The following is a 57671-nucleotide window of genomic DNA, read 5'->3' as shown; positions in this document are numbered from 1 at the left end:
GTTGAAACAGATAGAGACAATGCTAATGTAGGAAACAACTTCTCATCAAAGCTTTTAAGAATAGCTTCCGAATCAAACAAGTGGCATAATTTAGCTAGAATGCCAAAACATTTAGCAAAAGCACATGAGAATGGTGATGTATATTATCATGATTTAGATAGTTATAATTTAACAACTAATTGTTTGCATATTCCTACAAAGGAAATATTAGAAAATGGATTTAATACAGGTTATGGAACAATAAATAAACCAAAAAGAATAGAAACAGCAGCGGAATTATCTTGTATACTTCTACAATCAACTCAAAATGATATGTTTGGTGGTCAATCTCATCCTGATTTTGACAATGATATGAGCATATTTGTAGATCCAACAAGAAAAGAAATTAGAGAAGAATATGAGTCATTAGGTATAACTGATGATAAATTAGAAGAGTTAGTTAATAAAAAACTTAGAGAAAGAGTTCATCAAGCTATGCAGGGTGTAGTATATAATTTAAATACTATGCATTCAAGAGCGGGTTCACAGGTTCCTTTTAGTTCTATTAATTTAGGAATTCCTGAATCAGAAGATGCAGCTTTAGTTTGTGAAATATTCTTATTAGAATATGAAAAAGGGTTAGGAAGAGAAGAGCAACCTATATTCCCAAATATAATTTTCAGAGTTAAAGATGGAGTAAATAGGGAGGTTGAAGATCCTTATTTTTATCTATTTGAATTAGCTTGTAGAGTAGCAGCTAAAAGAATGAATCCTACTTTTATGAATATAGATGCAGATTTTAATAAAACTTATTATGATATGGGTTATATGCCTGCAACAATGGGATGTAGAACTTATTTAATGAGTAATATGAATGGGGAACCAGGATGTAAAGGTAGAGGAAATATTGCTCCAACAACTATTAACTTGCCAAGAGTAGGTATATTAGCTAAAGGAGATTTAGATAAATTTTTCGAAATATTAGATAGTAGATTAAATATTGCAAAAGAGTCTTTAATACATAGATATAATGTATTAAAAAATTTAAGGGTTAAAGATCTTCCTTTTGTAGCAGGTCAAGGGCTAATGAAAGGTGCTGAAAACTTAGGATTAGATGATTCTATAGAACCAATTTTAAAACAAGGTACTTGGGGAATAGGATTTATAGGATTAGCTGAAACTTTAATAGCGTTAATAGGAAAACATCATGGAGAAGATGAAGAATCTAAAGAATTAGGATTAAGAATAATATCGTATATGAGACAATATACAGATAGATTATCAGAAGAAACTAAATTAAACTGGAGTTTTTATGCTACACCAGCAGAAGGTTTATCTGGTAAGTTTATAAAACAAGATAAAAAAGCTTTTGGACTTATAAAAGGTGTAACAGATAAAGATTATTATACAAATAGTTATCATGTACCAGTTTATTATGCAACATCAATAAAGAATAAGATCGATATTGAAGCGCCATATCATAAATTATGTAATGGTGGGCATATAAGTTATTTAGAAGTAGATGATTGTCCTAATGGAGAAACTATAATGGATATATTACATTATGCTTATAGAAATACTAATATAAGCTATTTAGGTGTAAATTTTCATATTAGATATTGTAAATCTTGTGGAACATATCTTCATAACAATGAATGTTCTTGTTTAAATTGTGGAAGTCAAGATATTCAAGGTATATCAAGAGTAACAGGCTATTTAAGTTTAGATGAGAGATTTGGTCCAGGTAAAAATGAAGAAAGATCAGATAGAGTATCTCATTTAGAAGGCAATAAAAAGGCCTATTTTTGTGTGTAAAAAAATAAAATATTAAATTTATATATGAGCTATATGCAGAAAAGCATATAGCTTTTTTTCTTTAGGAAATTATAATTTTAAAAATCTGTAGATAACTTTAATTAAAGTGCCGAAGGCAGTCTGCGAAGCAGATTTTGTTCTGAATTTTTATTTTAATAATAAATTTTTTAAATTATTAAAATAAAAAGTAAATTTAATGTATAAATTTTTTTAATATGTAACTATATGGAAAAATATTAGGTGGTATGGTATTATATTAATTAAAATTCATTAGGGGGAATAAAGTTTGGCGATTATAGATAAAGTTAATGGTAAAAAAATTTATATAGTGGATACAACTTTAAGAGATGGAGAACAAACAGCTGGGGTAGTATTTGCTAATAATGAAAAATTAACTATTGCTCAAATGTTAAGTGATTTAGGGGTAAATCAACTTGAAGTGGGTATACCTGCTATGGGAGGAGATGAAAAAAAATCTATTAAAGCAATATGTAAAAAAAAATTAAAAAGTAGTATTATGGCATGGAATAGAGCAGTTATTTCAGATATTGAACATTCTATGGATTGTGAAGTTGATGCAGTAGCAATTTCTATTTCTGTATCAGATATTCATATACAGCATAAGTTAAAAACTTCTAGAGAATGGGTTATAGAGAATATGATTAAAACAGTAGAATTTGCTAAAAAGAATAAACTATATGTATCAGTTAATGGAGAAGATTCATCAAGAGCAGATATAGAGTTTTTAATAACTTTTATTGAAGCTGCTAAAAAAGCTGGTGCTGATAGGTTTAGATATTGTGATACTGTAGGAATAATGAATCCTTTTAATATTAAAAGTAATATAAATACACTTATTGAAAAAACAAAATTTCCTATAGAAATGCATACACATAATGATTTTGGCATGGCTACATCTAATGCTATAGCTGGTGTTATAGGAGGAGCAGATTATATAGGAGTAACAGTAAATGGATTAGGAGAACGAGCTGGAAATGCAGCTTTAGAAGAAGTATTAATGGGGTTAAAGTATGTGCATGGGTATGAATTGAATGTGGATACAAAAATGTTTAGAGAAGTATCTGAATATGTGTCTAAAGCTTCAGGGAGAGAGTTGCCAGCTTGGAAGGCTATCGTTGGAAGTAATATGTTTAAACATGAATCTGGAATACATGCAGATGGGGCTATAAAAAATCCAGAAAATTATGAAGCATTTAATCCTAAAGAAGTTGGACTAGAAAGACAAATAGTTATTGGAAAACATTCAGGAAAGGCTGCTTTAGTAAATAAATTTAAAGAATATAGTATTGAGTTAAATGAAAATATGTCTAATAAAATGTTACAAAAAGTAAGAGAATTATCAGTAATGTTAAAAAGAAGTCTTTTCGATAAAGAATTAGTTCAAATATATAATGATTTATTAGAGGAGCAATAAATAAAAAGGGGGCAATAATTTTGGGGGGAAATTTAGTTTATAAAATTTTAAAAGAACATCTAGTAGAAGGAGAGCTTAAACTAGGAGCTTCTATAGGAATAAAAATAGATCAAACATTAACACAAGATTCTACTGGAACTATGACATATCTTCAATTAGAAGCTATGGGGATAGAAAAAGTAAAGACTAAAAGAAGTATAGCATTTATAGATCATAATATGATACAACAAGGATTTGAAAATGCAGACGATCACAAGTATATACAAACAGTAGCGGATAAATATGGTGTATATTTTTCTAAACCAGGTAATGGTATATGTCATCAAATATTTTTAGAAAGATTCTCCTGTCCGGCAGAAACTTTAATAGGAGCTGACAGTCATACTCCAACAGCTGGTGCAGTAGGAATGATTGCTATAGGAGCTGGTGGATTAGATGTAGCGTTAGCCATGTCAGGTAGTGCTTATTATATTAAAGTTCCAAAAGTTTGTAAAATTAATTTAGTAGGAAGACTTAATAAGATGGTATCTGCTAAGGATATTATTTTAGAAGTTTTAAGAAGAAAGACAGTAAAAGGTGGTATTGAAACTATATTTGAATATGGAGGTGAAGGAATAAAATACTTATCAGTTCCTCAAAGAGCAACTATAACAAATATGGGAGCTGAACTTGGAGCTACAACATCTATATTTCCAAGTGATGAAAATACATTAAACTTTTTAAAAAGCCAAGACAGAATTAGTGATTGGAAAGAATTAAAAAGTGATGATGATGCTATCTATGATGAAGAAATCACTATAAATTTAACAGAATTAGTATCTTTAGTTGCTAAACCACATAGTCCTGATAATGTGGAATCGGTTAAAAACCTTGAAGGTATGAAAATAGATCAAGTGGCAATAGGAAGTTGCACAAATTCTTCTTATGAAGATTTAATGAAAGTAGCAAAAATATTAAAAGGAAAAAAAGTTTATAAAGATGTTAGTTTAGTAATAGCACCAGGATCAAAACAGGTTATGGAAATGATAGCTAGAAATGGAGCCTTAGCAGACATAATAAGTGCAGGTGCAAGAGTATTAGAAAATTCTTGTGGTCCATGTATAGGTATGGGACAATCACCGAAAACAGATGGCGTATCTTTAAGGACTTTTAATAGAAATTTTTATGGAAGAAGTGGTACTTTATCTGCTAAGATTTATTTAGTTAGTCCAGAAGTAGCAGCAATTAGTGCAATTAATGGATATTTAACTAATCCAACAGATTATAATGTAGATTTTTCGGATATTAAAGTTTCAAAATTTATTGTAGATGATAGTATGATAATTTCTCCTTCAACTGATAGAAAAGAAGTTCAAGTTAAAAGAGGACCTAATATTAAACCATTCCCGGTTAATACTAAATTATTTAAAAATTTAAAAGGAAGTATTATTTTGAAGGTTGAAGATAATATAACAACTGATCATATAATACCATCAAATTCAAAATTATTACCTTTTAGAAGTAATATACCATATCTTTCAGAGTATTGTTTTAATACAGTAGATAAAGAGTTTCCCAAAAGAGCAAAAGAACAACTTGGAGGGTTTATAGTTGGCGGAGATAATTATGGACAAGGTTCCAGTAGAGAACATGCAGCTTTAGTACCACTATATTTAGGTATTAAAGGTGTAATAGCTAAATCATTTGCTAGAATACACAAAGCTAATTTAATAAATAGTGGAATAATACCTATGACTTTTGAAAATGAAGAAGATTATAAAAAGATATGCTTGTTAGACAAAATATATATAGATAATATTTTAGAAAATTTACATGAAAAATTTTTTTGTGTGAGTAATTTAACTCAAAGCACTAATTTTAAGGTTAAAGTAGAACTAACCAATAAAGAAATAGAAATATTAAAAGCTGGAGGAAAATTAAATTATACTAAGTTACAGGGTGGTGAGAATAATGAATAAAATAACTTTAATTCCTGGAGATGGTATAGGTCCAGAAATTACTAAAGCTATGAAAAAAGTAGTTGAGGCTACTGGAATTAATATAGAATGGGAAGAAGTTGAAGCTGGTGAATCTCAAATAGATAAATTTGGAACACCACTTCCTAATCATGTTATAGATTGTATAAAAAAAAATAAAATTGCTATAAAAGGTCCAATAACCACACCTATAGGAAAGGGGTTTAAAAGTGTTAATGTAACTTTAAGACAAGAGTTAAACTTGTATGTAAATTTAAGACCTATTAAAAGTTTTAAAGGCATTAATTCTAAGTATGATGATATAGATTTAGTTATTGTAAGGGAAAATACTGAAGATTTATATACTGGAATAGAACATAAAATAGGTGATTATGGTGCTGAAAGTATTAAGTTAATAACTAAGCCAGCCTGTGAAAGAATATGTGAATTTGCTTTAAATTATGCACAAAATAATAGTAGAAAAAAAGTTACTGCTGTTCATAAAGCTAATATTATGAAATTATCTGATGGATTATTTTTAGATATTTTTAAAAATATATCAAAGCAATATAATTTAGAAGCTAATGATTTAATAGTAGATGCAGCAGCTATGAATTTAGTTTTAAATCCAGAAAAGTATGAAGTTATGGTTATGCCTAATTTGTATGGAGATATATTATCAGATTTATGTGCTGGATTAGTTGGTGGATTGGGTATAATACCAGGTGCTAATATAGGAAAAGAATATGCTGTTTTTGAGGCAGTACATGGTAGCGCACCACAGATAGCTGGTAAAAACAAGGCAAACCCAACTGCATTAATTCAATCAGCAATAATGATGTTAAGATATTTGAAAAAAGAGCACTATGCTTTAAAAATAGAAAAAGCTTTAGAGAAAGTATTTTTAAATGGAGAAAAGTTAACTGAAGACTTAGGTGGAAATGCATCTACTACTGAATTTGTAGAAGAAGTATGTAAATATATATAATTGAAAGAAAATGGAGTTAATAAAATTTTATTAACTCCATTTTCTTTTATTAATAAAAGAAGGATTCATATTCGTTACTGTAAAAGTTCCTTTTTTTTATATATTGATATTGATAGGAAAATAGAAGCAATAAAAATGATAATAATCATAGTAAAGGTTAATGCTATTAAAAATGAAATATTATTTAATAAATTTTGTATAGTACTAGTTTTTATAATAATTTCAGAAACTGATGAAGCTAAGATAGAACTACTAATAGCTATAAATATAAATATATATCTAATATTAGCAAAGCCCCATTTTAATACTGTAGGAACTATTATTGATATGTATAATAATCCTATAACTAAGCATGAACCAATAAAGGTTAATATATGGGAAGAAGACAATGAAATTTTAGCTAAACTCATAGATATAATAAATAAAACAAGAGCATATATCAAAGAAAAAATCATTTCAATTAATAAGGTAATATATTTAGATAAAATATAGTCACTCTTATTTATGGGTAAAGTAGCTATTAAATAGTCTGTATTACTAAATTCTTCGTAGTAAGCAGGCGTACAAAATAAAGAATATAGCATCATTGAGAAGGATATTATAGCAAAATTAGGTGAAGAAATACTAGCAATGATGAAAGCAACTGCTACAAATAAAATATGTTTTTTACTTAATAAAACAGTAGTAAAATTTCTTTTTACTAAATTAATAATATTATTCATTGTTATTCCTCCTAATATAATACATCATAATATTTTCTAAAGAAGGTTTTTCATAAATAACTTCTTGTCCAAATAATTCAAAAGCTTGATTTTTATTTGCACATAATCCTTCAAAACCAAAAGCATTAGTTTTTATTGAAACAAAACATTTTTTAGTTTCTTTATCAATAAGTTCATTTTTACCTTTTATTAATGTGTGATTAATCATAAGAAGTTCTTTTTCTTCATTTAAGATAATTTTTCCATTATGAATAAAAATTATATAATCACAAGTTTTTTCTAAATCAGAAGTTATATGTGAAGAATAGAAAATAGTTATTTCATCATTTTGCATATAATCCAATAATATATCTAAAAAATCATTTCTAATTATAGGATCAAGGTTAGCTGTAGGTTCATCCATTATAAGTAATTTAGGATGATGACTAAGAGCCATAGTAAGTTCAAATTGCTTTTTCTTACCATGAGATAATTCCATATATTTTTTATTCTCATCTATAGAAAATTTTTTTATATATTTTCTATAAAAATTTTCATCCCAATTTTTAAAGAAAGGTGCAATATTTTTTTTTATTAATTTAATAGGTGATTCTTTTAAATAACCACATAAATCTCCAACATATCCTATAGATTCTTTAATTTCAATATTATTTTGTGTTAAATTTTTATTGAATATTTCAATTGATCCTACATCAGGGGTTAGCATTCCCATTAAAAGTTTTATAGTAGTAGTTTTTCCAGCACCATTTTCACCAATAAATCCTGTTATAAATCCTTTTTTTATGTTTAAGTTTTCTATATCTAAAGTAAATTTACCTAAAGTTTTTTTAAGATTTTTCACTTTAATAGCATTCATTTTTATACCTCCTCATATAAATTTTTTAATATTTCTAAGCATTCTTCTAATGATAAATCTAAGCATTTTGCTGTTTTTATGATTTCTTCTAGCTTATTTTCTAAATCATAAATAAGTATTTCTTTAAGTCTTTCTTTATTTTGCAATGCAACAAAGGTTCCTTTACCTGGTACTGTTGCAATAAATCCTTCTTTTTCCAATTCTTCATAAGCTCTTTTACTGGTTATTATGCTAACCTTTAATTCTTTAGCTAAAGTTCTTATAGATGGAAGTATATCTCCATCCTTTAATTTATTGTTTAATATTTGAGTTTTTATTTGTTCTTTTATTTGTTCATATAGAGCTATAGAAGATGTGTTTGAAATAATTAAATCCATAAGTTTAGGGTTAAACAATATTTTTGAAAATTATTGTTTTTCCTGGTCACATCCTTTCAATTTTTAAATGTATATATTGTATATACTGTATATATATAGAATATACAGTAATGAAAGTGAAGTCAATAGCTTAATGGAAAAATTAACAAAAAAGTATAATTTGAGTATTGACTTTAATATAATTTTATAAGAAAATAAAAGCAACTAAGAAAAGTGGTTGGGCGGCTTGACTACCCAAATGCTTTTCTTTTTTTGTTCGGATTTTTTAAAATTGGCTATCCTATGTGTTTTGAAAATTTAGCCATTTTTCATAGGGTATGAGTTATTGTTTAAGCAATAAAGGCAGGTATATTTGGCTAAAGCTTATAAAATTAAGGGGGATTTATAGTGAAAAAAATTTTAAAAGATAAAATATTTTTATCAACTATGTTTGCTTTAGCATTACCTATTACTGTTCAAAGTTTTATAACATCATCATTAAATTTAATTGATAATGTTATGGTAGGTAGATTAGGTGAAGCACCTATAGCTTCTGTTGGGTTAGCAAATCAGTATATTTTTATTTTTACTTTATGTATTATGGGAATAAATGCTGGAGCAAGTATATTTATGGCTCAGTTTTGGGGCAAGAAAGATGTTAAAAATATTAAAACATTTTTAGGTGTTAATATTACTATAGGATTAATTGCTTCTATATTGTTTGGATTAGGAGCGGCATTTTTTTCAGAAGAAATAATGATGATTTTATCGCAAGATTCAGAGGTTATTACTTTAGGTTCATCATATCTTAAAATTGTTTCTATAAGTTGTTTAGTTATGAGTTTTACTCAAGCATATTCATCTGCTTTAAGAAGTACTGAACAAGTAAAATTGCCTATGTATGCTAGTTTAATAGGTGTTTTAACAAATGCTTTTTTAAATTGGGTATTTATATTTGGTAATTTAGGAGCACCTATTATGGGTGTTAGTGGAGCTGCATTAGCAACAACAATAGCTCGTTTTATAGAAATGATTTTTATTATTAGTGTAATATATATAACTAATAATAAAGTAGCAGCTAAATTAAAAGATATGTTTACCTTTAATTTTAATACTATAAAAGTGTATTTTAAAACATCTTGGTCAGTTATAGCTAATGAATTAGTTTGGTCTATTGGATTAACAGCTTATTCAATAGCTTATGCACGCATTGGAACAAATGCAGTAGCTACAATGCAAATAGCAACTACTTTAAATAATTTATTTTTAGTTTTATTAGTAGGATTAGCTAGTGCAGCTACTATAATTATTGGAAATAAAATAGGAGCTAATGAGGAAGAAGTAGCAAGAGAGTATTCACATAATATTGCTAAAATGTCAATAGTTATTGGATTTTTGCTAGGTATAGTTATATGGTTAATGGCACCGTTAGTTCTTAAACCATTTAATGTTACTACTGAAACGTATACTTCTACTATAAAAGTGCTAAAAATAATGGCAGTATTTTTTACATTAAGATCTTATAATATGGTTATGATAATTGGAGTATTTAGGGGTGGTGGTGATACTACTTTTGCTATGCTTCTTCAAGGATGTACTATATGGTTTTATTCTGTACCAATTTCTTTTATAGGAGCTATTTTACTTAAATTACCTATTGAGGGAGTATTCTTTTTAATATGTACTGAAGAAATAATAAAAGCAATATTCCAAACTAGAAGATTAAAAACGGGAAAATGGCTAAAAAATGTTATAAGTGATATAGAAATTCCTAATAATTTAGAATTAGAAATGTAAATATTGTAAATCAATAAAAAGAGTAGGCTTTAGAAGTCTACTCTTTATCTATATATAGATTAATTTAGTTATGTCTTATTAAATAAATTTTAATTTATATTTAAAGAAGAATAATTTTTATATGTGCGTTTAGAAATTATATTTAAGAATTGATTTATAGATTTTAAGATTTTATATTTTGTAGTTGGATTTACTATGTTTTTACCAATTCTATCACAATAAGAAAGTAGTGCTAAATCATATATATTTGCATTATAAATCATATGGTGAACTTCTCCATATGATGATTTATTTAAAACATAAAAATGAGTCATATGATGTTTAACTAAATTTATAACATAATTATTAAAGTTATTATTAGTACTAACTTCACGTAAAATACGTCTTACCATCTCAGCGCCAACCCTATCATGATTTTTATCAACAATTTCATCATCAATTTCTAAAGTAGTTTTAGCTTTACCTATATCATGGAAAAGAGCAGCCCACATAAAAGCGGCTTTATTATTTGCTTTTTTTCTAATTTTTGCAGCTTCATCAACTACTAAAAGAGTATGAGTTAAAACGCAACCTTCTGGATGATAATTAGGATTTTGTTGTATATTTTTTAATTCATATAATATAGAAAATATTGAGTTTTTAAAGGATTCATTATTTAAAATATTTCTTAAATATATAGATGGATTAGCATCCTCTAATAAATGTTTTTCAATTTGCAAAAATAATTCTTTATCAGTCATAATTTTAATTCCCCCTAATTTAATATCTATTATAATGTTGTCCAAGTATTATTTTTTTAATCATTAAAGATAAAATTTTATAAATTTAAAATATAATAAAACAATAATATATTTGTATAATAAATTTAATAATTTCATAATATTATTATGTTATTATGTTTATGAGGTGAATTGAATGGAAAAAAATATAAGATTGGCAGGAATTGCTTATGAAAGTTTAGTAAATGGACCAGGTATGAGAAGAGTTTTTTTTTCACAAGGATGTAAACATAATTGTCTAGGATGCTTTAACAAAGATACTCATGATTTTAATTTAGGTGAAGAATTTAATATGGATAAACTTATAGAAGATATTAAAGCTAATCCTATGTTAAAAGGAGTAACTTTTAGTGGAGGAGATCCTTTAGAGCAAGCTGAAAAATTTGCGTACATGGCTAAAGAAATAAGCAGTTTAGGATTAAATATATGGTGTTATACTGGATACACCTTTGAATATATATTAGAAAATTTGCATAGGAAAAATGGGTGGAAAGAACTTTTACAAAATATAAATGTTTTAGTTGAAGGTAAATTTGAAATTAATAAAATAAAAAATGGATTAAAATATAAGGGGTCTACTAATCAAAGAATAATAGATGTTAAAGAAAGCTTAACTACTAATAAGATTATAGTGTTAAATTATTAATTATTTAATAAAAAATGTAATAATAGATATAAAGATTGTTATAATATTAATTAAGAAAGAGATATTATAATTTAGAAATTTTTTGTGTAAATTTATAGAATAAATAGAAAAAATTAAGATAAATAAGATTTTAATAATTATTATGTATAGGGGGGTGGACTTGATGTTATGTTTTAATTTAACAAAAGAATTATATAAAAAATGTAGAGTAAAATATATAAATTATGAATTAAGATATCAAGTTTTATTGGAATTTATAGGTTGTATATTAGTAATAATAATGACTAGATTATTTCTGGTGAATAATAAAAATTTTTCTGATATTTTATATATTATTACTCTTGGTGGGTGGGGAGTATTTTCTTTGTATTGTAATATAAAAAATAAAAAAATACTATTAAAGAAAATAGAAAAAGATATTAAACTTTTTGAAGAATTAAATATGTTTGGTCAATGTAGTGTAGAATTATTAAATGAAGGATTAAATGTTAAGTATAATTCTAAAACTAAAATATATCCTTGGAACATAATTAAAAATGCTTTGATTATTAATAATGATTTATATATTACTATATCTTCAGTAGAGCATATTATAATTTCACAAAAAGCTTTTAACAAAGATAAAAGTTCTAAGGATTTTATTAAAGATTTAGAAGAATATAAAAAATTTAAAACTTATTTAAGTATTATACAAAGTATATAAAGAATATTTTTTAAAAGTCATGATTTTATTAGAATATTACTAACAATCATGACTTTATTATTATAATTTAAAAAAATAAAAAGTAGTATAATATAATTATTAGTAACAATTAGAAAGTAAGAGGTGATTAAGATGTATAATGTATGGATTAAAAGAAAAACTTCAAATGAAGTAGATACTATAGTATTACCTTTATTTGAAGAAAAGTTACAAGTTGAAGATAAGGAAATTAATAAAAAATTAGCTAGATTAAAAAATAAAGATCAATTCAAAGGAAGTTTTGGAGAGATAGCTGAATTAACAAGAAATGTTAATGATGTAATTCAAGATGTAATAATTTTAGGGTTAGGTAAAGAAGAGGATGTTAATAGAGAGAAGTTAAGAAGAGCTTTTGGAAAAGTTCAAAAAACTATAGAAAAATTAAAAAGCGAAGAAATTTTTCTTGAGTTTATAAATATTAACAATATATCAGTAGAAGAGTCACTTAAAATTATTTCAGAAGGATTAAATTTATCAGCTTATAAATTTGATAAATATAAGAAAAATAAAAGTGAACAAAAAGTAATAAATATATATATTGATGGACAAGAAATAGATGATATTAAAATAAAAGACTATGAAAAAAGTTTAGATGAAACTAATAATATTGTAAAATCTATATATGATGCTAGGGATATAGTTAATGAACCAGCTAATGTTATCTATCCTGAAACTTTAGGAATAAAAGCTATAGAGTTTGGAGAAAAGTATAATTTTGAAGTTGAAATTTTTAATGACATAGAAATAGAAGCTTTAGGGATGGATGCATTTTTATCAGTAGGTAAGGGTTCGGACAATAAACCAAGATTAATTATAATGAGATATTTTGGTGATGAGGAAAATAAAGACAAAAAAATTGGGTTGGTAGGTAAAGGAATAACTTATGATGCTGGTGGATATTCAATAAAATCAACTGAAGGTATGGTTACCATGAAAGCTGATATGGGAGGTGCGGCAACAGTTATAGGAGCCATGTGTTCTATTGCAAAAAATAAATTAAAAGCAAATGTTATAGCTGTAGTTGCGGCTTGTGAAAACTTGATATCTGGTCATGCTTATAAACCAGGAGATATAATAAACTCAATGGCAGGAAAGACAATAGAAGTATTAAATACTGATGCAGAAGGAAGATTAACTCTTATAGATGCAATTACTTATATTATTAGAAATGAAAAAGTTAATGAGGTTATAGATGTAGCTACTTTAACAGGTGCAGCTGTAGTTTCTTTAGGAACAGATGTAACTGCTGTAGTAACTAATAATAATGAATTTTATAATGAATTAAAAAAAGCAACAGATATTACAGGAGAAAAAATGTGGCAAATGCCTAATTTTGATGATTATAAAAAGCTTATAGAATCTGATATAGCAGATTTGAAAAATATAGGTGGAAAATATGCTGGGGCTATAACAGCAGGATTATTTGTAGGAGAATTTGTTGAAAATAAATCTTGGTTACATTTAGATATAGCTGGTCCGGCTTATATTGATTCTTCTTGGGATTATTGTGTAAAAGGAGCAACAGGAGCTGGAATAAGAACTCTATATGAACTTATAAAAAATAGAATATAAAGTCTTTAAATAGAATATGGTAATATATTTACCATATTCTATTTTTATATAGATATGTTGATTTTTTACTTGTAATGGTATACAATAATGGTGTTATAAATGAAACTTTGTTTCATAATATGAAACAAAGTTTATATAATAAATAAGATTTAATTATGGAGGGCTCATGCTAAAAAGTAGAGATTTTATAAAAATGATTATTGCAACAGCATTAGTAAGTAGTATTTTAACTACAACAACTATAGGAACAGTAGTAAGTGCAGCTATAGTTAATGATAATTCCATAAATGTATCAAAGAAAGAAATAAAATCTAATAAAGAACAATTAATAGAAGAATTAAGACTAAAATGGAAAAATGATTTAACTGGTGGAGATAGGTTAGATTTATCTAATGGAACTATAGTTAAAAAAATTAAATGGTATGAAAAGCAAACGGACAAACTTTCATCTACCATAAATATGAATAAAAGTAATGATTGGCTTTGGGAAGATTCTAAAGAATATAAAACAGTTCCTGCAAAAATAACTTCAATGTATAATAATATATTAACAATGTCAATGGCATATAATTTGCCAAATAATAAATATTATAAAAATGAAGATTTAAAAAATAAAATTACATATGCAATGGATTGGCTATACACTAACGCATATAATGAGAATAAAAATAAATATGGAAATTGGTGGGATTGGATGATTGGTATTCCTGCCAAAATAAATAACATAACAATTCTTATGTATGATGATTTCACAGAGACTCAAATAGAAAATTATATGAAGTCAATTCAAAAGTTTTTACCAGAAATAAATCCAGGAAGTAAGTATCATACAGGAGCAAATTTAGCAGATGTATGTATAAATAAATTGCTACAAGGTATTATTTCTAAAGATGAAAGTAAAATATTGGAAGGATCACAGGATATTATTAGTGTATTTGATTATGTAACAAAGGGTGATGGATTTTATTCAGATGGATCTTTTGTACAACATGGAGTTGTAGCTTATACTGGTTCATATGGAAACGTTCTTATAGATAAGGTATCAAATATACTTTACTTAACAGAAGGTACTCCTTGGGAAATTAAATCTAGAAAAAAAGATAACATATATAAATGGATATCTGAAAGTTTTCAACCAATAATATATAAAGGTTATGTTATGGATATGGTTAGAGGAAGATCTATTTCTAGATATAATAGTGATGGATTTAAACAAGCATCAGGAATAATACAAGGAATGGTTAAAATTTCTATGATTGCTCCAAAAGATATGTCTAATAAAATAAAAGTTTTAGTTAAACAATGGGCTGAAGAAGCAAAAACAGTTTTTGATTTTGGAACAAGTTTTAATTCTATAAATGTTATAAATGAATACTATAGAATACTAAAGGATAAAGATATAATAGTTAATCAGGAAGATGCAGATCATTATGCATTAAATATTATGGATAAAACTGTTCATAAAAGAGAGAATTATGCTTTTGGTATTTCAAGAAGTTCAAGTAGAATTACTAAATATGAGTTTATGAATAAGGAAAATTTGAAACCTTGGCATCAAGGGGATGGAATGACTTATCTTTATAACAATGATTTGACTCAATTTTCTAATAATTTTTGGCCAACTATAGATCCATATAGAATGCCAGGAACAACTGTAGATACAAAAAGAAAGACAGATAAAAAAATATTATCTGGAATAAACCCTGGATCTTTAGAACAAAATAACGTTTATTATGAACTTGGAAATAATGACTGGTCTGGTGGAACTAAAATAGGTATTTATGGTGTTGCAGGAATGCAAATAAATAATAAAAATGATCAATTAAAAGCTAATAAATCATGGTTTATGTTTGATAATGAAATTGTAGCATTAGGTTCTGCAATAACTAATCCAGATAAAGAAAATTCAACAGAAACTATTATTGAAAATAGAAAAATAAATAAAAAAGGAACAAATCCATTTATTATTGATGGAGATTTAAAAGTAGCCAATTTAGGTGATAAAGATAAAATAAATAATGTTAAATGGGCATATTTACAAGGAGATAATGCTGGGGCTGATATTGGATATTATTTTCCAGAAGGAGAAACTTTAAATATTATAAGAGAAAATAGAAAAGGAAATTGGAATGATATAAACAGTGCTAAAGGTGATAAACCAGCAGAAAATAATTATCTAACTATGTATATAAATCATGGTAGAAATATAAAAGATAGTAAATACAGTTATGTTTTATTACCTGGAATGTCTAAAAATGAAGTGAAAAATTATTCGGAAAATTCTAAAGTTGAGATTATTAGAAATGATAAAATAGCTCAAGGAGTTAAGCATAAAAAATTAAATATAGAAGCAGCTAATTTTTGGGTTGATGGTAAAAATACTTCAGGATCTATTACATCACTAGGTAAAGCATCTGTTATGACTAAAGAAAATAAAGATGGAACTTTGACTATATCAGTTTCTGATCCTACTTTTAAACAAAATAATTTAACTATAGAAATAAATAAACCAGGTATAGAATTAGTTTCTTCAGATAAAAATATATCTAAACTAAATTTTGATAATAATAAAATATCATTTAATGTAAATACTGAAAATGCTATGGGAAAATCATTTGAATTAACTGTTAAGTTAGAAGGAAAGTAAGTACATAAATTAGTTTGTAAAAATTTTAAAAATATAAAATAATAAATGAATATAATTTTTAAAATTATATAAATAAAATATCTTAAATAAAAAGTGATAAAAAAAGTGTGAAATTTTTTAATTCCACACTTTTTTTATTTAAAATTCAGCAGTTCCTGTAGTTCTTGGGAAAGGTATTACATCTCTAATATTTGACATACCAGTAATGTACATTATTAATCTTTCGAATCCTAATCCAAAACCAGAATGTTTAGTTTCTCCGTATTTTCTAAGCTCTAAATACCACCAATAATCTTCTTCATTAAGATCTAATTCAGCCATTCTTGATTTTAACACGTCAAGTCTTTCTTCTCTTTGGCTTCCACCAATTATTTCTCCAATTCCAGGAACCAAACAGTCCATAGCGGCAACTGTTTTTCCATCTTCATTCATTCTCATATAGAATGCTTTTATATCTTTTGGATAATCCGTTACGAAAACTGGTTTTTTATAAATTTCTTCAGTTAAATATCTTTCATGTTCAGTTTGAAGATCAATACCCCATTCAACTGGATATTCAAATTGCTTTCCACATTCCTGAAGTAATTTAACAGCTTCAGTGTAAGAAACTTTACCAAAATCAGAGTTTACTATGTGGTTTAATCTATCTAATAATCCTTTGTCAATAAATTGATTAAAGAATGTCATTTCTTCTGGACACTCATCCATAACATATTTAATTACGTACTTTAACATATCCTCAGCTAATTCCATATTATCTTGTAAATCAGCAAATGAAATTTCAGGTTCTATCATCCAGAATTCAGCAGCATGTCTTGCTGTATTTGAATTTTCAGCTCTAAATGTTGGACCAAAAGTATATATGTTTCTGAATGCTAATGCAAAACATTCACCATTTAATTGACCTGAAACAGTAAGATTAGAATCCTTTTGGAAAAAATCTTCTTTAAAGCTTATAGTTCCATCTTCATTTTTTGGTACATTATTTAAGTCTAAAGTAGTTACTCTAAACATTTCTCCAGCACCTTCACAGTCAGAACCTGTTATAATTGGAGTATGAGTATATACAAATCCTTTATCTTGGAAGAACTTATGAATAGCATAAGCAGCAACACTTCTTACTCTAAATACAGCTGAAAAAGCGTTACTTCTTGGTCTTAAGTGAGCTATACTTCTTAAATATTCAAAAGTATGTCTTTTCTTTTGTAAAGGATAATCTGAATGAGACATTCCTTCTATAATTATATTTTCAGCTTGAATTTCAAATGGTTGTTTAGAATCTGGTGTTTCTATAAGAGTTCCTATAACTGTAATTGATGAACTTATTGGTAGTTTAGAAATTTCTTTAAAGTTTTCAATTTTAGCACTATCAAAAACTATTTGAGTATTTTTAAAGAAAGAACCATCATTTACTTCAATAAATCCAAAAGCATTTGAAGCTCTTAAAGTTCTTACCCAACCAGAAATTTTTACAGTTTTATTAGCATACTCATTAGTATGTCTATAAAGAGTTTTAACTAAAACTACATCTTTCATTTTATAATCCTCACTTTCAAGTGTATTTTAATTTATTTTTCGTAATTTTAAAGAATTTTAGAAAACATTCTTTTATTTATTAAGAATTTATTCTAAAATTCTATAAATATCTTAATAAATATAAAAAACCCATTCATCCACATAATGGGACGAATGGGATATTCGCGATACCACCCAAATTGCTATAAAAATAGCCAACTCAAATCAACACAAAAATGTTGTTCAATTAATAACGGTTAGATTCCGTCTAAGCCTACTATCTAAAAGATTTCGGTTAGAAACTCAGAGATGTTCTTCAATAAAGGTTTCATTATAGGACTTTCACCATCACCTATTCGCTAAAAACTACATCCTAAATATACTCTTCTCTTCACAGTAATATAATATTAATTTATATAACAAAATAATTTTACAATAAAATATTAATAAATGCAATAATCTATTATTACTCAGTTCCAGTTTCATAAGACCTAATAAGGGCAGATGGGAATTTTTTCATTTGCATATCTTTTATAGTTTTTCTATAGTCGTATTCAACAGAGCGTATATATATTTTAGGAGTTGCTTTATTAAATAAATCTAGAATAACATAAGTTGCATTAGGACAGCCATTTTTTGGTTTACCAACACTGCCATCATTTATTAAAATCTTTCCGTTAAATTCTTTAAAATAAGGAATATGAGTATGGGCACAAACTAATATGTCACCATCAAATTCATTCATTACTTCATTAAGTTTCTCATAATTTTCAGTTAAATATTCATTTATTTTTCTAGGACTTCCGTGAACAAATTTGATTTTTCGGTCACAGCAATTAAGGGTTAAATCATTTGGAAGATTATCTAAAAAATATCTATTAGAAACTCTAAGTTCTTCTACTGTCCAAGGTAAAGAAAAAGAGTTTATATGGGTATCTCTTATGTAAGTGTAAGCATTGTCCACAACTGATGCATCATAATTTCCTTTAATGCAGAGGATTCCTCTTTTTTTAATAAGTGCAATTACTTCATTTGGTTGAGGTCCGTAACCAACTAAATCTCCTAAACATATAATTGAATCAACATTTTGTGAATCAATATCTTCTAAAACTTTTATTAATGAGTATAAATTACCGTGTATATCTGAAATTATTGCTATTCTCAATATAAAAACCTCCTAATTTGATAGTAGTAATTACATAACAAGTATATTACTACAATTATATATATATTATATCATTTTTAATAAATAAAATAATAAATAAATTAACATAACATGTAAAATTAACTATATAAGGTATTAAATATAGCATAATAGAGTTATAATTAAATTAAAGAAAATTGAGAGGAGTAATTGTAGTGAAAGAATCAAGATTAAAAAAAGTTTTAAATGAAATGGAAAAAAAACATATCCCTCAAATGATAGTTGCTTCACCAGCATCTATATTTTACTTAACAGGCAAATGGATAAATCCAGGGAAAAGAATGGTTGCATTATACATAAATACAAAAGGTGAAAAAAAGTTAATAGTTAATGAGTTATTTCCAGTTGAAAATAATATAGGTGCTGAATTAGTTTGGTACAAAGATACTGAAGATCCAACAGAAATATTAATTAATATTTGTAATGGTAATGAAATATTAGGTATTGATAAAGACTGGCCAGCACATTTTTTAATTAAATTAATGGAGAAAAAAGCTGCTAAATCTTTTGTAAATGGATCGCCTATAATAGATAGAATTAGAATGATTAAGGATGAAGAAGAAATAGAGTTTATGAAAGAAGCTTCTAGAGTAAATGATTATGCTATGAGTAAAATAGTAGAATATTTAAATGAAAAAAATATGGAAAAAGAAGTGGTTAATATACTTGGAGAAATATACGAAAAAGAAGGTGCACAGGGATTTTCTTTTAGTCCTATAGTTGCTTATGGTGCTAATGCAGCAGATCCCCATTGTGTTTCAGGAAATAATAAGCTTAAAAAAGGAATGGGGATAATAGTAGATACAGGTTGTAGAAAAGATTATTATTGTTCAGATATGACTAGAACTTTCTTTTATGGAGAACCAACAGAGCATCAAAAGAAAATTTTTAATATAGTTTTAGAAGCTAATAAAAAAGCCATAGAAATAATAAAACCAGGAGTAAAATTTTGTGAGATAGATAGAGCCGCTAGAAGTGTTATAGAGAGCTATGGATATGGTGAATATTTTACTCACAGAACAGGTCATTCAATAGGATTAGAAACACATGATTTTGGAGATGTAAGTTCAGTTAATGAAGAAGAAGTTAAACCAGGAATGATTTTTTCAGTAGAACCAGGTATATATTTACAAGGTGATATGGGAGTAAGAATAGAGGATTTAGTATTAGTTACTGAAGATGGACATGAAGTTTTAAATAAATATCCTAAAGAGCTTCATATAATAAAATAAACCATTAAGTTATTTAGGTAACAATAAGGAAAAAATACATATTTAAAAATAAGAAAAGAAGAGATTTTTCTAAAATCTCTTCTTTTCTTTTAATTAAATAACACTCCTGCTATGGTAGCTGTTAAAAATGTTGCCATTGTTCCACCTAATAGAGCCTTAAATCCTAATTTTGCAATTATAGGTTTTTTCTCAGGTGCTAATCCACCAATACCACCTATTTGTATAGCAATTGAACTTAAGTTAGCAAAACCACAAAGAGCATATGTTAATATAACAACAGTTTTTGGATCAAGTGAATTTGCTTTAATAGCAGCTGATAAGTCAGAATAAGCTACAAATTCATTAAGAGCTAATTTGATACCTAACATATCTCCAGCTGCAAATATATCTTTTGTAGGAACTCCCATTAAGAATGCAACTGGTGCAAATAGTCTTCCAAGTATCCAATTTAAACTAAGATCTGGGAATCCAACTAATCCACCGAAGAAGCCAAAAATAGCATTGATTAAAGCAATTAAAGCTACAAATGCAAGAAGCATTGCACCAACGTTAAGTGCTAAGCCTAATCCTTCAGAAGCACCGTTAGCAGCTGCTTCTATAACACTAGAACTATTTATTTCTAATTCAACATTTGTATTGCCTTTAGTTGCAGGTTCTTCGGTTTCAGGTACTAACATTTTTGCTAGTAATAATCCAGCAGGAGCAGCCATGATTGATGCAGAAAGTAAATGTCCTGCATTAACTCCCATAGCAACGTATCCAGCCATAACACCACCAGCAACAGTAGCCATACCACCAACCATTATGGCACATATTTCAGACTTAGTCATTTTTTTTATGTATGGTTTAATAAGCAATGGTGCTTCAGTTTGACCTAAAAATATATTTCCAACAGCACTTAATGTTTCAGCACCACTAGTTCCTAGTAATTTACATATGAATTTAGATATTACTTTTATAATAGCTTGCATTATACCTAAATGATATAAAACACTCATTAATGCTGAGAAGAAGATAATTGTTGGTAATACTTGCAATGCAAAAATCATACCGAATTTATCCATGTGCATTAAGTCACCAAATAAGAAAGATGAACCTTCCTTGGTGAAATCTAGTAATAATGTAATAACTTCACTTAGTTTTTGGAATAACCATCTTCCTGGTGGAAATTTTAATATAAGTAATGCAAAGACTATTTGCATTATAAGTCCAGTAATAACTAATTTCCAATTTATCTTTTTTCTATTTTCAGAGAAAAGATAAGCTATTCCTAATATGACAATAATTCCTAAAAGTCCAATTAGTCTATTCACCGTAATTCTCCTTTATATATTAAATTCTATTGTTTTGTATGTATTGTATGTGTGTTGTGTGTGTTGTATGTAAACTTAATATTATATTTCTTTTATTATGTTAGTCATTAAAGTTATGAATTTCTTTCTAGCTTTTTCTGAAGTTTCCATAACCTCTTCATGATTTAAAGGTTGCTCTAATATACCTGCAGCCATGTTTGTCATACAAGAAACTCCTATTACTTTCATTCCGCTGTGGTTAGCTACAATTACTTCTGGAACTGTAGACATGCCTACTGCATCACTACCTAATGTTCTAGCCATTCTTATTTCAGCAGGAGTTTCATAAGTAGGACCACTAAACATAGTGTAAACGCCCTCTCTAACTTCTATGTTTAAGTTAGCTGCAATTTCTCTAACTTTTATTCTTAAATTTTTATCATATGAATTGGACATATCAGGGAATCTAGTTCCAAATTCATTTAAGTTTTTACCTACTAGAGGATTTGCTCCAGATAAGTTAATATGGTCAGATATTATCATTAAATCTCCTGGTGTGTAATCAACATTAACAGCTCCAGCAGCATTAGTAACAATCATAGTTTCAACACCTAAAAGTTTCATAACTCTTACTGGGCAAGTAACTTCTTGCATGTTATATCCTTCGTAATAATGGAATCTTCCTTGCATAGCAATAACTACTTTACCTTGGAATTTTCCTATAACCAATCTACCTGCATGACCTTCAACTGTAGAAACAGGGAAATTTGGAATTTCATTATATGGATAAAATTCTGGCTCTTCGATTTGGTCAGCTATTGCTCCCAGTCCTGATCCCAAAATTAATCCTACAGTTGGTGTATATTTTGATTTTGACTTTATATAGTCAGCAGCAGTTTGTATTTGTCTTGATAAATCCATAATAGGTACCTCCAAATTAAATGATTAATATATTTAATATTTGATTTATATATAAAAATTATTAAAATTTTTATTTCATAATTAACTTTCTTAAATGAATAATAGTTCATTACATTATAAATAAACGTTTAACTAATAGATAAAAACTATTAATAATAAGCTTTAAACATTTACATAAAATAGTAAAGAGGCTTAATTAAATATTATAACTTGTACTAAAGTAATTCTTAAAACCTAATATTTAATGATTACTTTTTCAAATAAGAAATTTATCATGTAATAGTATATTAACATTAATAAAGAATTTAATCAATTTTTTTATTTTAAAAAAATACACAAAAAAACAGATTACGACAAAAAAGATACGGTATATTTCCGTATCTTTTAAAAATAATATGTTTTAATTTAATTTGCATTTAAAAATAGCTCTCCTACTTTAACTACATCACCAGCTCCTACAGTTAAAAGTAAGTCACCTTTATTTGTATGTTTTAATATATAATCTAAAGCTTCTTCATGAGAGCTAACATTTATACATTTAACACCATTTTTTCTAATAGCATCTCCTAATTGTTTAGAAGAAATTTCTCCAGTATCTTTTTCTCTAGCGGCATATATATCCATTAAGATTAATTCATCAGTATCTTTGAAGCAAGTAGCAAAATCTTCAAAAAGAGTTTTTGTTCTAGTATATGTGTGAGGTTGAAATACACAATACATTTTATTATGAATCATTTTTTTTGCAGTGGATAAAGTTGCTTTTATTTCTACAGGATGATGTGCATAATCATCTATAAAAGTAACTCCATTTTTTATACCTTTATATTCAAATCTTTTATGTGCACCTTTAAATGAATTTAATCCATCATATATTGATTGTAGTGATATATCAAAAATTATACCTAAACATACTGCTGATAATGCATTAGAAACATTATGCATTCCAGGAACATTAAGAGTTAAATTTAATAGTTTAATTGAATCTTTAAAAACATCAAATGTAGCACACCCTTTTTCATTAAATACTATATTTTTAGCTTGAACAGCACCATTATTTATTCCGTAAGTTAATGCATTACACTTGCAATTTGATATTACTTCAAGAACTTTTTCATCGTCAGCATTTGCTATAATATAACCATCTGAAGGTATTATATTTACAAATTGTTTAAAAGTATCTTTTATATGATCAATATCTTTATAAAAATCTAAATGATCAGCATCTATGTTTAAAATTATTCCTACATATGGGTGAAATTTTAAAAAGCTTTGTTTGTATTCGCAAGCTTCAGTAATAAAGTAATCACTATTACCTACTCTAAAATTACCATTGATTATATCTAAGTCTCCACCAACTAATATAGTTGGGTCAAGATTTCCAGCTAATGTAACATGAGAAATCATTGATGTAGTAGTAGTTTTACCATGAGTTCCTGCCACTGCAACATTTAATTTATGACCTTTCATAATTTGTCCTAAAAATTCTGCTCTATCCATAAGTTGGATGTTATCCATTTTTGCTTTAATTATTTCAGGATTATTTTGAGCAATAGCAGCTGTATACACGACTAAATCCACATTTTTTAAATTAGATTCATTATGGTTTATGTATATTTCAGCTCCTTCTTTTCTTAAACGGCATGTTATTTCTGATTCTTTAGAGTCAGATCCAGATACCTTGTAACCAGCGTTTAAAAGTACTGCAGCAAGACCACTCATACTTACTCCACCAATTCCTATAAAGTGGACTTTTTTATGAACATCTTTTAATAAATCAAAAGACAAAATATCAACTCCTTTTTTAAATATACATTAATAATTATACACACTTTTGCACAAAAACAGGCAATAAAAATACTTTTTAAAAATATTTTATGATTTTATTAAGCTATTTGATACATTAAAATACTATATACAATTAATAATTAAAATAAATAAAAAAAAATTCGTAGCTGTGCTTATAATATACCTTAAAAATAATTAAAATTTTTGTTATAATAAGTACGTTAAATAAAATATATATTTTTAAAAATGGTTAAATTGTATAACTGATGAACTAAAAGGTTAAAATTATATAATATAATTCGTTAAAATGTGAAGGTGATAAAAGTGGAAAAGTTAAATAGAAATAGTAGAGTAGTAATAATAACAAAAATACTTATAGAAAATCCTAATAAAATAATAGGTCTTAATTATTTTTCGGAAATGTTAAATGCAGCTAAATCAACTATAAGTGAAGATATAGTTATAATTAGAGAAATATTAGATAAATTATCTATGGGAAAAGTTGAAACTATTGCAGGTGCTGCTGGTGGAATAAAATTTATACCTAAGATAGGAAAAGGTGAGTCACAAAAATTTTTAGAAAACTTATGTAAATTAGCTAGTGATTATAGAAGATTAGTTCCAGGAAATTTTTTGTATGTTACAGATATAATGTTTGATCCATCTATTATAAGCAAGGCAGCTATTATATTGTCTTCTTTCTTCGATGGGAAAGATATAGATTATGTTATTACAGTTGAAACAAAGGGGGTTCCTTTAGCATATGAAGTAGCTAAATGTTTAGGAGTTCCATTGGTTACTGCAAGAAGAGATAGTAAAGTAACAGAAGGGTCTACTGTATCTATAAATTATGTTTCAGGAACTTCAGGGAAAATTCAGCAAATGTGTTTATCAAGAAAATCTTTAAAAACAGGAAGTAAATGTATTTTCATAGATGATTTTATGAGAGGTGGCGGAACTGCTAAAGGAATAGTTGATTTGTTAAAAGAATTTGATTCAGAACTAATGGGTATAGGGGTTCTTATAGATAATAAACTTTCAACTAATAAAGTTACTAGAAATTATGTATCTTTAATAGATGTAGTTGAAATTGATGAAAATTTAGGAGTAAAGATAGTACCTTCAGATTTGTTTAAATAAAATTAAATCCTAGTAGAATTAATAATTAGTATTAAGAAAGGAATTATACAATATTTGTAGAATATGTAACTGAATACTATTTATATTACAACTAGGGGGGTATCCAATGCAAATTACCGATGTAAGAATTAGAAAAATATCTAATGAAGGAAAAATGAAAGCAATAGTATCTATAACTTTTGAGAATGAATTTGTAATTCATGATATAAAAGTTATAGAAGGACAAAATGGATTGTTTATTGCTATGCCTAGTAGAAAAACACCTGATGGAGAATTTAAAGACATAGCTCATCCAATTAATACAGAAACAAGAGAAAAAGTTCAGAAAGCTATATTAGGTGAATATGAAAAAGTTAGATCAGAGGAAGCTTCTGAATAAGATTTTATTAATTAAGGAATAAAAGGAATTATCCTTTTATTCTTTTTTGAAGTAATTTTAAATTTATAATTAAATTTTTTTAGTGTATAAGCGTATAATTAAATAAATCATAGTTATTGAAATAGTTTAATTAATAAAATATAATAAAAATTGTTATAAAAAAACAATAATATTTTATAATTAAACTTAAAAACATATAATTTGTTTTATTTAGACAAATTGAGTACTCTATTTATTTAAATATTTAACATAAAGAGGTGTATTTATGAAGAAATGTGCTATAATATTAGCAGCGGGACAAGGTAAGAGAATAAAATCTAATCTTCCAAAAGTACTTCACAAAGCATGTGGAAAAGAAATGGTAAACCATGTTGTGGATACTATGAGAAATGCCGATATAGAAGATGTAAATGTAATAGTAGGAAAAGGAGCTGAATTAGTTAAAGAAAAAACTAATTCTAGAAGTGTTTCTTATTCATTGCAAGCTGAACAATTAGGCACAGGGCATGCGGTAAAATGTGCTAAAGATTTTTTAGTAGGTAAAACGGGAGTTGTAGCTATATTTACCGGTGACGCACCGCTTATAAAAGCTGATACAGTAACAAAATTAATAGAAAAACATAAAGCAGAAAATAATTTTGCTACGTTATTAACATCTATTATAGATAATCCAACTGGTTATGGAAGAATAGTAAGAAGAAATGATAGTGTTGATAGGATTGTTGAACATAAAGATTGTAATAATGAAGAATTATCTATAAACGAAATTAATGCAGGCATGTATTGTTTTGATATAGAGTCATTATTAAATGCTTTAGATAAATTATCTAATAATAATGCTCAAGGTGAATACTATTTAACTGATGTAATAGAAATATTAAAATCAGAAGGTAAGAAAGTTGGAGCTATGATAACTGATTTTGAAGAAACTTTAGGTGTAAATTCAAGAGCAGAGTTATCAGTAGTAGAAAGTATACTTAGACAAAGAATAAATAAAAAACATTTAGATAATGGAGTAACAATTATTGATCCATTAAATACTTACATAGGTATTGATGTTGAAATTGGGCAAGATACAATTATATATCCAGGTAATGTTATTGAAGGTAACACTAAAATTGGAGAAGATTGTATATTATACCCTAATTCAAGAATTTCTGATACTGTAATAGGTAATAGAGTTGAAATCCAAAGTTCCGTTATATTAAAAAGTATTATTGGAGAGGATACAACTGTAGGTCCATTTGCTTACGTTAGACCTGAAAGTAATATAGGTAGCCATGTTAGAGTTGGAGATTTTGTTGAAATAAAGAAATCAAAAATAGGAAATAACACAAAAGTATCTCATTTAACTTATATAGGAGATGCTGAAGTTGGTGAAGGATGTAATTTTGGATGTGGTACTGTTGTAGTTAATTATGATGGTAAAAATAAATATAAAACAAAGATTGGTGATAATGCATTTATAGGATGTAATACTAATTTAGTTTCGCCAGTTGAAGTTAAAGATAACACATTCATAGCTGCGGGATCAACTATAACAAAAGAAGTATCAGAAGGATGTCTTGCAGTAGCTAGAGCTAAGCAAGTAAATATAGAAGGTTGGGTAAATAAAAGGAATCTTAAATAAGCATTAGTATAAAACAAATGCAAAAAAGAGCAATTATTTTAAGGAGGTCTTCATTACAATGGAAAATCATGCAAAGAACATTAAAGTATTTACAGGGAATTCACATCCAGTACTTGCTAAGGAAATAGCTAAAATATTAGGTGTATCACTTGGTGAGGCTAAAGTTTCTACTTTTAGTGATGGTGAAATATCAGTAGATATAAAAGAAACAGTAAGAGGATGCGATGTATTTATAGTTCAATCTACTTGCAGTCCGGTAAATAATAATTTAATGGAATTACTTATTATGATAGATGCTTTCAAAAGAGCATCTGCTGGTAGAATAAATGCAGTTATACCGTATTACGGATATGCTAGACAAGATAGAAAAGCTAAATCAAGAGACCCAATTACTGCTAAGTTAGTGGCTAACATATTAACAGCAGCAGGAGCAGATAGAGTTTTAACAATGGATTTACACGCTGCACAAATTCAAGGTTATTTTGATATACCAGTAGATCACTTATTAGGAGCACCGATATTAGCTGATTACTTTATAGAAAAAGGATTAATTGATAGAGATGATGTTGTTGTTGTTTCACCAGATTTAGGATCAGTAACTAGAGCTAGAAAGTTTGCAGATAAATTACATGCTCCAATAGCAATCATTGATAAAAGAAGACCAAAAGCAAATGTATCTGAAATAATGAATATTATAGGAGATGTTAAGGGGAAAATATGTATTCTTATAGATGATATGATTGATACAGCTGGAACTATAGCAAATGCAGCAAATGCATTAAAAGAATTAGGAGCTACTAATGTTTATGCTTGTTGTACTCATGGTGTTTTATCAGGTCCAGCTTTTGAAAGAATAAATGATTCTGCTATAGAGGAATTAGTTATGTTAAATACTATTGCATTACCAGAAGATAAAACTAATTCTTCAAAGTTTAAGTCATTGTCTGTGGCACCTTTACTAGCAGAAGCTATAGAGAGAATATATGATGATGAACCACTAAGTATTTTATTCCAAGATTTAAAATAGTGGAAAACTTAGTATTTATTAGAATTAACTAGGATAATATCCTAGTTAATTTTTTTATAGTTATAAGATTCTTTAAATATTGTATAATATAATTTATAAATGTATGTAGTTTATGGAGAAGCTTAATTTAATAAAGGATGAGTTATATGGCTAATTTAATAAAAAAAGTTTTACTTATTGATAATAATAAAAATTTGTATAAAGAGCTTAAAGATAACTTACAAATGAGCAGGTTTAACATTAATTTAATTAATAATTTTGATATTAAAGTAATAGAAGAAGAATTAGATTTAATAATTATAGATTTAGATTCTTCTTTTATTAATAGAATAAACATAATAAAATTAATTAGAAATAAAAGTGATGTACCTATAATTGCAGTTACAACAAAAGATTCTATTTTTGATAAGGTTTTAATTCTAGATATGGGAGCAGATGATTATATAGTAAAACCTTTTGATTGTAGGGAATTATTTGCTAGGATTAGAGCTATACTTAGAAGATATAAACATAAAGAAAATGATATTAAAAATAGAATAAGTTTTGAAGATCTTATAATAGATGCACAATCATATAAAGTAATATATAAAAATAAAGAATTAACAATGGCACCTAAAGAATTTAAATTATTATATTATATAGCTATAAATAATAATAAGGTATTTACTAGAGAAAAATTATTAAATGAAGTTTGGGGAGATGATTATTTAGGAGATTCTAGAACTGTTGATGTTCATATAAAAAGATTAAGAGAAAAATTAGGTAAAGAGAATGAGTGGAAAATAAAAACTATATGGGGAATTGGATATAAATTTGAGTTTAATAATAAAAAAAGTATTAAAGGAGTTAAATAATATATGTTTTTAATAGTTGGACTTGGAAATCCAGGTAAAGAATATGACATGACAAGACATAATATAGGATTTGAAGTTATTGATTATATTGCAGATAAGTATAATATTCAATTAAATAGGGTAAAATTTAAAGGTGTATGTGGAGAAGGTTTTATAGAAGGAAAAAAAGTTATTTTATTAAAGCCTACTACATATATGAATTTAAGTGGAGAAAGTATTAAGGCAATTATAGATTTTTATAAACTAGAAGAAGATGAAATTATAGTTATATATGATGATATAAGCTTACCAGTAGGAAAAATAAGGATAAGAGAAAAGGGAAGTGCTGGTGGACATAATGGAATAAAAAGTATAATACAGCATTTAGGCAATGATAAATTTCCAAGAATTAAAGTTGGTGTGGGACAACCTACTCACGATTTAATATCTCATGTTTTAGGAAAGTTTTCTAAAGAGGAGATAGAAGTATTGAGAAAGGTTATCCCTGTTTGTAGTGATTCAATATCTGAGAGTTTAAAAAAATCAGTTAAAGATTCTATGAATAAGTTTAATGGATTTACAATAGATTAATTTGAATGGTGGTGTTAAGGTGAGATTAAAGGGGTTAATAAACCCATTATTTGAAAATAAAAAATTTAAGAGCATACAAAAAAGTATAAATGAAAAGTTGTATCCTATAGAAGTTACAGGATTATCAGAGTCAGGGAAGAGTTATATTTTAGATGGTATTTATGAAAGTGTAAATAAACCTATAGTAATTGTTACACATAGCGATGTAGAAGCAAGAAATTTATATGAAGATTTAGGATTTTATACATCAAAAGTTTTTTATTTACCAACAAAAGAAACTGTATTTTATAATATAGATGCTATATCAGGAGATTTAAGATGGGCTAGATTAAAAGTAATAAAAGAAATGCTAGATACAAGTAAAAAAATAATAGTTACTTCCATAGAAGCATTTTCTTCAATATACACTCCATTAGATTTATATGAAAAACATAATTTTAAAATTCAAGTTGGTAACACATTAGATTCAAATGAGTTATTTCAGAAGTTAATAGAATGTGGTTATGAAAGAACAGAAATTGTAGAAGGAAAAGGTGAATTTTGTTTAAGAGGAGGAATTGTAGATATATATCCTCCGCATAGTAATTTTCCTTTTAGAATAGATATGTTTGATAATGAAATAGAATCTATAAAAACATTCAATGTTGAATCACAAAGAAGCATTGAAAAAGTAGATGCTATAGAAATTTTCCCCGCAAAAGAAACAATATTAAATGAAGAAATAATTAAAGAAGCTATAGGAAAAATAAGTAGTGAATTAAATGAAGTTAATTTATCTAGAAATAACAATGAAGAAATTTCAAATCGTATAACAGAAATAGTAAAAAGCAATATAGAGTTATTAAAAGAAAATGGTAGCTTTGAAACTATAGATAGTTATTTACCATTTTTCTTTGATAATCCTTCAACTTTATTTGATTATATTAAAGATTATATTATTATTGTAGATGATGCTCAAAGATGTAAGGGTAAATTAGAAAGTGTTTTATTTGAGTTTAAAGAAAATTATGAATCTTTTTTAGAAAGAGGTAACATATTACCTTCTCAAGGAAAGTTAATGTTAAATTTAGAAACTATATTAGGAAACTTTCAAGGCAAAGAAGTTATAGCAATAAATTCCTTTCATAAAGAAGATAGTTTTTTATCTAGTTATTTAAAAGTTGATTTTAATCAAATAACTCTTAATAATTATCAAGGACAATTAGATTTATTAATTGAAGAGATAAAAGATAAAAAATCTAATGGATTTAAAACATTAATACTTTCAGGAACTAAACTTAGAGGTGAACGATTAGTTGATACTTTAAGAGAAAGAAATATAGAAAGTGTTTATAGAGAGAATGTTGAAGAGATATTTGAAGGTGAGATAGCAATAACATTTGGTAATCAATTAAAAGGATTTGAATTTTCAGATTTAAAATTGTGTTTAATTTCAGATAAAGAAGTATTTGGTGAAGCTAAAAGAAAAATGCCTAAAAAGAAAGCAAATAAAAAAGGTGTTGCTAAAATAAGAAGTTTTGGTGAATTACGACCAGGAGATTATGTAGTTCATGTAAATAGTGGCATAGGTGTTTTTAAAGGTATAAAGCAAATAGAAGTTAATGGACATAAAAGGGATTATTTAGATATAGAATATTCTAAAGGTGATAAATTATATGTTCCAGTAGAACAATTAGATTTAGTTCAAAAATATATTGGTGCTGAAGGAATAGAACCTAAAATAAATAAATTAGGTGGAAATGAATGGCAAAAAGCGAAGGCGAAAGCTAGAAAATCTATAAATGATATAGCTGGAGATTTAGTTAAATTATATGCTGCTAGAGCTACTTTGAAAGGGCATAAATTTATTAAAGATACAGAATGGCAAAATCAATTTGAAGATGAATTTCCTTATGAAGAGACTCCAGACCAATTGACTTCTTTAGAAGAAATAAAAAAAGATATGGAATCTAATAAACCCATGGATAGATTATTATGTGGTGATGTTGGATATGGTAAAACAGAAGTTGCTATAAGAGCAGCATTTAAAGCTGTTATGGATGGTAAACAAGTTGCATTTTTAGTTCCTACAACTATATTAGCAGAACAACATTATAAAAATTTTATAAAAAGATTTAATGGATTTCCAGTTAAAATTGATATGATTAGTAGATTTAGAAGCAAAAAAGATCAAACGACTACATTACAATATTTAAAAGAAGGAAATATAGATATACTAATAGGTACACATAGGTTAGTATCAAAAGATATTCAGTTTAAAGATTTAGGACTTTTAATTGTTGATGAAGAACAAAGATTTGGAGTTACACAAAAAGAGAAAATTAAAAATGTTAAAAAAAATATAGACGTTTTAACATTAAGTGCTACACCTATTCCAAGAACATTGCATATGTCTTTAACTGGTGTAAGAGATATATCTGTAATAGAAACCCCTCCAGAGGATAGATATCCTATACAAACTTATGTAGTTGAGCATAATGATCAATTATTAAGAGATGCTATTCTTAGAGAAATAAATAGGGAGGGGCAAGTTTTCTTTGTTCATAATAGAGTAGAAAGTATACAATCAATAGCAAGCTATGTTCAAAATTTAGTTCCAGAATGTAAAACAAGTATTATACATGGACGGATGACTGAAAGACAGCTTGAAAAAGAAATGATAGGATTTATGAATAAAGAAAGTAATGTTTTGGTTTGTACATCAATTATAGAAACTGGAATAGATATACCTAATGTAAATACTATGATTGTTTATGATGCAGATAAAATGGGACTTTCTCAGCTTTATCAATTAAGAGGAAGAGTTGGTAGAAGTAATAGAGTGGCTTATTCTTATTTTGTATATCAGAAAGATAAAGTTTTGACGGAAGTAGCAGAAAAAAGACTTAAAGCATTAAAGGATTTTACTGAGCTAGGTTCAGGATTTAAGATTGCTATGAGAGATTTAGAAATTAGAGGTGCTGGAAACATGATGGGATCTGCTCAGCATGGACACATGTCATCTATAGGATATGATTTATATTGTAGAATGTTAGAAGATACAATCAAAATAATTAAAGGTGAAATTGATCAAGAACCTGTTGAAACAACAGTTGATATAAAAGTTGATGCATTTATATCATCAGACTATATAAATGATGAAACTCAAAAAATTGAAATTTATAAAAAAATAGCGGCTATAGAGAATGAAGAAGATTATTTATATGTGAAAGAAGAGTTAGAAGATAGATATTTATCAATTCCTCAAACAGTATTTAATTTAATGGATATAGCATATATAAAGAGCAAAGCTAGGTTGTTAAATATAGAAGAAATAAAAGAAAGAAATGAAGAAATTATCTTTACGTTTGAAAGTAGAGAAAGAACAGATAAAAGAATTTTTTTAAAGTTATTAGAAAAACATAAAAAGAATATATTGTTTAAATTTGGAGATAAACCGACCTTTAATTATCGTTTTAAAGATGTAAAAAAAGAAGATTTATTGAAAATATTTAAAGATATTTTAGATGAACTGGTGAAAAATAAAAACCTTAAGAAAAAGTAAATTGAAATATTATTGTAACATTGCTATACTAAAATTATTAGGTAATAGAATATTATGTAAAAAAGATTAAAAAGTGAGGTAACAAAATGGGTAAAGTTAAGAAGGTAGTAGCTGCAGCTTTGGTTGGAGCATTGATGTTTTCCGCTGTAGGGTGTGGAATGATTGAAAAAACAGAATCGGCAAAGCAAGGAACAGTAGTTGCTAAAGTTAATGGAGAAAAGATAACATTAGGTGATGTAGATAAAGAATTAGAATCAACATATAAAAGAATGGAACAGCAATATGGTGAAAATTTTAAAGAAGATCCAAAAGCAAAAGAGATGATTGTTAAAAGTAGAGAACAAGCTTTAGATTCAATGGTAACAGAAAAGGTATTAATAGCTAAAGCTAAAGAATTAAAGTTAGTGCCTTCAGATGAAGAACTAACTAAAGAAGTTAATCAAAAATTTGATGATTTAAAAAATAAATTAGGTGAAAATTTCCAAGCGGCTATGGATGCTGATGGATTTACAGAGGAAACTTTAAAAGATTATTTAAAGAATCAAATAATAGTAGAAAAAGCTGTTGACTATGCTGTTAAAGATATTGCAATTTCTGATGAAGATATTAAGTCATATTATGAGGAAAATAAAGAACAATTTAAGCAAAGCGCAGGAGCTAATATGAAACATATATTAGCAGCTACTGAAGATGAAGCTAAAGATATAAAAGCTAAAATAGATGCAGGAACAAGCTTTGATAAGTTATTTGAGGAATATAAAAATAATAAAGCTCAAGGTAAAAAACCTATAGCAGAGGATTTAGGATTTGTTGCTTATAATGAACAAAATTTTGATCCAGCATTTTTAGAAGGAGCTAAAAATTTAAAAGAAGGTGAAGTTTCAGCACCAGTTAAAAGCAGTTTTGGATATCATATAATACAAGCTACTGGTATTAAATCAGAGGAACATATACCAACTTTGGATGAATCAAAAGAAAAAATAAAAACTATATTAGAAAATCAAAAGAAAAGTGAAACTTTAAAAAATACAATTGAGACTTGGAAAAAAGAAGAAAAAGCTCAAGTGTCTAATGATAAATTAAATCAATAATAAAAGGGTACTGATAAATTTAAAATTTGTCAGTACCTTTTTTCTATTATAGGCAGAAAGTTAAATTTAATATAAATATAACCAATGTGTATAAAATTTGAAATAAATATAATACTAATATTGAAGTAAGAAAATAAAGTTTTTATAACAAGGGGTTTTATTAAAGGAGGAAATTACAAATGAAGGCAACAGGAATAGTTAGACGTATTGATGATTTAGGAAGAGTTGTTATTCCTAAAGAAATAAGAAGAACTTTAAGAATTAGAGAAGGAGATCCATTAGAAATATTTACAGATAGAGAAGGGGGAGTAATTCTTAAAAAATATTCGCCTATTGGAGAATTAACAGATTTTTCAAAAGAATATGCAGAATCACTTCAACAATCAATAGGACATATAGTACTTATTTCCGATAATGATGCATTTATATCAGTTAGTGGAGCGCCGAAAAAAGATTTCATTGAGAAAAAAATAAGTGATGAGTTAGAAAAAATAATGGAAAATAGAAAAGCTGTAGTTTTGGGTAAAGAAGGTAATAAAGTAATTCCATTATATACAGATGATGATGAAAATAAATATAGTTGTCAAGTTATAGCACCTATTATAGCAGAAGGAGATGCTATAGGATCAGTTATTATTTTATCTAAAGAAGGCGAAAACTTTGGAGAATTAGAAAAAAAATTAGTTGAAACTGCCGCAGCTTTTTTAGGAAAGCAAATGGAACAATAACAAAATATTTATTATGCCTACGAAAAAAAGTAGATTTAATAAATAGTCATAATGCCTCCAAATTTTAAATAATATAAAATAGTAAAGTTTTAAAATTTGGAGGTGTTTTATGAATAAGCAATCTCTTATTAAAGGAAGCTTAATACTTGCATGTGCAGGAATTTTAGCTAAATTTCTTGGTTTATTTTTTAGATGGCCTTTAATAATGCTTATAGGTGATGAAGGATTAGGATATTATCAAATGACCTATCCTTTATATATGCTTTTTATAGCTATATCAGCTGGTGTACCCACAGCTGTTTCTAAACTAGTATCTGAAAAAAACGCAGTTGGAAACAGGGAAGAAGTTTTTCAAGTTATAAAAGAAGCTTTAAAGGTAATGATATTTTTAGGAATAGGTATGACTTTATTTTTTAGTGTTTGTGGAAAATGGATTATAAATATTTTACAATGGGACCCTAAAGCATACTATTCAATAATAGGAATAAGCTTGGCACCATTGTTTATAGGAATTATGACACCATTAAGAGGATTTTTTCAAGGATTACAAAATATGACACCAACAGCTACATCTCAAATTATAGAGCAGATAGGTAGAGTTTCTTTTGGAGTTGGACTAGCCTTTTTGTTTTTTCCATTAGGAATAGAATATTCAGCAGGAGGTGCAGCTTTTGGAGCTGTAGCAGGAGGTTTATTTTCAACAATATATTTATTGCCTAAATATAGAAAAATAAAAAAAGAATTTAAAATAAAGAAAATAAAAAGTAATAATAAAATATTTAATGAAATAATAAAAGTTGCTTTACCAATATCTATTGGAGCAGCAGTTGGTAGTATAATGGGTGTTATAGACTCTATATTAGTTCCTCAAAAATTATTAGAATCAGGATTAAGTTCCCAAAACTCTACAATTTTATATGCACAATTAACTGGAAAAGCAACTGTTTTCACAAATATCCCCATGACTTTAGCGGTTTCTCTTTCAGCATCTATAATACCAATAATTTCAGAATTGTATACATTAAAAAATAGAAAACAGTTAGATAATAAAATAAATATGGCAATGAAATTATGTATGTTGGTAGCAATTCCTTGTTTTTTAGGATTATTTTTTATGGCAGAACCTATAATGAAATTAATTTTTCCAGGAAAATCTGAAGGATTTATAATATTAAAATATTTAGCTATAAGTGTACCATTTTTGGTTACAACTCATATAACTACTTCTATTTTACAAGGCACAAAATATTATTATAGACCTGTTATTAATTTAATGATAGGATGCTTTATAAAAGTATTATTAACCATAATTTTAGTACCAATAAAAAATATAAACATATATGGAGCAGTTATTGCTACTATAATAGCTTATTTGGTAGTAAGTATATTAAATGTTATTCATATGGAGAAAAAATTGAATTATAAATTGCAATATATGAACTTTTTTGTTAAACCTTTAATAGCTTCGTTAGGAATGATATGTGCAGTTATGTTATTTTATAATAATATAATTAAAATAAGCAGTAGTAATGGGTTAAGTTGCTTGATTTCTATATTAGTGGGTATTATTATATATGTAGTATTAATATTAGTATTAAAAATAATAGAGTATGATGATATAAAAAGAAAAGTTTTAATTAAAGTTAAAAAACGAATTTGATAAGTTAAAGCATATACTATAAATAGTCAGCTAATATTACTATTTTAGTATGTGTTTTTTTAATAAATATATTAAGGAGAGAGTTTATAATGCTTAAAATAATGGGATTAGGACCGGGGGCACCAGAAGCGTTAACTATTGGGGCTTTAAAAGAACTTAAAAAAAGTAATAATATTTATTTTAGAACAGAAAAGCATCCAACAGTTGATTTTTTAATAGAAGAAGGAATAAAATTTAATACTTATGATTTTGCTTATGAAAAATTTAATAATTTTGATGATGTATATAAGTATATAGCAGAAGATTTAATTGAAAAAATTAATAAAGAAGATAATTTAATTTATGCAGTACCAGGACATCCACTAGTTGCAGAAAAATCTGTTATAAATTTAATTTCATTATGTGATAAAAAAGATATAAAATATGAAATTTTACCAGCAGTAAGTTTTGTAGATGCAATGATGGAGAGTTTAAAAATAGATCCAACCGAAGGAGTAAAAATTATAGATGCTTTTGATATAGAAAATCAATTAATGGATAAGAGAGTTGGAACTATAATAACTCAAGTTTATAATAAATTTATAGCTTCAGAGGTTAAATTAAAACTTTTAGAAGCATATAATGATGATACAGAAATATATTTTGTAAGAGCAGCAGGAATAAAAGGATTAGAGAATATTAGAAAAATTCCTTTGTTTGAATTAGATTGGCAAGAAGATATAGATTATTTAACTTCAGTATATATACCAAAAGATTTAAATAATAAAAAGGATTTTTATGATTTTACTAGTATAATTGAAACTTTAAGAGGAAATGATGGGTGTCCTTGGGATAGAGAGCAGACACATAAAAGTTTAAAAAGTGCTTTAATAGAAGAATCTTATGAAGTCTTAGATGCTATAGATAATGAAGATGAGACAGCATTAATTGAAGAACTAGGGGATGTACTATTACAAGTGGTTTTTCACTCTAGTATTGGCAAAGAAGAGGGTTTTTTTGATATTAGTGATGTAATAGAAAATGTGTATAATAAAATGGTGTTTAGACATCCACATGTATTTGCTGATAGCAAGAATACCGATTCTAAAGAAGTCTTAAATAATTGGGATGAGCTGAAAAAGCAAGAAAAAGGTATAACATCTATAACTGATGAGATGAAAAGTATAGCAGAATCATTACCTAATTTAATAAAGGCTTATAAAGTACAAAATAAAGCTAAAAAAGTAGGCTTTGATTGGAATAATGTTGAAGATGCTATGGCGAAGGTTACAGAGGAGTTAGAGGAGATAAAACAGGTATATAAAGATGAAAACAAGTCAATAATAGAGGATGAAGTAGGAGATTTAATATTTGCTTGTGTAAATGTCTCTAGATTTTTAAATATTGATGGAGAATTAGCATTAAATAAAACTATAGAAAAATTTATAAGAAGGTTTTCTTATATAGAAGAAACCACTTTAAAAAATGATAAAAATTTAAAAGAATTATCTCTTATTGAAATGGATGAGCTATGGAATGAGGCTAAAAAATTAGAAAAAGAAAATAAAATTTAAAAGTACAAAAGAAAATTTATAGAAATTTAGATTTTTAAATAATTTTATTAATAAAGAAATAAGCTATTGACTATACAAAAGACTAAATATATTATATGATAATATAAGCTAGATTTAGTATTTTAACTCTTTATTAAAAAAGAGTGAATTTAAGGAGGATGTAAGAGTGAATAAAGCAGAATTAATAACAAGCATGGCTGAGAAAAGTAATTTAACTAAAAAAGATGCTGAAGCAGCTTTAAAAGCATTTATAGAAAGCGTTACTGAAACTTTAGAAAATGGAGATAAAGTTCAATTAGTTGGTTTCGGAACTTTTGAAACTAGAATAAGAGCTGAGAGAGAAGGAAGAAACCCAAGAACTAAAGAAACTTTAATAATTCCTGCATCAGTTGCTCCAGTTTTTAAAGCTGGTAAAGAATTAAAAGAAAGAGTTAACAAATAATTAGTTAATTAAAATTTATAATAGAGAACCCAAGATTTTCTTGGGTTCTCTAGCAATATGTAATAATTTTAGGAGAAGATGTTTATGAGATTAGATAAATATTTAAAAGTTTCTAGAATAATAAAAAGAAGAACAATTGCTAAAGAAGCATGTGAAGGTGGAAGAGTGATTATTAATAATAAGGTAGCAAAACCTTCTACAGATGTAAAAGAAGGTGATGTTATAGAAATATTATTTGGAAATAGAAGTTTAAAAGCAGAAATTATAAATATAGCAGATCATGTTAGAAAAGAAAATGCTAAAGATATGTATAAAATTTTAGGAGGCGAAGAAGATAAAGATGAATAATAATTGATGACTAGTAGGTATTAATAAAACCTATTGGTCATTTTTTTTTATTATAATGCATAATTATAAGTTAGGGTAATACTTGTTAAATTTTTAGGAGGGGGTTTAGTGAATAATAAAAAAGAATTAACACTTGAAAATAAAAAAAGTAACTTATCTTTAGAAGATAGAAAAAAATTATGGTTAACAGGTGTTTTAGAAGTTTTAGGATTTAATGAAGAAAAAATAAGTGTTAATACTAATTTAGGGTTATTAATTATAAAAGGTGAAGGGTTAAAAATGAATAAATTAGATGTACAAAATGGTGAGGTAATAATATCAGGATATGTATATTCACTAAATTATATTGGGAAAAAATCTAAAAAAAATTTTTTTCCTAAAATTTTAGGAAGGTGATTAAATAATTATGCTTTTACCATTAAATTTACAATTCAATATAATTATATTTGCTATATTAGCGGGAATATTAACGGGTTTTCTTTTTGATTTTTATAGGATAATTAGAGGATATGGAATACCTAAATTAATAATTATTATTGAAGATATATTATTTTGGATTTTTTGTTCATTAGTTGTTTTTGCATTTCTTTTAATATTTAATTATGCTTTTCTAGGAACATATGTATATATAATTATGGGGATAGTAGTTTTAATTCATTTGAAATTTATATCTCCTAAATTTATAAAAATGGAAAAAAAATTTATATATTTAACATATAAAAGTGGAAGAATAACGGTTAAGAACTTAATATATGTATTAAAAAGTATATTTAGTAAATAAAATGATAAAACTAATATAAAAATTTCTTGAATTAAAAATTAATAATGATTAAAATATACTTATAGTCATACTATGCTATTTATGGGGGATATAAGTATGAGAAAAAAGTTTAATATTAAAAATATAGTAATGATAACATTAATTGCTATATTTTGTATTAGTATTGTTAGGCAAGAGCTTACCATGAAAAGGATAAATAGTGATATTCAAGGAAAGCAAAAACAATTACAAGATCTTAAAAATAAGAATGAAAGATTACAAGAAGAAGTTAATCAATCTACTACTGATGAGTATATTGAAAGATTAGCACGAGAAAGATTGGGTATGATTAAACCAGGAGAAAAAGTAATTGTAAATTCTGATAAAACTAATTAAAATGGTTATTATAGTAAATAACATATATTTATTTTAAATTTTAAGGAGGAATCTTTTAAACATGACCTTAATGGCAGGAAACATATTAGAAGGTAAAGTAATAAACATTACAAACTTTGGTGCTTTCATTGAAGTAGAAGGGAAAACTGGTTTAGTTCATATATCAGAAGTTGCAGATACTTATGTTAAAGACATAAGAGAGCATTTAAAAGAACAGGATACTGTTAAAGTTAAAGTAATATCTATTGATGACAATGGTAAACTTAGCTTGTCTATAAAGCAAGCTATGCCTCCAAAAAGAAAATCAGCAAAACCAGCTGAATTTGATTGGAGCAATGAAAAGAAAAAACAATCTAATAATAACTTTGAAGATATAATGTCAAAGTTTTTGAAAGATAGTGAAGAAAGATTGCAAGATGTGAAAAAACATCAAGATGTAAAAACAAGAAGAAGAAGTTTAGGTTAATCAATATAAAGCTCCTATATTTAATATAGGAGTTTTTTATTTATATTTTAATAATGTGCTAATATAGTATAAAATATACGGTTTAATATCTATATTTTAAGTATTAAATAAAAAAAAATAAAAAAATTGAAAAAAGTATTGACACTATAGCAAAGCTTATGTATAATAAATCTTGTCGTTGAGAGATGACAGCAAAATGAAATGCCGAAGTGGCGGAACTGGCAGACGCACAGGACTTAAAATCCTGCGATGCTAACACATCGTACCGGTTCGATTCCGGTCTTCGGCACCAAATATCGCGGGGTGGAGCAGTTGGCAGCTCGTCGGGCTCATAACCCGAAGGTCGTAGGTTCAAGTCCTGCCCCCGCAACCAGATATGGCGGGATAGCTCAGTTGGCTAGAGCATTCGGTTCATACCCGAAGGGTCGCAGGTTCAAATCCTGTTCCCGCTACCATTAAAAATAAATACATGCCGAAGTGGCGGAACTGGCAGACGCACAGGACTTAAAATCCTGCGATGCTAACACATCGTACCGGTTCGATTCCGGTCTTCGGCACCAAAAACTCATCTTACAATAAGATGAGTTTTTTTATATGTTAATAGTAAGCAATATCTAATAAAGGAAAATAGAATAAGTATTTTTCTTCTACTCAATTTTTTATATTAAACTTTGAATGAAAATCTTACATCAAATCTAAATATTCAACATATTTTACAAATTTAAAATTTATATAATTTTTAAAATAAAAATAAAATATCTTATTAAATAGGATTACTAGTAGTTTTTTTAGTATAAAGAAATCTTTTTAAATAGTATATATATAAATCAAAGATAAATTTATGGCATCTTTTGTCTTATAAAAAAAATAAATAACTTCATTTCTTGACAATTATTTCCAAAGAATATTGATATAATTTATTTATGTTCATTAGAAATGAGGGGGAGAAATATGCAATTTGGAGTGAAAATTGATAATTATAAAAGATTAGAAAAAAAATCTAAAAATAAAAAATCTCTAAAATTTCAATTATCTTTTTCTAAGATAATTTTTAACATAATATCGGCAGTTTTAATTAGTAGAGTAACTATAGGTTTAAGCTTAGGTGAATTTAATAATTTAGCTCCTTTTGGAGTGGCTTATGTACTAGCTTTTTTAAATAATAGTAAAAAGCAAACATTAATAGTATCTGTTGGGGTGGTATTAGGATATTTAAGTTTGATTTGGAAAGTTGAACAAGTACCTATGTATATATTAATGCTTTTAGCAGTAGTTATATTCTTCTTAATACCATTGAAAATAAAAAACAAAATAAATATATTTATAAATTTATTTATATTATTTAGTATAACATTCATATATGGACTTTTTATTGTTAAGTCAGATATATTGTTAACATTAATTTCTTCAGTAGGAATGATTGCTTTAATTTATCCAATATATTATATGATTAAATATACTTTAAAATGTTTAGAAGATATTAAAGTTCAACATTTTTTTTCAACTGATGAAATAATTAGTATAGGATTATTTTTATGCTTAGTTATTGTTGGTATAGGTAATATAAAATTTTTGGGGTTAGATATAAGAAATATAGTTGCTTTATTTTTTGTTATATTTATTTCATATATAACAGATATAAATATGGGAGCTTGTATCGGTATATCAATGGGTTTGATTTTAGGGTTTGCATCTGGAGATTTGCTTTATTATGTAACTATATATGGAGCCTGTGGTCTTATATGTGGGATTTTTAAAGAAGCAGGTAAAGTTTTAACTTTTTTATCTTTTAATATAATATTCATTGCTATAACAATATATACGAAAAATTTTACTATACAAGTAATGCAAGAGTGTTTAATATCATCATTAATGTTTTTATTTATACCAAAAAAAATATTTGAAAATTTAGTTTTAGAAATTAATAAAGAAAAAAAAATTGAGCATTATAGTGAAGTACATTTTAAAAAAATTAAACAGGAACTAACAAGTAAATTAAGAGATTTTACGGATGTATTAGGAACTATGAGTATTACTTTAAATAATTTAGTTAATAATGATAAGTTAATGATGAAGAATAAAGGGAATGCTTTAGTTGAAAATCTTTCAGATAGAACTTGTAGCGAATGTGATATGCGATATATGTGTTGGAAAAGAGAATTACATGCAACTTATAATGGTTTTGCAGAACTTATAAATAATTATGAAAGTGGAATTAATGAATTTCCAAAAGAGTTAGAAAAAAAATGTATTAAAAAATATGCATTAATAAAAAATTTAGAAGAAACAATAAATAATCACATAATAAATGAAATGTTGAGACAAAGAATGGGGGAAGGAAGAAAATTATTAGCAAATCATATTAATAATATGGCATTAACAATAGATGAAATTGTTGATGATTTTAATAAAGAATTAATTTTGTGTGTGGAAGTAGAAAAATTATTGAGAAAATCTTTACTAAAAAATAATATTGAGTTTAGTGATATATTATGTTACAACGATAAAAGTGGTAGATTAAATATAAAACTAAATATGAATAATTGTTGTGGAGCACAACTTTGTGTTAAGGAAGCACTGCCTATTATAAATAAAATTGTAGGGAGAACTATGAGTATAGGTGGAGAAGGATGTTGTATAGATCCTAAAACTAATATATGTGAAGTTTTAATAGAAGAATCTCCTAAGTATCATATATCATCATGTGTTGCAGTAGCAACTAAAAGTGGTGAAAAATATACAGGAGATTCATATAGTTATGGTAAAACTAAAGATGGAAATTATATTGTAGTTGTATCAGATGGAATGGGATCAGGACCAGAAGCAGGATTAGAAAGTAAAATAGCAGTTGAAATAATAGAGCAATTTATGGAAGTTGGATTTAATGAAATGACTGCTATTGATGCTGTAAATTCACTAATGAATATAAAGTTCAGTGAGGATGAAAAATTTTCTACGCTAGATATGACTAAAATAGATTTATATACTGGAAATGCTAAATTTATGAAAGTTGGTGCAGTTGAAAGCTTTATAAAACGAGGTAGTAAAATTGAAGCAATTGATTCTAAAACTTTACCATTTGGAGTTTTAGAAAATGCTGATATAGATACAGTTGAAAAGAAAATTTCTAATGGAGATATAATAGTAACAATCAGTGATGGCATTTTAGATATAAATAGAGATGGATCTTTTTCAATTGAGTGGTTAGTTGAATTTTTAAGAGATACTCATTATAAACAACCTAAAGATTTATCTTTAGCAATAGTAGAAAAAGCTAAAGAATTAAGTGGAGGAAAAGCTAATGATGATATGACTGTAGTTGTATCAAAAATATATGCATTATATTAATTAAGAATAAATTTAGAGTTATATGAAAATATTAAAAATTAATAACGTAATTAATTTACAAAAGTATTTTAAATTTTAATATGGGCTATTTACTAAGTTGAAATAGTATTATTATAGTATTATTAATATCTTAGAAAATAGCCAATTTATTTGATAAAAATGAATAATTGCCATTACATATTAAATAAGAATTTTAACAAGAAAATTATTATGTTATAATAAAGTATTAAAATTTATAATAGTGTGGGGCAAAAATATGATAAATAAAGTTAAAAATTTTATTAGAGATAACTCTATGATGGATAAGGGTGATAAAGTTTTAATTGCTTTATCAGGAGGTCCAGATTCAGTATGTTTATTGTATATATTACATAAATTAAAAGATGATTTACAGATTAAATTACATGCTGCACATGTAAACCATTGTTTAAGAGGAGAAAATGCATTAAAAGATGAAGAATATTGTAAAGAAATTTGCAAGTATTTAGATATTCCTATAAGTATAAAAAGAGTAGATATAAATAATATATCAAAAGAAAAATCTATATCTACAGAAATGGCTGGTAGGGAAGAGAGATATTCCTTTTTTAATGAGGTAAAAAAACAATTCAATATAAGCAAAATAGCAATAGCACATAATTCTAATGATCAAGCAGAAACAGTTATAATGAGGGCAGTAAGAGGAAGTGGAATTGAAGGACTTACAGGAATAAAACCTATAAGAGATAATTTATATATAAGACCAATTTTATGCTTAACTAGAAAAGAAATAGAAAATTATTGTGCAAACGAGAATCTTAAAGCAAGAATTGATGAAACTAATTTAGAAGAAATATATTCTAGAAATAAAATAAGATTAAAAGCTATACCTTTTTTAGAAGAAAATTTCAATGCTAATTTAATATCTACCTTAAATAGATTAGCCTATTCATGCAGTAAAGACGTTGAGTTTATAGAAGAAGTTGTCACTGAAAGATATAAAAAATATTGTGAGAATTTTAGTGATAGTATAGTTATAAAAGAGGATGCTTTTAATGAAAAAGAAGCTATATTAACTAGAATTATAAAAAAGTCTTTAATGAATATTAGTAAAAAATTTAATAATTTTGAAATGAAGCATATATACGATATAATAACATTGCAAAAGGGAGAAACAGGAAAAAATATACATATAACTAATGGTGTAATAGCTAAAAATGAATATGGGAAAATTAAGCTTATTTTAAAAGAAAATTTAAATAAGGATTTAAAAAAAGATAAAATTGAGTTAGGAAATTTACATATAGAGCTTAAAGAAAATAAAATTATAAATATTTATGATGATTATTTTGGAAAATTTGAATTTTCATTAACAAATAATAAAATTAATTTTAATGATGAATTCACAAAATATTTTGATTATGATAAAATTTCTAACATTAGTATAAGAAATAGAAGAGATGGAGATAGAATAGTTCCTTTAGGAATGAAATGTTCAAAAAAATTAAAAGATATTTTTATGGATTGTAAAATTCCAAAAGATAAAAGAAGTGAAATTCCATTATTGATATTTAATGATAAAATTGCATGGGTAGTTGGTGTAAAAGTAAGTGATGAATTTAAAATTAATAAAAAAACTAAAAATATATTAAAAGTTAAATTTGAAAGAGAGGAATAAAAATATGCAAAAAAATATTATAAATGATGTTGAAAAAGTTTTATATTCAGAAGAAGTTTTGATTAAGAGAATTAAAGAATTAGCACAAGAGATAAGCAATGATTATAGTAATAAAGATCTTTTAATAGTTGGTGTATTAAAAGGATCTGTTGTTTTTACATCAGACTTAATTAAATATATAACAATTCCTTGTGCTATAGACTTTATGGCTGTATCTAGTTATGGAAACTCTACAGAAACATCAGGAGTAGTAAGAATTTTAAAAGATTTAGATAACGATATAGAAGGTAAAGATGTATTAATAGTAGAAGATATTGTTGATACAGGTGTAACTTTAAGTTATTTATTAGAATATTTAAAGGCAAGAAAAGCAAATAGTATAGAAATTGTAGCTTTATTAAATAAAGAAGCTAGAAGAAAATCAGATATTAAAGTAAAGTATATAGGATTTGAAGTTCCAGATGAATTTATTGTAGGATATGGAATTGATTATGCTGAAAATTATAGGAATTTACCTTTCATAGGTTCATTAAAAAGAGAAATTTATGAGAAGTAAATAATAAATAGTAAATATTGTAAAAATAAAAATATTGTGTTAAAATTTTATAAGTAATTTGAGAGAGGGGGGCCATAGAAATGAAAAAAATGTCAAGTTTAACGGCCTGGATTATAATCTTCTTTTTAATAATAACGGCAGCATATGCTTTCTATAAAGGCGGAGAAGTTAAGTCTAATATAAGTTATAGTTCTTTTGAACAAAAATGGAAAAACGATGAAGTTAAAAAGGTAACAATTATAGAAGAAAAAGATTCTATAGAAGGTGTATTAAAAGATGGAACAACTTTTAATACATATGCTCCAGCAGAAACATTTTCAAAATTAATGCAATCTACACCAAGTACAGCAGATGTTACTTTTGAACCTCCAGCAAATATGTCTGTTTGGTTTCAAGTAATACCAACTATATTAATGATGGTAATATTTTTATCATTTTTCTTTATGTTTATGCAACAATCACAAGGTGGTGGTGGTAATAGAGGTGTAATGAACTTTGGAAAAAGTAGAGCAAAATTAGCTTCACCAGATAGTAAAAAAGTTACATTTAAAGATGTAGCAGGAGCAGATGAGGAAAAAGCTGAATTAGAGGAAATTGTAGATTTCTTAAAGCAACCTAAAAGATATATAGAAATGGGTGCAAGAATACCAAAAGGGGTACTATTAGTAGGGCCTCCAGGAACAGGTAAAACATTATTAGCTAAGGCTATTGCAGGAGAAGCTGGAGTTCCATTTTTTAGCATATCAGGTTCGGATTTTGTGGAAATGTTTGTAGGTGTTGGGGCTTCAAGAGTTAGAGATTTATTTGAGCAAGCCAAGAAAAATGCTCCTTGTATAGTTTTTATTGATGAAATAGACGCTGTTGGAAGACAAAGAGGAGCTGGAGTTGGTGGAGGTCATGATGAAAGAGAGCAAACTTTAAATCAACTTCTTGTTGAAATGGATGGTTTTGGAGTAAATGAAGGAATTATAATGATTGCAGCTACTAATAGACCAGATATATTAGATCCAGCCTTATTGAGACCAGGTAGATTTGATAGACAGATTGTTGTAGGTGCTCCTGATGTTACAGGTAGAGAAGAAATATTAAAAGTTCATACTAGAAATAAACCGTTAAATGAAGAAGTTGAACTTAAAGTATTAGCAAAAAGAACTCCGGGATTTAGTGGAGCTGATTTAGAAAACTTAACTAATGAAGCTGCTTTATTAGCAGTTAGAAGAAAAAAGCAAGCTATAGATATGAATGATATGGAAGAAGCTATAACAAGAGTTATAGCAGGCCCAGAAAAGAAAAGTAGAGTTATAAGTGAACACGATAAAAGAATTACAGCTTTCCATGAAGCGGGGCATGCAGTAGTTATGAGATGTTTAGAACATGCGGATCCAGTTCATGAAATAAGTATAATTCCTAGAGGTATGGCCGCAGGCTATACAATGCATCTTCCAGATGATGATAGAAGTCATGTATCTAAGTCAAAGTTAAAAGATGAAATGGTAGGATTATTAGGTGGAAGAGTTGCTGAAAAGCTAGTTATAGGAGATATAAGTACTGGAGCTAAAAATGATATTGATAGAACTAGTAGTATAGCTAGAAATATGGTAATGCAATATGGAATGAGTGATGAGATTGGACCTATATCTTTCGGCCAAGATAATAATGAAGTATTCTTAGGAAGAGATATAGGAAAAAGTAGAAATGTAAGTGAAGAAATAAGTTCTAAGATTGATAAAGAAATTAAAGGCCTTGTAGATGAAGCTTATGAGAGAGCAGAAAGAATATTACAAGAGCATATGAGTAAACTTCACGCAGTAGCTGAAACTTTATTAGAAAAAGAGAAAATAGATGGTAATGAATTTGAAAATATATTTAAAAATTCATAATAAAAAATAAAGAATCCTTAAGGGTTCTTTATTTTTTATTAAATAAAATTATGGATAAAAGCTATAATAGTATGCTATATACGAATTTTATTTAATTAAATAAAAAAAATATTCGTAAAACAGTTTATTTTTATAGATATTAAAGTTATAATATTTATAAAGTTATATGAAAAGAGGTGCTTTAATGAAAAGTGATATAGAAATAGCACAAAGTGCAAAAATGTTACCTATAGTTGAAATCGCAAAAAGTTTAGGTCTTAATGAAGATGATATTGAATTATATGGAAAATATAAGTGTAAAATTAATTTAAATGATTTAGATTTAAATGATAGTAAAGGGAAATTAGTTCTAGTAACAGCCATAAATCCAACACCAGCTGGAGAAGGAAAATCAACTGTAACAGTAGGGTTGGGACAAGCATTTAATAAAATAGGAAAAAAATCTATAATTGCATTAAGAGAACCTTCATTAGGTCCTGTTTTTGGAATAAAAGGAGGAGCTGCAGGAGGTGGATATTCACAAGTAGTTCCTATGGAAGATATAAATCTTCATTTTACAGGAGATATGCATGCTATAACTTCTGCTAATAATCTTTTATGTGCATCTATAGATAATCATATACATCAAGGTAATGAATTGAAGATAGACTCTAGAAGAATAATTTTTAAAAGAGTATTAGATATGAATGATAGAGCATTAAGACAAGTTGTTGTTGGTATGGGTGGAAAAATAAATGGTTTTTTAAGAGAAGATGGTTTTATGATTACTGTTGCATCAGAAATTATGGCTATATTATGTATGGCAAGAGATTTAAATGACTTAAAAGAACGTATGGGAAAAATTTTAATAGCATATGATTTAAGTGGAAATCCTATATTTGCTAAAGATTTAAAGATTGAAGGAGCTATGGCTCTTCTTATGAAAGATGCAATAAAACCTAATTTAGTTCAAACTTTAGAAAATACACCAGCAATAATACATGGAGGACCATTTGCTAACATAGCTCATGGATGTAATTCAATAATTGCAACGAAAACAGCGTTAACTTTAAGTGATATAACTATAACAGAAGCAGGATTTGGAGCAGATTTAGGAGCTGAAAAATTTTTAGACATAAAATGTAAATATGGTGATTTAAATCCTAATTGTGTAGTGATAGTAGCTACAATTAGAGCATTAAAACACCATGGAGGATTAGGAAAAGAACAATTAACTATACCTAATATAGAAGCATTATCAAAAGGAATTAAAAACTTAGAAAAACAAATAGAAAATATAAAAATATATGGTATACCTGTTGTAGTGGCTATAAATAAATTTATTTCCGATTCAGATGAAGAAATAAATTTTATAAAAGAGTTTTGTAAATCTATGGATGTAGAGGTAAGTGAAACAGAAGTTTGGGAAAAAGGAGGAGATGGTGGTATAGATTTAGCAAAAAAAATATTAAAAGTTGTTGAATCTACTCCTTCAAGTTTTGAAAGAATTTATAATGAAAATGAAACAATAAAGAATAAAATTTTAAAGATTGCTAAAACTATTTATGGTGCTGACGATGTAAAATATACGTCAACAGCAATTAAACAAATATTAGAATTAGAAAAGTTTAATCTTGATAAACTACCAATTTGTATAGCTAAAACCCAATATTCACTATCTGATAATCCAATGTTATTAGGAAGACCAGAAGGATTTGATATAACGGTTAAAGATGTAAGAGTATCAAATGGTGCTGGATTTTTAGTTGTATCTACAGGAGATATTATGACTATGCCAGGACTACCTAAAAATCCAGCAGCTAATAGAATGGATATAAAGGATAATGGTGAAATAATAGGATTATTTTAATTTAAATAAAAAATAAAGCGTGGGTAAGTGGAACCTACGTTTTATTTTTATATAATAATATTTTTGTCTGAAAAATAATTCTTTAAATATAGTTAGTAAAAGTATATAAAAGTATTTTTATTTGATAAATTGTAATTGCTTGACAAATGATTATGAGTTGTTAAAATTATATTGTTATATAAAGATTTATATGGTATTTTCCAGACGGCTTTGTAGCTGTCTTTAATTATATTAAGGTGGTGTAAACACATGATTTTACTTGTAGATGTAGGAAATACAAATATAGTATTAGGAGTTCATAACAACAAGAAGTACATAGCTTGTTGGAGACTATCTACCGATGTTAAAAAAACATCTGATGAATATGGAATACAAGTTATGCAATTGTTTAATCAAGCAAAGCTTAATCCATTAGAGGTTGAGGGCATTATAATATCTTCTGTAGTTCCTAATATCATGCATTCCCTAGAAAATATGATAAGAAAGTGTTTTGGAATTGAACCAATAATAGTAGGACCTGGAATAAAAACAGGAATGAATATAAAATATGATAATCCAAAAGAAGTTGGTGCTGATAGAATAGTAAATGCAGTTGCAGCATATGAGTTTCATAAGAAATCATTAATTGTAATAGATTTTGGAACAGCTACTACTTATTGTGCTATAACAAAAAATGGTGATTATCTAGGTGGAAATATTTGTCCAGGAATAAAGATTTCATCAGAAGCTCTTTTTGAAAGAGCAGCTAAATTACCAAGGGTGGAACTTGAAAAACCAAAGAGTCTAATATGTAAAAATACAGTAAGAAGTATGCAAGCAGGAATAATATATGGTTATATTGGTCAAGTAGAATATATAATAAAACGTATGAAGCAAGAAATGATAAATTTAGGTGAGGAAGAACCTTTTGTGTTAGCCACTGGAGGATTAGCTAAATTAATATTTAGTGAAACGAATGTAATTGATGAAATAGATTCAACTTTAACATTAGAAGGATTAAAAATACTTTATGATAAAAATAAGGAGTAGATTAAAATGAAAATTTCAAACATAACTCTAAAAAACAATGTATTTTTAGCACCTATGGCTGGAGTTACAGATATTTCTTTTAGAGGTCTTTGTAAGGAAATGGGAGTTGGTTTAGTTTGTACTGAAATGGTTAGTGCAAAAGCGTTATATTATGGTAACGAAAATACTAAAGAATTAATGAGAATAGCTGATGAAGAAAAACCAGTATCTTGTCAGATGTTTGGAAATGATCCTGAAATAATGGCGTATGTTGCAGAAAAATATTTTAATACAAATAAAGATATATGTATTATTGATGTGAATATGGGATGTCCGGCACCTAAAATAATTAAAAATGGTGAAGGTTCAGCATTAATGAAGGATCCTAAACTAGCTTATAATATAATTAATAGTATAAAAAAAGTTGCAAATAAGCCAGTAACAGTAAAATTTAGAATTGGTTTTGACCAAAACAATATAAATGCTGTTGAATTTGCTAAAATTATGGAAATGGCTGGGGCTGATGCTGTTGCTGTACATGGTAGAACAAGAGAACAAATGTATGAAGGAAAGGCCAACTGGGATATAATAAGACAAGTTAAAGAAGCCATTAATATACCTGTTATAGGTAATGGAGATGTATTTACTCCTGAGGATGCATTAAAGTTAAAACAAACAACTAATTGTGATGGAATTATGATTGGAAGAGGCAGTATGGGAAATCCATGGATTTTTAAACAAATAGTTCAAAAGTTAAATGGTGAAGAGGTTTATTCTCCTACTTCTTTGGAAAAAATAGATATGTGTATAAGGCATTATGAATTAGCTTTAAAATATGATGGTGATTATAAAGCTGTTAGAGAAATGAGAAAACATGCATCTTGGTATATAAAAGGTCTGAAAAATTGTACAGATATGAAAAATAAAATTAATTTAGAAAATGATCCTAAAAAAGTTGTTGATATATTGCAAGAATATAAAGAATTGCTAAAAGAAATTTAAATATAATTTAAAAAATATTAAAGAAAAATATTATTTATAAAGTTAATATTATTTGTAAATAATAAACTGTTAATGTAAAAGTAAATTTTTATAATAATCACAATAACCATTATTTTACTTTTGTATTGACATAATTAAAGGCAGGCATTATAATGTTTTAAATGCTATGCAAGTAAGCAGTTGGTGATTTATAGAGTAAATATAATCATTAAATTTTAATATAATACTATAAAAGTAATTAATTCGAAGGGGAGAAAAATATGAGCGATCAAAAAAAACACTTAATGACATATGAAGGTGTAAAAAAATTAGAAGATGAATTAGAATTTTTAAAGACAGTAAAGAGAAAAGAAATAACAGAAAAAATAAAAGTAGCTTTAGGATATGGAGATCTAAGCGAAAATTCAGAATATGATGAAGCTAAGAATGAACAAGCATTTACAGAAGGAAGAATTATCCAATTGGAAAGTATGTTAAAAAATGCAGTTGTTGTTGATGAATCAGAAATTTCAACTGATACTGTAACTGTTGGTTCAATAGTAAAAGTTATGGATTTTGAATTTGATGAAGAGGTTGAATATACAATAGTTGGTTCAGCAGAAGCAGACCCTATGAATTTTAAAATATCAAATGAATCACCAGTTGGAGCAGCTTTAATGACTAAAAAAGTTGGTGATACTATAGAAGTTAATGTTCCTGGGGGTATAAGTAAGTTTGAAATTCTAGGAATTAGAAGATAAAAAATGGAGGGATTTTAAAATGTCAAATGAGGAAGTAAATATTCACCAATTAGAAAACGAATTAAGTGAACAAGAATTATTAAGAAGACAAAAGTTAGCTGAGTTACAAGCAGCTGGTAAGGACCCATTTGATGTGTATAAGATAGATAAAACACATTCATCTACTGATATCATTAATAACTTTAATGAATTAGAAGGAAAAGAAGTAAAAGTTGCTGGTAGATTAATGTCTAAAAGAGGTCAAGGTAAAGTTATATTCTCTGATATACAAGATAGAGATGGTAGAATTCAATTATTTATAAAAATAGATAATGTAGGAGACGAAGCATTAAAAGAATATAAGACTTTTGATCTTGGAGATTGGATAGCTGCTACAGGTGTAGTTTTTAAAACACAAAAAGGTGAGATATCTGTAAAAGTTACTTCATTTCAATTAATATGTAAATCATTAAAACCATTACCAGAAAAATTCCATGGTCTTAAAGACCCTGATACAAGATACAGACAAAGAGAAGTTGATATAATAACAAATCCAGAAGTTAAGGAAACTTTCTTAAAAAGAGCAAAAATAATAAAAGCTATAAGAGAGTTTTTAGATAATAAAGGATTTTTAGAAGTTGAGACACCTATATTATCACCAATAGCTGGAGGTGCTGCTGCTAGACCATTTATAACTCACCATAATACTTTAGATATAGATATGTATTTAAGAATAGCTACAGAATTATATTTAAAAAGATGTATAGTGGCAGGATTTGAAAAAGTATATGATATGGGTAAGAACTTCAGAAATGAAGGAATGTCTGTAAGACATAATCCAGAATTTACAATGATAGAATTATACGAAGCTTATGCAGATTATAATGATATGATGGAAATAATGGAAAATATGATTGCATATGTAGCGGAAAAAGTAAACGGAACTACTAAAGTTAATTATCAAGGAACAGAGATTGATTTCAAACCGCCTTGGAGAAGATTAACAATGATGGATGCTGTTAAAGAATATGCAGGTATAGATTTTAATGAAATTAATAGTGATGAAGAAGCTCAATCAATAGCAAAAGAAAAGCATTTAGAATTTCCTAAAGATTTAAAATATGTAACTAAAGGAGAAGTATTAAATGCTTTATATGAAGAGTTTGCAGAAGAGCATATGATTCAGCCAACATTCATAACAGATTATCCAGTTGAAATTTCACCTCTTACTAAGAAAAAAAGAGGAAATGAAATGTTTACTGAAAGATTTGAAGGATTTATATTTGGTAGAGAAGTATGTAATGCTTATTCAGAATTAAATGATCCAATAGTTCAAAGAGAAAGATTTGAACAACAATCTAATGAAAGAGATCTTGGAGATGATGAAGCGTATATGATAGATGAAGAATTTATGAGCGCTTTAGAAACAGGAATGCCTCCAACAGGTGGCTTAGGAATTGGTATTGATAGAATGATAATGTTCTTAACTGATTCTGCATCAATTAGAGATGTTATATTATTTCCAACTATGAAGCCTTTAGGTAAATAATATATTAAAGAACTAAGATATTAATAGTTATATAATAAGAAAATGCATGATTTATTAAATTGTAAAAAAATAAATTATGCATTTATTTTATAATTTAATTGTATCATTTTTATTTGGAATTAATATGAAAAAAACAATAAAAAAGAGTTGATTTTTATTTTAAAAGTGATATAATAAATATTGTAAGATGTTCCTCGGTAGCTCAATGGTGGAGCACTCGGCTGTTAACCGATAGGTTGGAGGTTCGAGCCCTCTCCGAGGAGCCATTTTAAAATTAAAAAAGTTTTTAATAGCAGTGGAGTTCCATTGCTTTTTTTTATTTTAAAATATAGTAAAAAATACATAGAGATTTTATTGACATATTTATTTCTTTTGATAGAATTATAAATATAGTTGAATAAACGCAGTGAAAAAGAATAGTAATTTTAATATTTCTTTTAGAGAGATGATGGAAGGTGAAAATCATTAGAAAGTTAAAGTGAATGGAGCTTTGGAGTGTATTAATTTTGTAAAGTTGAGCTTATGCTAAGAAGGGTGGAACCGCGGATTTTTTTCGTCCCTTTAAAAGTATAGCTTTTTTTATTTATAAAATAAAATATTTTAAATAAATGGAGGTAATATAAGATGGTAGTTGAAAAAACAATGGATAAAATAGTTGCTTTATGTAAAAATAGAGGATTTATCTTTCCGGGTTCAGATATTTATGGTGGATTAGCCAACTCTTGGGATTATGGTCCTTTAGGTGTAGAATTTAAAAATAATGTTAAAAAAGCTTGGTGGAAAAAGTTTGTACAAGAAAGTAAATATAATGTTGGATTAGATTGTGCAATATTAATGAATAAAGAAGTTTGGGTTGCATCTGGTCACGTTGGTGGTTTTTCAGATCCTTTAATGGATTGTAAAGATTGTAAATCTAGATTTAGAGCAGATAAATTAGTTGAAGATCATATGACTGAAAATGGAGCTGAGGTAGCTACAGCTGATGGTTGGACTAATACTCAATTAAAAGAATACATTGAAGGTAACAATATAGTATGTCCTAAATGTGGAAAAATGAATTATACAGATATAAGAAAGTTTAATTTAATGTTTAAAACTTTCCAAGGTGTTACTGAAGATGCTAAAAATGAAATATATTTAAGACCAGAAACAGCTCAAGGTATATTTGTAAATTTTAAAGCTACTCAAAGAACTTCAAGAAAAAAAGTTCCATTTGGTATAGCTCAAATAGGTAAATCATTTAGAAATGAAATAACACCAGGAAACTTTACATTTAGAACAAGAGAATTTGAACAAATGGAACTTGAATTTTTCTGCAAACCAGGAACAGATTTAGAATGGTTTAGATATTGGAAAGATTATTGCTGGAATTTCTTGTTGAATTTAGGTATGAATATCGAGAATTTAAGAATGAGAGATCATGGAGAAGAGGAATTAAGTTTTTATTCAAATGCTACTTCAGATGTAGAATATTTATTCCCATTTGGTTGGGGTGAGTTATGGGGAATTGCAGATAGAACAGATTATGATTTAAAGAAGCATCAAGAACATTCAGGTCAAGATATGTCTTATTTAGATCCTCAAACTAATGAAAAATATATTCCTTATGTTATAGAACCATCATTAGGCGCAGATAGAGTTACATTAGCATTTTTAGTTGAAGCTTATGATGAAGAAGAATTAGATGGTGGAGATGTAAGATCAGTTATGCATTTTCATCCAGCATTAGCACCTTATAAAGCAGCTATATTACCTCTTTCTAAGAAGCTTTCAGAAAAAGCTGATGAAGTATATGCTGAATTAAGTAAAAAATTTAATGTAGATTATGATGAAACAGGAAGTATCGGAAAAAGATACAGAAGACAGGATGAAATAGGAACTCCATTCTGTATTACAATTGATTTTGATACATTAGAAGATGGATGTGTAACTGTAAGAGATAGAGATACAATGGAACAACAAAGAGTTAAAATAGAAGAGGTTGAAGGAATTATAGCTAAGAGCTTAGAATTCTAAAACAAAAGAGAAGTAAATTTTTTATTTACTTCTCTTTTATTTTACAGCTTAAAAAGGAGTTTTATATGAATAAAAAATTAAAGTTTAAAAAAGGAGATACTATAGCATTAACAGCTTGTTCTAATTCTATATCTATTGATAAATTATATATAGTCAATAGGTTAAAAGAAATACTAAATGAGTTAGGATTTAAAGTTGAAATTGCAAAGACACTATATTCTAAAGATGATATTTTAAATAAAGTACAAAAAGAAAAAGCACTAGAATTAATAAATTTTTTTAAAGATAAAAATGTTAAAGCTATTTTTGACATATCAGGTGGTGATTTAGCTAATGGATTATTAGAATATATAGATTTTAATATTATAAAACACCACTTTACAATAAATTTAACTAGCTAAAGAATCGTTATTAAGATGATTAATAACATCTTCAAGCGTAGTTATATTTTTATCAAGTTGTATTGTTTTAAGCAACTTGCCATAAATTAATTCTTTAGAAATACAATCAGAAATATAATATTTTGTTTCTTGTGGACTTTGAAATTTTAATTTAGAAAATTTACGGCTCATAAATGGTAATAAAACGGTTAGGCTATAGGCAACCCCTATTAAATTAGCATATTTTTCTATAGCTTCTTTGTGTCTTACCATATAATTACCAAAAGACCAAAAAGTTTTAGTTTGATAAAAAATAACCTCAATATTCCAACGCATTTTATATACATTAAAAACTGTTTTAGATTCAGATTTATCATTAGAGCTATTTTGATTACTTGGCATATTATCAAAACTATTAATTTTTTTAGGACATATAGTGCTTAAATATATTCTAACTGATGAAAATTTATTAATATCAGTGGTCGTAACTGTAATAAATACAGGCTCATCGTGTAGATTAGTCATTACTTTCTTATGGGCTATAAAATAATCATTTTCTTGCTTATAAGAAAATTTACGATAATCTAATTTATCACCTTTAGTCTTTGGTCTACCACGTTTACCTGTAGGTTCAGGCTTTAAATCATATATAGCTGTATCTTTACGAACAGCACCAATAATATCAACATTTTTTAATTTTTTAATAGGTTTTATGAAAGATGTTTTTGTATACCAACTATCACATAGAACTATTACTTGATAATCTTGTAAAATAGGAGCTACACCTGTTACCATATCAGCTGCTAATTCCATTTTGCTTTTTAGTGAATCGTAAAGTTTATACTGAACCGGAATTTTTATATAATGTATATTTCCTTTGA

General features: G+C 26.7%; 48 protein-coding genes, 5 tRNA genes and 2 other annotated features (1 of these 55 running past the window's edge). Of the genes, 43 read left to right on the top strand and 10 right to left on the bottom strand.

Annotated features, from left to right (window positions below):
* The 4 genes from nrdD to GBZ86_RS00250 form a co-directional block, all read left to right on the top strand.
* Positions 1-1794: the 3' portion of an anaerobic ribonucleoside-triphosphate reductase gene (gene nrdD, locus GBZ86_RS00265; protein WP_152886630.1), read on the top strand. 324 nt of this gene lie to the left of the window's left edge; the window shows 1794 of its 2118 coding nt (coding positions 325-2118); its start codon lies off the left edge, out of view; it ends in the stop codon at positions 1792-1794.
* Between the two features lie 286 nt (positions 1795-2080).
* On the top strand, positions 2081-3229 hold the full coding sequence (gene nifV / locus GBZ86_RS00260) for a homocitrate synthase (protein WP_152886628.1): 1149 nt from the start codon (positions 2081-2083) through the stop codon (positions 3227-3229).
* Between the two features lie 20 nt (positions 3230-3249).
* Complete coding sequence (locus tag GBZ86_RS00255) at positions 3250-5187, top strand: aconitate hydratase (RefSeq protein WP_152886626.1); 1938 nt, start codon at positions 3250-3252, stop codon at positions 5185-5187.
* Positions 5177-6172 (top strand): isocitrate/isopropylmalate dehydrogenase family protein, encoded by a 996-nt coding sequence (locus tag GBZ86_RS00250; protein WP_340162475.1) that lies wholly within the window; start codon positions 5177-5179, stop codon positions 6170-6172. The genes GBZ86_RS00255 and GBZ86_RS00250 overlap by 11 nt, the downstream gene beginning before the upstream one ends.
* 74 nt (positions 6173-6246) lie before the next feature.
* Here the strand turns inward: GBZ86_RS00250 and GBZ86_RS00245 are convergent, their stop codons facing one another.
* From GBZ86_RS00245 to GBZ86_RS00235, 3 genes are read right to left on the bottom strand one after another with little or no spacing between them, the layout of a single operon-like run.
* Positions 6247-6894 (bottom strand): ABC-2 transporter permease, encoded by a 648-nt coding sequence (locus GBZ86_RS00245; RefSeq protein WP_152886622.1) that lies wholly within the window; start codon positions 6892-6894, stop codon positions 6247-6249.
* Entirely contained in the window at positions 6887-7750 is an 864-nt protein-coding gene (locus GBZ86_RS00240; RefSeq protein ID WP_152886620.1) for an ABC transporter ATP-binding protein, read from the bottom strand. Before GBZ86_RS00240 ends, GBZ86_RS00245 begins: the two co-directional genes overlap by 8 nt.
* Positions 7751-7752: 2 nt before the next feature.
* Entirely contained in the window at positions 7753-8127 is a 375-nt protein-coding gene (locus tag GBZ86_RS00235) for a GntR family transcriptional regulator (RefSeq protein ID WP_152886618.1), read from the bottom strand.
* A gap of 387 nt (positions 8128-8514) precedes the next feature.
* Here GBZ86_RS00235 and GBZ86_RS00230 point away from each other — a divergent pair, with 387 nt between their 5' ends.
* A complete protein-coding gene (locus GBZ86_RS00230; RefSeq protein ID WP_340162474.1) occupies positions 8515-9903 on the top strand; it encodes an MATE family efflux transporter in 1389 nt (462 codons plus the stop codon).
* Positions 9904-9992: 89 nt separating this feature from the next.
* Here the strand turns inward: GBZ86_RS00230 and GBZ86_RS00225 are convergent, their stop codons facing one another.
* On the bottom strand, positions 9993-10643 hold the full coding sequence (locus GBZ86_RS00225; protein ID WP_152886617.1) for an HD domain-containing protein: 651 nt from the start codon (positions 10641-10643) through the stop codon (positions 9993-9995).
* Between the two features lie 175 nt (positions 10644-10818).
* Between GBZ86_RS00225 and nrdG the strand changes: the two genes are divergently transcribed.
* From nrdG to GBZ86_RS00205, 4 genes are all read left to right on the top strand, one after another.
* Positions 10819-11328: an anaerobic ribonucleoside-triphosphate reductase activating protein gene (gene nrdG, locus GBZ86_RS00220; protein ID WP_152886615.1), complete on the top strand. Its 510-nt coding sequence runs from the start codon at positions 10819-10821 to the stop codon at positions 11326-11328.
* 163 nt (positions 11329-11491) lie between these two features.
* On the top strand, positions 11492-12031 hold the full coding sequence (locus GBZ86_RS00215; RefSeq protein WP_152886613.1) for a hypothetical protein: 540 nt from the start codon (positions 11492-11494) through the stop codon (positions 12029-12031).
* A 132-nt stretch (positions 12032-12163) separates the two neighbouring features.
* A complete protein-coding gene (locus GBZ86_RS00210; RefSeq protein ID WP_152886612.1) occupies positions 12164-13642 on the top strand; it encodes a leucyl aminopeptidase in 1479 nt (492 codons plus the stop codon).
* Positions 13643-13808: 166 nt separating this feature from the next.
* The gene (locus tag GBZ86_RS00205; RefSeq protein WP_152886610.1) at positions 13809-16289 is read left to right on the top strand and encodes a polysaccharide lyase 8 family protein; all 2481 of its coding nucleotides are present in this window, start codon (positions 13809-13811) and stop codon (positions 16287-16289) included.
* Positions 16290-16427: 138 nt separating this feature from the next.
* Here the strand turns inward: GBZ86_RS00205 and asnS are convergent, their stop codons facing one another.
* Both asnS and GBZ86_RS00195 read right to left on the bottom strand, forming a co-directional pair.
* Positions 16428-17825 (bottom strand): asparagine--tRNA ligase, encoded by a 1398-nt coding sequence (gene asnS / locus GBZ86_RS00200; protein WP_152886608.1) that lies wholly within the window; start codon positions 17823-17825, stop codon positions 16428-16430.
* A gap of 142 nt (positions 17826-17967) precedes the next feature.
* Positions 17968-18208, bottom strand: a binding site (T-box leader).
* 62 nt (positions 18209-18270) lie between these two features.
* A complete protein-coding gene (locus GBZ86_RS00195) occupies positions 18271-18969 on the bottom strand; it encodes a metallophosphoesterase family protein (RefSeq protein ID WP_152886606.1) in 699 nt (232 codons plus the stop codon).
* 194 nt (positions 18970-19163) lie between these two features.
* Here GBZ86_RS00195 and GBZ86_RS00190 point away from each other — a divergent pair, with 194 nt between their 5' ends.
* Positions 19164-20240 (top strand): M24 family metallopeptidase, encoded by a 1077-nt coding sequence (locus GBZ86_RS00190; protein ID WP_327443298.1) that lies wholly within the window; start codon positions 19164-19166, stop codon positions 20238-20240.
* A gap of 89 nt (positions 20241-20329) precedes the next feature.
* Here the strand turns inward: GBZ86_RS00190 and GBZ86_RS00185 are convergent, their stop codons facing one another.
* From GBZ86_RS00185 to murC, 3 genes are all read right to left on the bottom strand, one after another.
* Positions 20330-21553, bottom strand: a complete 1224-nt coding sequence (locus GBZ86_RS00185) for a NupC/NupG family nucleoside CNT transporter (protein ID WP_327443296.1) — start codon at positions 21551-21553, stop codon at positions 20330-20332.
* Positions 21554-21634: 81 nt separating this feature from the next.
* Positions 21635-22453: a purine-nucleoside phosphorylase gene (locus GBZ86_RS00180; protein ID WP_152886604.1), complete on the bottom strand. Its 819-nt coding sequence runs from the start codon at positions 22451-22453 to the stop codon at positions 21635-21637.
* 405 nt (positions 22454-22858) lie between these two features.
* A complete protein-coding gene (murC, locus tag GBZ86_RS00175) occupies positions 22859-24238 on the bottom strand; it encodes a UDP-N-acetylmuramate--L-alanine ligase (protein ID WP_152886603.1) in 1380 nt (459 codons plus the stop codon).
* Positions 24239-24562: 324 nt separating this feature from the next.
* On the opposite strand from murC, the gene purR reads away from it, so the two are divergent.
* The 33 genes from purR to GBZ86_RS00010 all read left to right on the top strand — a co-directional run bounded on the left by purR (position 24563) and on the right by GBZ86_RS00010 (position 56811).
* Positions 24563-25378 carry a pur operon repressor gene (gene purR / locus GBZ86_RS00170; protein ID WP_327443292.1) on the top strand — a complete coding sequence of 272 codons (816 nt, stop codon included), beginning with the start codon at positions 24563-24565 and terminating at the stop codon, positions 25376-25378.
* Positions 25379-25484: 106 nt separating this feature from the next.
* Positions 25485-25757, top strand: coding sequence for a septation regulator SpoVG (spoVG, locus tag GBZ86_RS00165; protein ID WP_152886601.1), 273 nt, complete (start codon positions 25485-25487; stop codon positions 25755-25757).
* Between the two features lie 265 nt (positions 25758-26022).
* Entirely contained in the window at positions 26023-27387 is a 1365-nt protein-coding gene (gene glmU / locus GBZ86_RS00160; RefSeq protein WP_152886599.1) for a bifunctional UDP-N-acetylglucosamine diphosphorylase/glucosamine-1-phosphate N-acetyltransferase GlmU, read from the top strand.
* Between the two features lie 58 nt (positions 27388-27445).
* Positions 27446-28414 (top strand): ribose-phosphate diphosphokinase, encoded by a 969-nt coding sequence (locus tag GBZ86_RS00155; RefSeq protein WP_152886597.1) that lies wholly within the window; start codon positions 27446-27448, stop codon positions 28412-28414.
* Between the two features lie 146 nt (positions 28415-28560).
* Complete coding sequence (locus GBZ86_RS00150; protein WP_152886596.1) at positions 28561-29268, top strand: response regulator transcription factor; 708 nt, start codon at positions 28561-28563, stop codon at positions 29266-29268.
* A 3-nt stretch (positions 29269-29271) separates the two neighbouring features.
* Positions 29272-29838: an aminoacyl-tRNA hydrolase gene (gene pth, locus GBZ86_RS00145; protein ID WP_152886594.1), complete on the top strand. Its 567-nt coding sequence runs from the start codon at positions 29272-29274 to the stop codon at positions 29836-29838.
* Between the two features lie 19 nt (positions 29839-29857).
* Positions 29858-33382, top strand: coding sequence for a transcription-repair coupling factor (mfd, locus tag GBZ86_RS00140; RefSeq protein WP_327443284.1), 3525 nt, complete (start codon positions 29858-29860; stop codon positions 33380-33382).
* An 86-nt stretch (positions 33383-33468) separates the two neighbouring features.
* Complete coding sequence (locus tag GBZ86_RS00135; protein ID WP_152886590.1) at positions 33469-34473, top strand: peptidylprolyl isomerase; 1005 nt, start codon at positions 33469-33471, stop codon at positions 34471-34473.
* 179 nt (positions 34474-34652) lie between these two features.
* Positions 34653-35201, top strand: coding sequence for a stage V sporulation protein T (gene spoVT / locus GBZ86_RS00130; RefSeq protein ID WP_152886588.1), 549 nt, complete (start codon positions 34653-34655; stop codon positions 35199-35201).
* Positions 35202-35310: 109 nt separating this feature from the next.
* Positions 35311-36861, top strand: a complete 1551-nt coding sequence (locus tag GBZ86_RS00125; RefSeq protein WP_152886586.1) for a putative polysaccharide biosynthesis protein — start codon at positions 35311-35313, stop codon at positions 36859-36861.
* A gap of 89 nt (positions 36862-36950) precedes the next feature.
* Positions 36951-38414, top strand: coding sequence for a bifunctional methyltransferase/pyrophosphohydrolase YabN (gene yabN, locus GBZ86_RS00120; RefSeq protein ID WP_152886585.1), 1464 nt, complete (start codon positions 36951-36953; stop codon positions 38412-38414).
* A gap of 166 nt (positions 38415-38580) precedes the next feature.
* Positions 38581-38856, top strand: coding sequence for an HU family DNA-binding protein (locus GBZ86_RS00115; RefSeq protein ID WP_327443279.1), 276 nt, complete (start codon positions 38581-38583; stop codon positions 38854-38856).
* 84 nt (positions 38857-38940) lie between these two features.
* Complete coding sequence (locus GBZ86_RS00110) at positions 38941-39204, top strand: RNA-binding S4 domain-containing protein (protein WP_152886583.1); 264 nt, start codon at positions 38941-38943, stop codon at positions 39202-39204.
* Positions 39205-39312: 108 nt separating this feature from the next.
* On the top strand, positions 39313-39600 hold the full coding sequence (yabP, locus tag GBZ86_RS00105) for a sporulation protein YabP (RefSeq protein ID WP_327443276.1): 288 nt from the start codon (positions 39313-39315) through the stop codon (positions 39598-39600).
* Between the two features lie 10 nt (positions 39601-39610).
* A complete protein-coding gene (yabQ, locus tag GBZ86_RS00100; RefSeq protein ID WP_152886581.1) occupies positions 39611-39985 on the top strand; it encodes a spore cortex biosynthesis protein YabQ in 375 nt (124 codons plus the stop codon).
* Between the two features lie 96 nt (positions 39986-40081).
* Complete coding sequence (gene ftsL, locus GBZ86_RS00095) at positions 40082-40360, top strand: cell division protein FtsL (RefSeq protein WP_152886579.1); 279 nt, start codon at positions 40082-40084, stop codon at positions 40358-40360.
* Positions 40361-40421: 61 nt separating this feature from the next.
* A complete protein-coding gene (locus tag GBZ86_RS00090) occupies positions 40422-40826 on the top strand; it encodes a S1 domain-containing RNA-binding protein (RefSeq protein WP_152886577.1) in 405 nt (134 codons plus the stop codon).
* Between the two features lie 203 nt (positions 40827-41029).
* Positions 41030-41118: transfer RNA gene (locus GBZ86_RS00085), tRNA-Leu, on the top strand.
* A 5-nt stretch (positions 41119-41123) separates the two neighbouring features.
* Positions 41124-41199: transfer RNA gene (locus GBZ86_RS00080), tRNA-Met, on the top strand.
* Positions 41200-41204: 5 nt separating this feature from the next.
* Positions 41205-41281, top strand: a tRNA-Met gene (locus tag GBZ86_RS00075).
* Positions 41282-41297: 16 nt separating this feature from the next.
* Positions 41298-41386 (top strand) — tRNA-Leu (locus GBZ86_RS00070).
* 391 nt (positions 41387-41777) lie between these two features.
* Positions 41778-44174 carry a stage II sporulation protein E gene (gene spoIIE / locus GBZ86_RS00065; RefSeq protein ID WP_152886575.1) on the top strand — a complete coding sequence of 799 codons (2397 nt, stop codon included), beginning with the start codon at positions 41778-41780 and terminating at the stop codon, positions 44172-44174.
* Positions 44175-44430: 256 nt separating this feature from the next.
* Complete coding sequence (tilS, locus tag GBZ86_RS00060) at positions 44431-45831, top strand: tRNA lysidine(34) synthetase TilS (RefSeq protein WP_152886573.1); 1401 nt, start codon at positions 44431-44433, stop codon at positions 45829-45831.
* A gap of 4 nt (positions 45832-45835) precedes the next feature.
* Entirely contained in the window at positions 45836-46387 is a 552-nt protein-coding gene (gene hpt, locus GBZ86_RS00055; protein ID WP_152886564.1) for a hypoxanthine phosphoribosyltransferase, read from the top strand.
* A gap of 80 nt (positions 46388-46467) precedes the next feature.
* Positions 46468-48267, top strand: coding sequence for an ATP-dependent zinc metalloprotease FtsH (gene ftsH / locus GBZ86_RS00050; protein ID WP_152886562.1), 1800 nt, complete (start codon positions 46468-46470; stop codon positions 48265-48267).
* Positions 48268-48451: 184 nt separating this feature from the next.
* Positions 48452-50116 carry a formate--tetrahydrofolate ligase gene (locus tag GBZ86_RS00045; protein WP_152886560.1) on the top strand — a complete coding sequence of 555 codons (1665 nt, stop codon included), beginning with the start codon at positions 48452-48454 and terminating at the stop codon, positions 50114-50116.
* A 249-nt stretch (positions 50117-50365) separates the two neighbouring features.
* Positions 50366-51145: a type III pantothenate kinase gene (locus GBZ86_RS00040; RefSeq protein WP_152886558.1), complete on the top strand. Its 780-nt coding sequence runs from the start codon at positions 50366-50368 to the stop codon at positions 51143-51145.
* A 6-nt stretch (positions 51146-51151) separates the two neighbouring features.
* Entirely contained in the window at positions 51152-52126 is a 975-nt protein-coding gene (dusB, locus tag GBZ86_RS00035) for a tRNA dihydrouridine synthase DusB (protein ID WP_152886556.1), read from the top strand.
* Positions 52127-52386: 260 nt separating this feature from the next.
* Positions 52387-52866, top strand: coding sequence for a transcription elongation factor GreA (gene greA, locus GBZ86_RS00030; RefSeq protein WP_152886554.1), 480 nt, complete (start codon positions 52387-52389; stop codon positions 52864-52866).
* A 19-nt stretch (positions 52867-52885) separates the two neighbouring features.
* Complete coding sequence (gene lysS / locus GBZ86_RS00025) at positions 52886-54394, top strand: lysine--tRNA ligase (RefSeq protein ID WP_152886552.1); 1509 nt, start codon at positions 52886-52888, stop codon at positions 54392-54394.
* 191 nt (positions 54395-54585) lie between these two features.
* Positions 54586-54660: transfer RNA gene (locus GBZ86_RS00020), tRNA-Asn, on the top strand.
* A gap of 131 nt (positions 54661-54791) precedes the next feature.
* Positions 54792-54958 (top strand) — a binding site (T-box leader).
* A 60-nt stretch (positions 54959-55018) separates the two neighbouring features.
* Positions 55019-56410 carry a glycine--tRNA ligase gene (locus GBZ86_RS00015; protein ID WP_152886550.1) on the top strand — a complete coding sequence of 464 codons (1392 nt, stop codon included), beginning with the start codon at positions 55019-55021 and terminating at the stop codon, positions 56408-56410.
* Positions 56411-56475: 65 nt separating this feature from the next.
* Positions 56476-56811, top strand: coding sequence for an LD-carboxypeptidase (locus GBZ86_RS00010; protein WP_152886549.1), 336 nt, complete (start codon positions 56476-56478; stop codon positions 56809-56811).
* On the opposite strand, the gene GBZ86_RS00005 is transcribed toward GBZ86_RS00010, so the two are convergent.
* A partial coding sequence (locus GBZ86_RS00005) for an IS701 family transposase (RefSeq protein WP_152886548.1) occupies positions 56800-57671 on the bottom strand: 872 nt, incomplete at its 5' end. The genes GBZ86_RS00010 and GBZ86_RS00005 overlap by 12 nt on opposite strands.

Source organism: Clostridium tarantellae (genome assembly GCF_009295725.1).
Classification (GTDB): Bacteria; Bacillota; Clostridia; order Clostridiales; family Clostridiaceae; genus Sarcina; species Sarcina tarantellae.
Note: the sequence above shows the minus strand (reverse complement) of the source record. Positions and strands in the feature narration are given on the sequence as shown.

Excerpts from the sequence above, each read along its gene's own strand:
- spoIIE (WP_152886575.1), top strand. The coding sequence starts at position 41,778 with ATGCAATTTGGAGTGAAAATTGATAATTATAAAAGATTAGAAAAAAAA.
- GBZ86_RS00010 (WP_152886549.1), top strand. The coding sequence starts at position 56,476 with ATGAATAAAAAATTAAAGTTTAAAAAAGGAGATACTATAGCATTAACA.
- GBZ86_RS00180 (WP_152886604.1), bottom strand. The coding sequence starts at position 22,453 with ATGGATTTATCAAGACAAATACAAACTGCTGCTGACTATATAAAGTCA.
- GBZ86_RS00015 (WP_152886550.1), top strand. The coding sequence starts at position 55,019 with ATGGTAGTTGAAAAAACAATGGATAAAATAGTTGCTTTATGTAAAAAT.
- pth (WP_152886594.1), top strand. The coding sequence starts at position 29,272 with ATGTTTTTAATAGTTGGACTTGGAAATCCAGGTAAAGAATATGACATG.
- GBZ86_RS00125 (WP_152886586.1), top strand. The coding sequence starts at position 35,311 with ATGAATAAGCAATCTCTTATTAAAGGAAGCTTAATACTTGCATGTGCA.
- spoVT (WP_152886588.1), top strand. The coding sequence starts at position 34,653 with ATGAAGGCAACAGGAATAGTTAGACGTATTGATGATTTAGGAAGAGTT.
- greA (WP_152886554.1), top strand. The coding sequence starts at position 52,387 with ATGAGCGATCAAAAAAAACACTTAATGACATATGAAGGTGTAAAAAAA.
- spoVG (WP_152886601.1), top strand. The coding sequence starts at position 25,485 with ATGCAAATTACCGATGTAAGAATTAGAAAAATATCTAATGAAGGAAAA.
- GBZ86_RS00245 (WP_152886622.1), bottom strand. The coding sequence starts at position 6,894 with ATGAATAATATTATTAATTTAGTAAAAAGAAATTTTACTACTGTTTTA.
- GBZ86_RS00205 (WP_152886610.1), top strand. The coding sequence starts at position 13,809 with ATGCTAAAAAGTAGAGATTTTATAAAAATGATTATTGCAACAGCATTA.
- tilS (WP_152886573.1), top strand. The coding sequence starts at position 44,431 with ATGATAAATAAAGTTAAAAATTTTATTAGAGATAACTCTATGATGGAT.
- yabQ (WP_152886581.1), top strand. The coding sequence starts at position 39,611 with ATGCTTTTACCATTAAATTTACAATTCAATATAATTATATTTGCTATA.
- GBZ86_RS00040 (WP_152886558.1), top strand. The coding sequence starts at position 50,366 with ATGATTTTACTTGTAGATGTAGGAAATACAAATATAGTATTAGGAGTT.
- GBZ86_RS00225 (WP_152886617.1), bottom strand. The coding sequence starts at position 10,643 with ATGACTGATAAAGAATTATTTTTGCAAATTGAAAAACATTTATTAGAG.
- dusB (WP_152886556.1), top strand. The coding sequence starts at position 51,152 with ATGAAAATTTCAAACATAACTCTAAAAAACAATGTATTTTTAGCACCT.
- glmU (WP_152886599.1), top strand. The coding sequence starts at position 26,023 with ATGAAGAAATGTGCTATAATATTAGCAGCGGGACAAGGTAAGAGAATA.
- asnS (WP_152886608.1), bottom strand. The coding sequence starts at position 17,825 with ATGAAAGATGTAGTTTTAGTTAAAACTCTTTATAGACATACTAATGAG.
- nrdG (WP_152886615.1), top strand. The coding sequence starts at position 10,819 with ATGGAAAAAAATATAAGATTGGCAGGAATTGCTTATGAAAGTTTAGTA.
- ftsH (WP_152886562.1), top strand. The coding sequence starts at position 46,468 with ATGAAAAAAATGTCAAGTTTAACGGCCTGGATTATAATCTTCTTTTTA.
- GBZ86_RS00110 (WP_152886583.1), top strand. The coding sequence starts at position 38,941 with ATGAGATTAGATAAATATTTAAAAGTTTCTAGAATAATAAAAAGAAGA.
- hpt (WP_152886564.1), top strand. The coding sequence starts at position 45,836 with ATGCAAAAAAATATTATAAATGATGTTGAAAAAGTTTTATATTCAGAA.
- GBZ86_RS00215 (WP_152886613.1), top strand. The coding sequence starts at position 11,492 with ATGTTATGTTTTAATTTAACAAAAGAATTATATAAAAAATGTAGAGTA.
- yabN (WP_152886585.1), top strand. The coding sequence starts at position 36,951 with ATGCTTAAAATAATGGGATTAGGACCGGGGGCACCAGAAGCGTTAACT.
- lysS (WP_152886552.1), top strand. The coding sequence starts at position 52,886 with ATGTCAAATGAGGAAGTAAATATTCACCAATTAGAAAACGAATTAAGT.
- GBZ86_RS00150 (WP_152886596.1), top strand. The coding sequence starts at position 28,561 with ATGGCTAATTTAATAAAAAAAGTTTTACTTATTGATAATAATAAAAAT.
- GBZ86_RS00240 (WP_152886620.1), bottom strand. The coding sequence starts at position 7,750 with ATGAATGCTATTAAAGTGAAAAATCTTAAAAAAACTTTAGGTAAATTT.
- GBZ86_RS00135 (WP_152886590.1), top strand. The coding sequence starts at position 33,469 with ATGGGTAAAGTTAAGAAGGTAGTAGCTGCAGCTTTGGTTGGAGCATTG.
- GBZ86_RS00090 (WP_152886577.1), top strand. The coding sequence starts at position 40,422 with ATGACCTTAATGGCAGGAAACATATTAGAAGGTAAAGTAATAAACATT.
- ftsL (WP_152886579.1), top strand. The coding sequence starts at position 40,082 with ATGAGAAAAAAGTTTAATATTAAAAATATAGTAATGATAACATTAATT.
- GBZ86_RS00210 (WP_152886612.1), top strand. The coding sequence starts at position 12,164 with ATGTATAATGTATGGATTAAAAGAAAAACTTCAAATGAAGTAGATACT.
- GBZ86_RS00045 (WP_152886560.1), top strand. The coding sequence starts at position 48,452 with ATGAAAAGTGATATAGAAATAGCACAAAGTGCAAAAATGTTACCTATA.
- GBZ86_RS00235 (WP_152886618.1), bottom strand. The coding sequence starts at position 8,127 with ATGGATTTAATTATTTCAAACACATCTTCTATAGCTCTATATGAACAA.
- GBZ86_RS00155 (WP_152886597.1), top strand. The coding sequence starts at position 27,446 with ATGGAAAATCATGCAAAGAACATTAAAGTATTTACAGGGAATTCACAT.